Source organism: Nocardioides alcanivorans (assembly GCF_021555175.1).
In the GTDB taxonomy this organism is placed as follows: domain Bacteria; phylum Actinomycetota; class Actinomycetes; order Propionibacteriales; family Nocardioidaceae; genus Nocardioides; species Nocardioides alcanivorans.
Genome location: NZ_JAKGRW010000012.1, coordinates 112577 through 170247 on the forward strand (window position 1 = coordinate 112577; position 57671 = coordinate 170247).

The following is a 57671-nucleotide window of genomic DNA, read 5'->3' on the forward strand; positions in this document are numbered from 1 at the left end:
AACCAGGCGGCCCGACCCTCGGAGAGCATGCTGCCCCAGCTCGGGTCGGGTGGTTGCACGCCGAGGCCGAGGAAGCTCAACGACGACTCCGCCAGGATCGCGAAGCCGAAGGCGAGGCTGATCTGCACCGCGAGCGGTGACAGCACGTTCGGCAGCACGTGGCGCCGGAGGATCCAGTGGGTCGGGGTGCCGATGCTGCGCGAGGCCTCGATGAAGGTCTCCTCACGGACGGCGAGGGTGGCTGCCCGCACCACACGGAAGAAGCGCGGCACGAAGACGACGCCGATCGCGAGCATGGCGTTGGTGAGGTTCGGGCCCATCACGCCGACGATGGCCAGGGCCAGCAGCAGCGGTGGGAAGCTCAGCAGGGCATCGGCGATGCGGGAGAAGACCGCGTCCCACCACCCGCGCAGCAGCCCGGCGAGCAGCGCCGGGACGAGGCCGCCCAGCAGGCCGACGCCCACGGAGGTGACCGCGGCCTGCGCTGCCACCCGGGCGCCGTACAGCAGCCGGGAGAGGGTGTCCCTTCCCAACGTGTCGGTGCCGAGGAGGTGGCCGTCGGAGAACGGTGGCAGGCGACGGCCGTCGATGTTCTGGGTCAGCGGGTCGTGCGGCGCCAACCAGGGTGCCGCGATCGCCGCGATGAACCAGACGGCGAGCACCAGCAGGGCGACCCGGTTCGCCCAGGGGCCGGTGAACCGGCGCAGGAAGCGGCCACGGGGCGACTCGACGACGACCGGGGTCGTGGGGATCGCGCTCACTGGGACTCCCCTCTCGGGTTGAGGTAGCCGTAGGTCATGTCGACCACCAGGCTTGCGGTCACGGTGATGATCACGGCGAACACGACCATCCCCTGGATCGCCGGCAGGTCGCCCGACAGCACCGCGCGCACCGCGAAGTCGCCGAGTCCCTGGATGCCGAAGATCGTCTCGATGACGGCGGTGCCACCGAGCAGGTAGCCGGTCTGGATGCCGATGACGGTGACCACCGGCATCAGGGCGTTCTTCAGACCGTGCTTCCAGACCACGGTGCCGGGCAGCATGCCCTTGGCGACGGCGGTGCGCACGTAGTCCTGCCTCAGTACGTCGGCCAGGGAGGCCCGCAGCTGGCGTGCGATCTCGGCGGCGGCAACGACGCCGAGGGCGAAGCCGGGGAGCAGCAGGTGGCTGAGCCATGGCCAGAAGCCTTCGGACATCTCCACGTAGCCGGTCGCCGGCAGGAGCTGGAACTTGAGCCCGATGACCAACGTCAGCAGCAGACCCAGCACGAAGTTGGGCGTGGCCAGGCCCAGCGTGCTGCCCACGGTGACGACCCGGTCCTGCCATCTCCCCGCGCGGCGGGCCGCCAGCACTCCGGTCGGGATCCCGATCAGCAGGGCGATGACCATGGCGACCAGGGTGAGCGAGACGGTGATCGGCATCCGCGCGGAGATCATGTCCCACACCGGGGTGCGGAAGGTGTAGCTGGTGCCGAGGTCCCCGTGCGCAAGATTGTTCAGGAAGCCGAAGAACTGCTGATACACCGGCTGGTCCAGACCCAGGTCCGATCGGACGGCCGCCACCTGCTCGGGGAGGCGCCCTCCCCGGCGATCCGGTGGGCCGGATCGCCGGGGATCAAGAAGATGAGACTGAAGGTCGCGAGGGTCACGATGCCCATCAAGGGCACCAGGGCGACGAGTCGTCGGCCCAACATCGACATCGTGCGGCGTCCCACAACGGCGGCACTCACGGCATTCCCCTCATCGTTGACCAGTTGGCCCGAAGCTCAGCGGACGCGACGGCGACCCGCTCAGTTCGTCATCCCGACACCGCGGAACTCACTGATGCCGACGACGGTCGGCTCGTAGCCGGTGACCCGGTCGTTGCAGACCGTGCCGACCTGGTTGAAGGTCACCGGGACCACGGCACCTTCCTCCAGCACCAGCTTCTGGACCGCGGCCAGTGCCTCACCGCGGGCCGCGACGTCGTCGATGGCGTTGGCTGCAGCGAGAGCCTCGTCGAAGCCCTCGGGCTCCACGCGGCTGACGTTCTGGGGCGCGGCCTCGTCGAAGTAGGCCGAGAAGAGCATCGCGGGGTCAGGACGCCCGGTCCACGCCGTGATCACGGCGTCGCCGGTCCCCTTCAGGAAGTTGATGCCCATGTCGGCCGGCGGCAGCGCCTTGATCTCCATCTCGATGCCGATCTCCTTCAGCTGCGACTTGATGATCTCCGCAGTCGTCACGAACTGCGGGATGGTCAGGGTCACCGCGGTGAAGGAGAAGCCGTTGGGCAGGCCGGCCTGCTCGAGGAGATCGCGAGCCGCGTCCCGGTCGGTGGCGACAAGGTCGGCAACCGAGTCGTTGGAGACGAAGTAGTCGTTCGGGAAGAGGCCCGTCGACGCCTCGCCCTTGCCCTCCTGCGCGCCTTCGAGGATGGCGTCGCGGTCCAGGGCCAGGTTGATCGCGCGCCGCACCAGCGGGTCGTCGAACTCGCTCTTCGTCTGGTTGAAGTAGAGGACGGTCTGGGTGAGCACCGTGCGCGCCTTCGTCGTTGCCCCCGCGATCTGCTCGGCAGGAGCGATCATCGCGGGAGAGACGAGTGCACAGTCCGCCTGGTCGGAGGCGACGGCGTTGAGGTTGGTCTGGGGGTCGGTGGCGACACTGAACTCCAGGCCGGCGAGCTTGAGCGCGTCCTTGTCCCAGTAGTCGTCGACCGCTTCGAAGACGTAGTGCGAGCCGGGGTCGGACTCACCCAGGGTGAAGCGACCGATGCCGTCGGAGTCGGTCGCCAGCGCCTTGGCGGCGTCCGGCGTGGCGAAGGCCTGGGGACTGACCATCATCCCGGCCAGGTCGGAGAGGGTGAGCACGAGGTGCACACCGGGAGCGCTCAGGTTGAGTTGCACCGTGGACTCGTCGACGACGTCGACCGAATCGACGTCGGAGAGCAGTGAGGCGGAGATGGAGTCGGGTTCGCGGGCTCGGTCCAGGTTGGCCTTCGCGGCCTCGGCGTCGAAGGCGGTTCCGTCCTCGAAGCTGAGCCCTTCGCGCAGGTGGAAGGTCAACGTCTTGAAGTCGTCTGAGAACTCCCACGACTCGGCCAGGCCCGGCACCGGCTGGCCGTCGACGTCCTGGTGCACGAGCCGGTCGTAGACGAGGTTGAGCACGATGAAGTCCGAGGCTGCGACCGTCTTGTGCGGGTCGAAGGAGGTGGCGCCGGCAGACGTCGTGTAGCGCAGGACGGCGTCCGGGTCGGGGTCACCACTGCCGCCGCCGCTGCCGCCGGAACTGCCACACGCGGCGGTGAGGGCCAGACAGGCCGCGACGGCCAGGGCTGGGATTCGCTTCACGGGATTCTCCACTTCCTAGATGGGTGCCCACCCGAGGGGCGGAATGTCGTGCGTCACACGGAGTGATTCCAGATCCTGATGACTGAAGTGGCCCCGAGGACGGGGATCCCAGTGACCGGGAGTGACTCGGAAACCGTCAGTCGTACGCCGCTGCGCTGCGGCGTTCGACGTCCGCCACGAGGGCCGGGTCGTAGTCGGCCGACGGTCCTGGAGTCCACGTGGCGGCAGTCAGTCGACCCGAGTAGGGGAAGCTGCGGCGCCGGGTGAAGAGCTCCCAGTGCACCGGGCCACCCCGACACAGGCCCACGTCGATGCCGCTGAACGGCGCCATGCCGACCAGCATCGCCACGTCGTCGATCCGAGCCACCCCGACGCCGTCGAGGAGCAGCTCCCACGACCATCGGAAGTCCGGGAGCGCGGTGGCGACCACGCGCACCGTGTGACCGCCCGCCACCACCGGCTCCGGCCCGGCGGCCAGGTGCATCCGGCCGTACTCGTTGTAGCCGAGGTGCAGTCGACCGCCCTCGACGAAGACCAGGTAGCCCCCACCCTGGTCGCCGTGCGCGACGAGGATCCCCTCGTCCGTCGCGCAGTGCTCCACCTCGATGTCGACGGTGAAGGAGCGCAGGGTGACCAGGCACTGGGCGCGGTAGCGTTCCAGCGTCGGGGTGCCCGGCAGGATCCGCACCGGCTCGACGTAGGCGTCCTCATCGGGACGTCGGATCACCTGCTCCAGCGCACCCGTGGAGTTGAGCGGGAAGACCGTGTTCTCCCACGCGGCCCGCTCCCATCCGGCGGCCAGCTCGCGGAGCTTCTCCGGATGCAGGGCGGAGAGATCGTGGAGCTCGTTGGGGTCCACCTCCACGTGGTAGAGCTCCCACTCGGCGTCGTCGAAGTCGGTCCCGGGCACGTGGGAGGTGACGACCTTCCACCCGTCACGATAGAACCCACGATTGCCGGCGAACTCGGTGTACTGCTCCCTGCGGGTGCCCGACGAGGCCGGATCGGTGAGCACCTCGGCAAAGCTCACCCCGTCCATGTCCAACGCCTGCTTGCCGTGCCGTACGCCGGGCGTCTCGAGGCCGACGAGCTCCAAGATGGTGGGAGCGAGGTCGGTCACGTACTGGTACTGGTGCCGGATCCCGTCGTCGCCTTCCGACCGGGGCAGACCGGCCGGCCACGAGAGCAGGAAGGGCACCCGGACGCCGCCGGCGAAGGCCTGCCCCTTGTAGAGCCGGAACGGCGTGTTGGAGGCCAGTGCCCAGCCGCGCGGATAGTGGACCATCGTGCGCGGTCCGCCGATCATCGTCGGGTCGAGCGCGACGTCGTGCTCCCAGTCGGTGGGAATCTTGGGAAGGTGGACGAAGCGGCTGAAGTAGCTGCGCGTTCCCTCGGGTCCGCCCTCCATCGTCCCGCCGTTGTCGGAGGTGAAGACGATGATGGTGTTGTCCAGCTCCCCCAGGTCGGCGAGGGTCCGAGTGATCCTGCCGAGGCTCTGGTCGATGTTGTCGACCATCGCGGCATACACCTCCATGTAGCGGGCATAGAGCGCCTGCTGCTCAGCGGTGAGCTCCTCCCAGGCAGGCACGTCGAAGCGTGGCTTCCCGCCTCCGCGGGGCGGCAGTGGCACGTCGGCCGCGAAGAGTCCGTCCGCGAGCTGGCGGGCATGACGCTCCTCGCGGATCCGGTCCCACCCGGCGGCGTAGCGGCCGCGGTACTTGTCCAGGTCCACCTGCTTGGCACCGAGGGGCCCGTGCATCGCGTGGTGGGCGAAGTAGAGGAAGAAGGGCTTCCGGGCGTCGCTCGCGCGCAGCGACTTGATCATCTCCAACGCCCGGTCGGTCAGGTCGTCGGTGAGGTAGTAGTCGTCGGGGAACTCTGCGACGTCCTGCGGGCTGTTGTCGACGACGATCCGGTTGGGGTGGAAGAAGCTGTTGAGCGCCTCGGTGGTGCCGTAGTAGCGCTCGAAGCCACGCTGCACCGGCCACGACTCGCGGGCGGCGGCGTCGTTCATGAGCGCCTCGCGACTCAGGTGCCACTTCCCCACGCCGTAGGTGGCGTAGCCCTGGTCGCGCAGGATCTCGGCCAGGGTCAGGACGTCGTCGCCGAGCTCCAACCGGACGCCCGGGAACCCCGGGTCGAAGTTGGCGACCGAGCCGAAACCGGCCCGATGGGGGTTGAGCCCCGTCAACAGCGCAGCGCGGGCAGGAGAGCACACCGGCGTGCTGTGGTAGTTAGTCATCCGCACCCCGGTGGCCGCCAGCCGGTCGAGGTTGGGGGTGTCGATCTCGGAGCCGAACGGGCCGACATCGCTGAAGCCCATGTCGTCGACCAGGACGACGACCACGTTGGGGGCACCCTGCGGCGCCGATCGCGGCCTCGGCCAGGCCCGTTCGGACTCCGACGTCGTGCGCCCGATCCGGCCCGGATGCCGCTCGTAGCCCCGTGCGTGGCCCGGCACTCCGCGTTCGTCGGGCGGATCGTCGGCGGCACTGCTGGCCAGCCGGTCGGCCGTCACAGCCCGAGGTCACCAGCAAGGCGGTCGAGGTGCTCCAGCACCGCCTTCTCATCGGCATCCGGCAGTCCCCAGACCGCCTCCGTGACACCGCCGGCCTCCCACTCCTCGAGCAGCTCGAAGGTGGGTCGGAGTGCTCGCACCTCCGGCTGTCCGTCGCGGCCTGCGGCGGCCCACGCCTCACGCAGCCGATTGACCTGCTCCGGGATCGACTCGTCCAGCGGCGTGGTGAGCCACCCGTCCGCGTGCGCAGCGATCCAGGCAAACGTCTTCGGTCCGGCCTGGGCACCGATCACCACCGGCACGTGTTCCTGGATCGGCTTGGGCCACGCCCACGAAGCCTCGAAGCTGACGAACTCGCCGTCGTACGACGCCTCCTCCTGCGTCCAGAGCGCCCGCATCGCCTCGACGTACTCACGCAGGACGGTCCGGCGGCGCTGGGGCGGGACGCCGTGGTCGGCCAGTTCGTCGGTGTTCCAGCCGAACCCGGCGCCGAGCGTGACCCGTCCGCCGGAGAGGTGGTCGACGGTGGCGATCGTCTTGGCGAGGGTGATCGGGTCGGACTCGACCGGCAGCGCCACCGAGGTGCCGAGCCCGATCCGTTCGGTCACGGCCGCCACCGCACCGAGGGTCACCCATGGGTCGAGGGTGCGCAGGTAGCGGTCATCGGGGAGCGAATCGTCGCCGGTGGCCGGGTGAGCCGCGGACCGGCGGACCGGGATGTGCGTGTGCTCCGGCACGTAGAAGGTGTGGAAGCCGCGTTCCTCGGCAGCGCGAGCCGCGTGCTGGGGGACGATGCCTCGGTCGCTGGTGAAGAGAGATTCCGTGTCGCATGCCGCGAAACTAGGGATCCGGATGCTGCGGAAGGGCGAAAACCCAGTCAGTGGGAGGGATTCCTGCACCCCGGGGACCGCAGGGTCGGTTCACATCCAGCGACCCGAGCTCGTGGCGAGGATGCTGTCCAAGGTCTCCTTCGACCACGTGTGGAGTGGGTGGCTGTCGGGGGTCGGCACCGTCGTACGGCGCGGGTCGAGTTCGGCACTGACCCGACGACTGGCGTCGGCGACCAGTGGTGCGACCTTCTCCAGGGGCGTCTGCGGCGGCATCGCCACCGAGATGCTGCCGATCGGGCCGTCCGCGCCGATGACCGCAGACGACACACAGCCGACGCCCGTGAAGCACTCGCCCTGCTCGAAGGCCAGGCCCCGCCGCTCCCGTACCCGGCGCAGGTCCTGGTGCAGCACGTTGAGGTCACTGATGGTGCGCGCCGTCATCCGCCCCATCTGGTGACGGAGCGACACCTCGACGTCCTCGGGCGGCAGCCAGGCCAGGATCGCCTTGCCGAGCGCCGTGCCGTGCGCGGGCACCCGACCGCCGACCCGGGTGGGCACCGAGGCGGCGAACCGCCCGCCCAGCTTGTCGAGGACGTGGACGTGCGCACCCTTGAGAACACCGAGGTGCACGACCATGCCCGTCGCGATCTGGAGTTCGTGCAGCACCGGCCCTGCCGTGTGCCGCAGGTCCATCGAGGTGTGCTCCCAGTCCGCGAAGGCGAGGGACCGCGGCCCGAGCGCGTAGCCGTCACTCGTCCGCCGTACCCAGGAGAGCTGGGTGAGGGTGGTGAGGATGCGGTGCGCCGTCGACCGGGCCAGCCCGGTGTGGCGCATCACGTCCTCGAGGCTGCGATGGGCCGTGGGCGTCTCGAAGGCGTCGAGCACCGCAGTCATGCGCTCGATCATCGAAGGCGCCGGCGCCGGGGCCTCCGTGGGCCGCGGCGAGGCAGCCGGCCCCCGCGAAGCCCGGCCCGTCCGATGGCGGTGATGGTCATGGCAGCCCTCCGAAGCAGCGCGTGATCCTCCTCACAGGGAACCTGCAACTCGTCGAGCCATCACCGCCACTCCCACTGGCTGGAACCCCCGCCGAGGTCCCCCGAATCCGCGTCGAGAGCGCCCCCATCCGCGTTGAGAGCGCCTCGATCCGCCACGAGAACGCAGACGGACCCACCGGCGGCACGGGGCCGGGCCAGTGGGTCCGGAAGGTGGGTCAGTCTGCGAACGGGTGGTGCAGGGAGCGGATCAGCCGAGCGCGGCGATCGCGGCGTCGTAGTCGGGCTCGGTGGTGATCTCGGGGACCAGCTGCGAGTGCACGACGTTGCCGGCTTCGTCGAGTACGACGACGGAGCGCGCGAGCAGGCCGGCGAGCGGACCGTCGAGCATGGTCACGCCGAAGTCCTCGCCGAAGGAGGAGCGGAAGGCGGAGCCGACCTTCACGTTGTCGATGCCCTCGGCACCGCAGAAGCGAGCCTGGGCGAAGGGGAGGTCCTTCGAGACGTTGACGACCGTGGTGTTGTCGAGGCCCGCGGCGAGCTCGTTGAACTTGCGGACGCTGGCCGCGCACACACCGGTGTCGACGCTCGGGAAGATGTTGAGGACGGTGCGCCCGGCGCGGTCAGCGGAGGTGAGGGCGGAGAGGCCCTCACCGACCAGGTCGTAGGCCGGAGCGGCGGAGCCGACGGCAGGAAGCTCGCCGGACGTGTTGACGGGGTTGCCCTTGAATGCAGTGGTAGCCATGCCTCATTCCTACACGCATCGTGGGCAGTCCGGCACGGGTAGCCACCCGCTGGTCACCAGCCCGCTCCCCTCCTCGCCCGGACGTCCGTCAGCCGCGGAGCCGTTCTCGGCCGGGCAAGGGCCATGCCCAGACCCTGTCGCCCAACAGGGCGAATACGGCTGGCACCACGATGCTCCGCACCAGGAAGGTGTCGATGAGGATGCCGATGCCGACGATGACCCCGACCTGGGTCAGCGTCACCAGCGGCAGCATCGCCAGGACGACGAAGACCGCGGCCAGCACCACTCCGGCGCTGGTGATCACGCTCCCGGTGAGACCGACCGCCCGCACGATCCCTGCGGTCGTTCCCCTGCCCGGCGTCTCCTCCTTGGCCCGGAGCACCAGGAAGACCGTGTAGTCGATGCCGAGGGCGACCAGGAAGAGGACCACGAAGAGTGGAGTGTTGACGTCGAAGGCCGGGAAGTCGAAGACATGGGCACTCACCCACACCCCGACGCCAAGGGCGGCCGCCGTACTCAACAGGTTGATCCCCAGCAGCACCAGCGGGGCTGCCACATTGCCCAGCACCAGCAGGAGCACCAGGAAGACGACGAACAGGATCAGCGGGATCACCACCATCAGGTCGCGCATCGCCCCGTCGCTGGAGTCAAGCTGTGAGGCGACGTTGCCTCCCACGACCGCCTGCGCGCCGTCGACCTCGTCGAGGCGGTCACGAAGATCGCGCACGGCCTGCTGACTCGCATCGCTCGAGGGCTCGGCCTGCAGGTCGGCGGTGATCCGCACCCATCCGGAGTCCGACTCCCCGACGGTCGGGCATCCGCGACGCCCTGGGTGTCGCGGACCACCGCGAGCACCTCCTCGGCGGCGCCGGCCCGAGTCATCACGGTCACCGGGTCGGCGGAGCCGGGCGGATAGTGCTTCGAGAGGGTCTCCAGTCCGTCGATGGACTCCGCCTCCACCTCGAACTGGTCGGTCTGGGCGAGGCCGATCCTCATCTGGGTGAGACCACCGGCCAGGGCCCCGAGCACGAGCAGGGAGACGACCAGGACGGCGACCGGCCGACGTACGACCCAGCGGGCGACGGTGAACCAGGCGCCGTTCTCCTCGGCCTCGTCGCGGTCGGTCTCGGGGAGGAAGCGGGGCACGAACGGCCAGAAGAGCCGCCGGCCGCACAGCGACAGTGCCGCCGGCAGCGCGAACAACGCGAACACGAGGGCGATCACGAGCCCGATCGAGGCAGAGATGCCGAGGATCCGGCTGCTGGGGATCGCCGCGGCGAAGAGCGCGAAGAGCGCGAGGACCACCGTGATGTTGCTGGCGAGGATGGCCGGTACGGCGCCGTGGAGCGCGGCGCGCAGCGCCATGCGGTGGTCCTCGTGGCGGCGCAACTCCTCGCGATAGCGGGAGACGAGCAGCAGCGCGTAGTTGGTGCCGGCGCCGAAGACGAGCACGCTGGTGATGCCCGACGTCGAACCGTCGAGCCAGGTGCCGGTGTTGGTCGAGACGATGTCGACCGCCACCGATGCCGTCCGGTCGGCGATGGCGATCACGATGAGCGGCACCAGCCACAGCACCGGTGAGCGGTAGGTGATCACGAGCAGCACGGCGACGACGGCACCTGTGACGAGGAGCAGCCGGAGATTGGCTCCGCTGAACGACTTGGAGATGTCGCCGGAGAAGCCGGCGCCGCCAGTCAGCTCGATGCCGAGTCCCTCAGGCAGGTCGGCGTCACGCACCGAGTCGCGGATCTGGTCGATGAGGCCGTTGAGCGTCGCGCTGTTGACCCCGTTGGGCAACGGCACCACATGGAGCTCGGCCTGTCCGTCCTCGGAGGGGACCGGACCGGTGACCTCGGAGCCACTGATCTCACTCCACTGCTGGACGAGATCGGCGACAGCGGCGCGGTCTGCGTCGGTCAGCGCGCCGTCGGCCCGCTCCACGACCATCACGGCGGGCAGCTTGTCGCCACCCGGGAACTCTTCGGCGATCTCCGAAGCGCGGGTCGAGTCGGCGCTGCGCGGCACCGGGTCGGGGGCGGCCCGCTCTGCCGTGTCGGCGCCCACCCCCATCACCGCTCCCACCGCCACGAGGAAGCCGAGGAGCAGGAGGATGGCCGGAAGCTTGCGGGTGGTCAGTCGACCGAGGCCGTCGACGACGCTGCGGGATCGCGAGGGGGACACGGGCCAAGGCTAGGGACCCGCGCTCGTGCCCGCACCGGCTCCGCCACGGACTGGGCACTCACTCCGACGGGAGCGCTACAGTCCGCGGCGTGGACACCCCGGTGATCGAAACCCCGACCGCAGCCGGCATCGAGGAGACACTCGCCGTCGTACGCCGCTGGCTCCCCGCCTTCCTCGCTGGCGAACGCGCGGACGACGACCTGTATGTCGACGGGGTCACCACCTGGCACAACATCGGCGAGCGCGAGGTCGTGGTGCAGCGCACCCCTCCCGCACCCGCATCGAGTCCGGCGGCGCGTCGCTGCGCGTCGAGGACGTGCGCGTGAAGGTCTTCGACGGCGGCTGGGTGCTGCAGTCGACCACCGTCGGCACGTCCGCTGCCGGTGACCCGGTACGCATCCCGTCCTGCCTGGTCGTCACGGTGCGGGACGGACGGATCGCCCGCTTCGAGGAGTACGCCGACTCGGCGGCCGCGCAGACCTTGCTCGGTGTGACCGGGGTCAGCCCACCGCCACGAAGTCGAGCAGCACGCGATTGAACTCCTCCACGTGGCTCGCGTTGAGCCCGTGCGGAGCGCCTTCGATGACGTGCAGTCGACTGTTGGCGATCCGTTCGTGGGTGCGCTGGCCCGACCCCTCCAGCGGCACGATCTGGTCGGAGTCGCCGTGGATCACGAGCGTGGGCACGGTGATCGCGTCGAGGTCGGCACGGAAGTCGGTGGTCGCGAAGCTGTCCATGCACGCCAGCGCGGCAGCTGGGTCCGACTCACGGCAGAGGCGGAGTGCGTCCTGGCGTTCGTCCTCACTCACCAACGGATCGCCGCCCGCGGAGAAGAAGTCCCTGGTGAAGCCGTCGAAGAAGGCCTCGCGATCCTTCTCCAGGGAGACCCGCATCTCGTGCGCTGCCTCGGTCTCCAGCGGACCATCGGGATTCTCGTCGGTCCTCAACAGGTACGGCGGCACTGCGGCCGCGAAGACCAGGCTGTGCAGGCGCTCCTCACCGTGACGCGCGACGTACCGTGCCACCTCGCCGCCGCCCATGGAGAAGCCGACCAGGGTGACATCGCGCAGGTCGAGATCCTCGAGGATGCCGGCGAGATCATCGGCGAGCGCGTCGTAGTCATAGGAGTCGCCGGTCGCCGAGCGGCCGAAGCCGCGGCGGTCGTAGACCACGACACGTTGGCCCGCGGCGCGCAACGGCTCCACCTGGTGCTGCCACGACTCGGCCGACATCGGCCAGCCGTGGATCAGCACCACGGGGCGGCCTTCGCCCCCGGAATCGGCGACGTGCAGTCCTGTGGTGGTGCTCTGGTCGGTCATCGGCCGTCCTCCCTGTGTCGGTGAGGACCGTGCGGTACCCAAGGAGTCGCCCGGGCACCCGGAGGTCAGCGATCGCCGGCTTCCGGGGAGTTGTTGAGGTTCACCAGGGCCAGGACGAGGCCACCCCAGATCACCGCGATGGCGACGATCATCATCACGATTCCAGCGGTGCTCATCTTTCGACCTCCTCTCCGATGTCGGCGGGTGGGACGGTCAGCGGGGTGTCGGGGCGCCACCTGACGACGGAGGCGAGGATGCCGAGGACGATGACCGCAGCAGCGAGGCCCCAGCCGGCGGAGTAGAGCAGCCAGTCCGGATAGCCCTCGTAAGGCTCCTTGACCGTGTCGATGAACTCCTTGACCAGCACGACCGTCAGCCCGAGCGGGGTGATCGATGAGATCAACACGATCCACCAACCGCGCACCGGGACCGTGCCGTACTCGTTGAGGTGGTCCGCAAAGGCCGGCAACGTCCGCACGACCCAGGCAAGCACCAGCATGCTGACCACCGCGACGAGGAGGATGCCGAAGCTGTTGATGAACTTGTCAGCCGTGTCGAGCACGAAGATCGCCGTGCTCGTGCTGAAGAAGAAGAGACTGACCACGGCAGCCGGGAGGGTGACCACCAAGGTGGCGCTGAGCCGGTGCATCTCGAACTTGTCCCGCACCGCGGAGATGACCACCTCGATGATGCTCACCAGCGAGGTGATCCCCGCCAGGATCAGCGAAGCGAAGAACAGCACGCCGATCAGCGCACCCGCGGGCGCCTCGTTGATGATCGCCGGGAACGCCACGAACGCCAGACCGATTCCGTCGGTGGCCACCTCGTCCACGGCAACCCCTTGCGCCTGGGCCATGAAGCCGAGGGCCGAGAAGACCCCGATCCCGCAGAGCAGCTCGAAGCTGGAGTTGGCGAAGCCGACCACCGCACCGGAGCCCGTCATGTCGGTCTTGCGGTTGACGTAGGAGGAGTACGTGATCATGATCCCGAAACCGATCGAGAGCGAGAAGAAGATCTGGCCGTACGCCGCCGCCCACACGCCGGCGTGGCTCAACGCCTCCCAGTTCGGGGTGAACAGCGTGTCCAGGCCCTCGATGGCGCCGGGGAGGAAGAGGGCCCGGACCACCAGCGCCACGAAGGCGACGATGAGCACCGGGATGAAGACGACCGAGGTGGCTCCAATGCCCTTCTGGACACCGAGCGCCATGATGACGATCACTGCGATCCAGGTGAGCACGAGGGGGACCATGACGCCGGGCACCACGTCGAGCGTCAGCCCGTCAGCGATGTCGGAGGCCTGGAGGAAGTCACCGAAGAAGTAGCTCTCCGGATCGCTGCCCCACTTCTTGTCGAACGAGAAGATCGTGTACTTCAGCGACCACGCGATGATCACGGCGTAATAGACGGCGATCACGAAGCAGATCCCCACCTGCCACCAGCCGAGCCACTCCGTCCTCTTCGAGATGCGCCGGAAGGCCAGGGGTGCCGACCCTCGGGTGCGGTGCCCCATGGCGTAGTCGAGATAGAGGAACGGGATTCCTGCCGTGAGCAGCGCGATCAGGTAGGGGATCATGAAGGCCCCGCCACCGTTCTCGTAGGCGACGTACGGGAAACGCCAGATGTTCCCGAGGCCGACCGCCGATCCGATCGCTGCGAATATGAAGACGCGGCGCGAGGAGAACGCTCCTCGCCTCTTCGCCTCGGTAGACTCCGTTGTGGTGCTCACGTAGCGACCTCCAGCTCTTGTCTGCTCCGCAAGCATGCCGGGTCGCGGTGGGTTCTGTCACTGACCTGACCGTGCCCCGACTGGCCCGGAGCCCTTCTCCGACAACATCGTCAGGCCGGATAGGTGACCACCTCGAGTACCTTCACGACGACGTACACATGCTGGCACGGGGGCGAGCTCGGTGAGCACAGCTGCGGTGAGGTCGGCAGCGAGGCGGGTGCCGTCGAGGCCGGTGTCGTGCACCTGCACGATGACACCGCGTGGCTTCAACTCATTGATCTGCAACGGCAGTGCATCGCGTGGGCTGCCTCCGGGCGGCGCCGTGTGCAGTGCCACGAACCGGGGCGAGTAGGCCGCCACCGCGGCAGCACCGTGCCCTCATGTGCGATGCCATGCACTTCGACCGCCTACACCCAGGCCAGCCCCCGCAGACCGGCGAGGAGACCGGACCGCTCCTCACCACGATGCTTCGCCAGAGCGGTTACGTCTTCGACGACGTGGCCTGGGTGGCCTGTGTCGCCGCCAGTGACGGCTACGTCGCCGTGGTCACCCCGGCCGAGCGGTTGGCGGACAAGTTCCTTCAGATCGCCGTCTCCGAGACCGCCGACGGCGTGCCGACCACCTCGACGCCGCGACTCGTCGTCGGCGGCGACGTCACGGTGGGCGCTATGTCTCGGGGCTCTCCGATCTGGTGATCAGCTGCAAGCCCGACACCAACTGCGGGCCGGTGCCGACGGCGCCGGAGCCCATGGGGAAGGCAAAGCTCGAAGATCAAGAAGCGGACGACGAAGGTCAATCAACAGCGGGTGAGCATCCGAGCCAAGGTGCGCACAAGCGACGAAGCCACCGTCACCGCTGATGTCAGGATCTGGCGTGGTTCGGAGCTGATCCTCCTCCCGGCCGTCGAGGTCGACCGCGGAAATTCCGGGAGGTGTGGACCGCCAAGGACATCGCGGCAAGTACCGCGTCGTCGTTCGCTACGCGGGCAACACGCAGACGCAGAAGGGCACACAGTAAGCCGCCTTCCGGATCAACTTCCGCTGACCAACACCACTTCCTACGAGAATCGAGCACAACGGGACGTGGAGCCGGACGACTCAACAGCTTCGGGCCAAGGAGGCACCGAGACGGGCGGGGAGGATCGAATCCTGCGAGGTCTCTCGGCGCACGTCAAGAGAAAGGCGGCTACGCGCCAGCAGTTGACGACGTGGTGCACCGACAGGACATCCTCCCGCAGCTCAGAGGCGTTCTGGGCGGGCCCGCTCCGCAATGGTGCAGGGCGACTCGGCATCGCCGAGCGCGTGCACCTGTCGACCCGTGCCGAACACGGCGACCTGCCCCCTCAGGTCACCGTGCTCGGCGCAGTTGCAGAAATCCACCTGTAAACGGTGAATCGTTAGGACCCGTCGCTATTAGATCCCCGCGAGCAGTTCGTCGGATCCGCCACTGCCCATTGGCCGGCGTCTATTTTCCGCAATGAGCCACCGGCCGTCGACCCGGCGGAACGTCCAGCGATTGAGGCAGTAGTTCTGGTAAACGACCACAGGCGCCCTGTGTGCCTGCGAACGTGCGACAACCAGCGAGTCGCTGACGATGACGGCACTGCCGTCATCGAGCAGCCTGAAGATTGAAGGGTGGCCGTCCATCTGATACTGGGCGTGACCAATCAAACGCAGGAAGCGCGTGGCCTCGACGCACTGTTGGATCTCATCGCGGCCCACGAATCGACCGTGCCGGAGCGGGAAGTCCAGAGTTCGCGGATCGTCGACTCGCGGCTGCATCTCGTCGTCGAAGTACTCGCTGTCATCGAAGTACCAGAAGTCCATGATCGCGTCATCTGTGTAGAGCCCGACCCACTCCTGCGCCATTCCATGGTCTGCGTAGAAGCCGTAACGGGCCAGCAACTCACGACAATCGCGCTCCGCCTCAAGGACTTCGATCCGTGCCGCGAGATCAGTCGCTTGCACCTCTATGGGCCGAGGGTCTGCCATGTTCACATCACCTAACTATGAGAGTTTGCTCGAATCGCTCATGAGGGAAATGACAAGATCGGTGGCAGCGGGCCCGGAGCCACCACCCACTGCCACCGATCTGAAACAGATCAGACCTGAGGCGTCTCGGGGATCTCGACGTACGCGAGCCTGTTTCCGGTGAACTGCCCGAACACGATCATCCCCGGCTTCTCCGAGTTGAGGTCGCAGGGGGCGGACGCCGCCGTCGGCGTCTCGAGGTACGAGTCCTCCTTGGTCACGGGGTTGAACCGACCAAGCTTGTTGTTGTTGCGGTACATGCCGGTGACAAAGTAGATCATGCCGTCGCTACCGAAGCGCATGGCGCCCGGGTCGAGGTCGGGGCCGCCGTGAAGTTCCCACTCTTCGATCTCGCCGGTCTCGGGGTCGAGGCGTCCGATCTTCTGGCCCAAACCCTCGCTGAACCACAGGTACTTGCCATCAGGCGAGCGGAGAAGCCCACCGACCAGGGCGTGCGGCGTGGGAATCTTCCATTGGCGGATCTCTTCGGTGAAGACGTCGATCAGTCCAAGCTCGTTGGTGTTCCACGTGCTGAAGGCGATCGTGTTGCCAGGCCCTGGCTGCAGGCAGAACAGGCCGGAACGCGGAGTCTCCAGATCCCACTTGGTGAACGAGTGGTCCTCCATGTTGAACCGGCCGATCGCGTTCTCCCCGGCCATGTGGAACCAGAGATGGCCGTCCTTGCCGAAGGTCATGTCCATGATCTGGGCGGTACCGAAGGTGTGGATCCCGCGACCGTCCGGGCCAGCGTCGTACAGGGTGCCCCAAGGCAACTCATAGGTCGTGATCTCCAGCGTGACCGGGTCGATCTTCGCGAGTGCGTTGCCCTTGACCTCGGCGAACCAAATGTTTCCATCCGGGCCGCGCTCCATCGGGCCGGGCGCCGCGGTCTTGTTCGGCAGCGGGATCTCGGTGATCTCCAGCGTCTCCGGGTTGATCCGCGCCATCTTGTTGCTGTTCATCTGCGCAGTCCAGATGTTGCCCATCAGGTCCCACTCGGCCTCGCACGGGTAGCACAGGTCGGTCGGAAATTCGGGGAACTCGACAATCGGACCCCAGTCCCCTACGACTGCGGGCGTGGCTGCATCCTGTGACAATGAACTTCCTCTCCATGACCGAGCACGATGACCTACCGAGCCGGAATCTTCTGTGTACTGAGTAAATCCTACTGTCACAACTTTCCTACGTCAACGGTCCATCGCACCGACTGTGCCACTTCCTCAGTGTGCTGATAGAATTAGGGTCCAGGATCAGCACCTCTGCCCCGAGTGCCCAGCCAAGGGCTCTTGGCCTTCGGCGGCGGTCGGTGCCGGACGATTTCGACATTCCACCGCAGTCATTCGCTCTCTCACCGTTCATCCCCCCGGAGTGCGCGCCAGAGGTTGCGTGAGAAAGAGAGGACGCATCGATGCAGCTGGGAATCTTCAGCATCGGCGACGTGACCACCGATCCGACGTCGGGCAGGAGGCCGACCGAGCACGATCGAATCCGAGCGACCGTCGAGATCGCGCGCAAAGCCGAGGAGGTCGGATTGGACGTGATGGCGCTCGGCCAGCACCACAACCCCCCTTCGTGGCGTCCTCTCCTCCGACGACCCTCGCCTACATCGCAGCGCTCACTGAACGGATCATTCTCTCCACGGCGACGACCTTGATCACGACTACCGACCCGGTGCGGATCGCAGAGGATTACGCCCAGCTCCAACACTTGGCCGGCGGCCGAGTCGACTTGATGCTCGGCCGAGGCAACACCGGCCCGGTCTACGAGTGGTTTGGGCAGGATCCTCAGCAGGGAGTCCCGTTGGCGTTCGAGAACTACGCACTTCTCCGTCGTCTGTGGCGCGAGGAGGTTGTTGATTGGGAAGGCGAGTTCCGTACACCCCTGAGACGGTTCACGGCCACGCCACGCCCCATGGACGGCGTTCCGCCCTTCGTGTGGCATGGCTCCGTGCGGTCGCCCGAAATGGCCGAACAGGCCGGGAAGTACGGGGACGGGTTCTTCGCCCACCACATTTTCTGGCCAGTCTGGCACACTCGGCAGATGGTTCGCACCTACCGCGAGTGCTTCGAGAAGCATGGTCACGGCGCAGCGGATCAGGCCATCGTTGGCCTCGGCGGGCACATTTTCATGAGTCGACGAAGTCAGGATGCCGTTCGACAGTTCCGCCCGTACTTCGATAATGCACCGCTCTATGGCAAGGGGCTGCCGCTTGAAGACTTCATGCGGCAAACCCCGCTGACTGTGGGATCGCCCCAGGAGGTGATCGAACGGACCTTGACGTTCCGGAACTACGTGGGCGACTACCAGCGCCAACTGTTCCTGATTGACCATGCCGGCCTTCCCCTCAAGACCGTTCTGGAGCAGCTTGACCTTCTCGGGACGATCCTTCCGACACTGCGACAAGAGTTTGCGGCGCGCAAGCCCGCACATGTGCCAGACGCTCCAACCCACCAGACCCTGTTAACCGCGAACAGTACGACGATCGGCGCGAATCACCCCACCCCCGCCCCTGCCGTTGAGATTGCCGGCCGGTAACCCTGCCCCTTGGAGCACGCGAGAACACGCGCCGCCGTTTGTTGACCGCCACCGCCGACAAAGCCTACGATCGTCTGTGTACGGATTAGTATCCGCACTGGCCGGCGCGCCCAGGCCCGCATGCCGCACGATTGACGGTCCGTGCCGCTTGGGCTTGCAGATCGCGACAGTGCCTCCGAGGCGGCAATCGTGTACCGGCCCGGTTGGCTCACCGCATCGACAATGATCTTTCGCCGTCCGAGATGGCTCCCACATGAGGAGGAACAGTGACACCTGACGAGTTCAAAGGCAAGGTAGCCCTCGTCACCGGCGCCGGAGGCGGAATCGGTCTCGCCGAGGCTCGTGCTCTCGCAGAGCTGGGCGCGCATGTCGTCATCAATGACGTCCGTGCTCACCGCGGGGCGACGGAGGAGGAGGGCACCGCAGAGGAGGTCGCCGCCGACCTTCGGGCCGAGGGATACTCAGCCTCGGCAGATACCGGTGACATCAGCAAGGAGGAGTATGCGGTCGGCCTCGTCGAACGAACTGTAAAGCAGTTCGGCCGAATCGACATTCTCGTCAACAATGCGGGGGTGTTGGGCGACGGCACGGCACATGAGACCGATACCGATCGGCTCATGCGAACGATGTCAGTGAACCTCTTCGGCCCGTTCTGGACTCAGCGCACTGCCCTGCGGTACATGCGCGAGAAGAACTACGGTCGAATCATCAACACCTCCTCTGGCGCCGGGGCACTCGGTCAGAGCAGCACACTTCCGTACAACATCACAAAAATGGCGGTTCTCGCCCTCAGCAAGACCGCCGCCCTGGACAATGAGCATCTCGATATCAAGGTCAACTCGATATGCCCTCTGGCCAGAAGTGTCATGTCGCGTGAGTTCTGGGACTCTCGAACTCATGTGGATCCCGACAGTGTGGATCCGAAGATCGTGGCTTCGGTGGTGGCCTATCTGGCAAGCGAAAACTGTTCCATCTCTGGCGAGGTTCTCAGCGCCGGAGCAGGTCGCTGGGCCCGCATCGTCGTCGGCAAGACGGCCGGTGCCGTCGGCAGTTTCGATCCCGCCCAGGTATCCACGGTCCTTGAGGAGATCATGGATGTGTCGGATCTGAAGATCCTCCGTGCGAGCCGTGATCAGTACGACCAGGACGAAGCCTCACGGAGCGGTGCATGGGTCCCCGGACAGACGAACCCGCACTCCGGTGACGCCTGACCCGACTCGTTCCGGCAGCCCCAGCGTGTCGTCGCTAGGGCGACGCCCGTTCGGGCTGCCGACTGGGAAGCGTCCAAGCGATGAGGCCGCCTGCCAACGCTGCTGTCCCTCCGACAAGATACGTCACCGCGAAGCTTCCAGTCAGATCCGCCATGAGCCCGCCAACGTAGGGGGCCATGAACTGAGCCACCGCGAACGAGAGGATCGTCGCTCCGAATGCGACCGGGACGTCAACAGGGGGAGCTCATCGCTCAGGTAAGCGCCCAAGACCGATCCGATCCCCATCGTGACGAGGCCGAAGGCTCCCACGACGACGTAGAGGAGAAGGGAGTCGTCCGTGGTGATCAAGATGACAGAGCAACCTGCTGCGGCAATCAGCCCAGCGGACAGGATGCGGCCCCGGCCCCAGAGGTCGGAGATCTTTCCAAGGAGTACTCCGCTGACGATGCTGGTCAGTCCCAGGAGCGAGTACGCGAAGTTGGCCTCCGCATTGGTCATTCCGGTCCGGAGGAGCACGGCGATGAGGTAGCTGGTGAAGATAGCGAACCCGATGCCATACAACCCGAAGGAACCACATAGGCGCCCGAGCGCGATCTGTTTCCGTAGCTCCCGCAGCCGACGGGGCCGCGCCACAGCGGCGTCGGATACGGGCTTGAGCGTTAAGCAAACCACTACCAGCACGACGACGGAGATCAGGCCAACGATCCCCCACAGCTCACGCCATGCTTCGGCATCGCGCCAGTTCTGCACGAGGCTTGCGAGCACCCCGCAAGCAACCACGCTGATCCCCAGTCCTGAGGTCATCAAACCGTAGGCAAGCCCACGCCTGTGCGGCGGGGCCGACACCGCGACAACTCCCGCGGTGGGAATCCAGATCAGAGCACCGCATGCCCCCGTGAGGGACATCGCGAGATAGAGCATCCAAGCGTCGGTGGCCACGGCCATCACGATGAGTCCAGCACAGGTCCCCGTGAGACCGGTCTTGATCTGTGCCGTCGGGCCGGCACGTAGGGGAAAGATCGTCAAGACGACCATGGAGATCGCATACGCCCCCAGGCTCACTCCTCCGAGCAGACCCGCTGCGCCGTAGCTCCCAAGAATGTCATCTCTCATCGCGGGCAGGACGAAGGGATACGCATATCGCGCAAGACCGAGCGAGACTGCGCTGGCGGCAGTGACGGCGAGCACCGTGCGTAGCCATCCTGATCCGTCCGTGACCGGAGCAGCCGGCCGTTGGGCGTCCGGCCTCGTCATGCCCCTCCCGAGGCACCCGACCTCGAGCAGCCCAGGGGCCCGAAGTCATCAACCGGTGCCCTCCACGCTGATGTCGGGGCCGAGCGTCTGGAGTTCCGAAGCAGCAATCAGGCCGCGGGTGTAGGGGTGCTGAGGTTGCGTCATTACCGATTGCGCATCACCTTGCTCGACGCACTCGCCCTTGAGCAGGACCAAGACACGGTGACTCAAATGCCGTACCTGATTCATGTCGTGACCGATGAAGAGATAGCTCACCCCGAGCCGCTGCTGGAGCTCAAGCAGGAGGTTCGAGATCTGGCCGCTGACCGAGACGTCGAGGGCAGACATCGGCTCGTCGAGAATGATCACTGCCGGCTCTTGCGCGAGGGCCCGTGCGATCGCGACCCTCTGCCGCTGGCCACCCGAGAGCTGATGGGGGAAGGACGCGGTGAGCTCGGTAGGCAGCCCGACCAGGCCGAGGAGATCCGCAGCACGAGCCCGACGAGCGCGTCGGCCGGCACCGCCCTCGATTGCTTGGCGTTCGGTGACGATGTCCCACAGTCTGCGCCGCGGGTTCAGAGAGCTGTAGGGATTCTGGAAGACAGCTGACACGGCGTTGACGTACTCACGACGACCAGCGCGACCCAACTGTTGGCGGTCTTCTCCCCTGAAAAGAACTGTCCCGTTCGTCGGTCTCTCGAGTCCAAGCAGTAGGCGGCTCAACGTCGTCTTCCCGCTGCCGGACTCTCCCACGACGCCCACGGTCTCGCCGGGCGCAAGCGTGAGGCTCAGGCCACTGAGCGCTCGCACCTCATGCTCACGCGTCGTGCGATAGACCTTCGTCAAGTCGCGAGCCTCGAGCACATACGTCATCGGTCCTCCGGATTCCAGCATGCGAGCGAGCTCTGCCCTACGTCGATGGAAGCCGGCATCTGCGTGGTGCAAATGTCCAGTGCGCGGGCGCAACGAGGGGCAAATGGACAGCCGGCAGGCATCTCTCGCAGGGTCGCAGGCTGCCCAGGTATCACTTGCAGAGGCCGCCGCGGCTCCCTGCCTTGAGCGCTGGACACCATCAATGCGCGGGTATAGGGGTGCCGGGGCTCGTTCAGCACCTCTCGCGCCGGACCGCGCTCGACGACGACGCCGCCGTACATCACCACCACGTTCTGACATAGGAGCCGAGCAACTCGCACATCATGAGTGATCAGGAGGGTCGCCAACTGCCGCTCACGACGCATTTGATCGATGAGTCGTAGGATTCCCACTTGCGTCGTGACGTCAAGCGCCGTTGTTGGTTCATCTGCGATCAGGACTTTTGGATCACCCGCCAAGGCAATGGCAATGGCAACACGCTGGCACATGCCGCCACTGAACTGATGGGGGTAGGAGCGCATCCGCGATCGGGCGTCCTTGATGCCGAGCGAGGCAAGCAGGTCGGCGATGCGCTCATTCAGCTCCCCTCGAGCAACCCCGGGCATCGACTCGGCGATCTGGGTCCGCACGCGGTAAAGCGGATCTAGTGCGGTCGTCGGATCCTGCGGCACGAACCCAATATCGCGCTGCAGCACCTCCCGCATGCGACGGTCCGGGAGGTCAACGAGGTCCAGACCATCTAGCTTGATGCTTCCACCAGCGATATCTCCCACCGGCGGGCGGATCATCCGCATGATCGCCATCGCAATCGTGCTCTTCCCGCTGCCGGACTCGCCGACCAGAGCCGTCGCGGTCCCGGCCGGGACTGTGAAGGTCACTCCCCGCGCCGCAGGCAGCGTGTCCGACCCTGAGAGGTAGTCGACCTTGAGATTCTTGATCTCCAACAACGCGATCATCTCCTCCTCGTCGCAGGGTCGAGCTGCTGACGCAACCAGTCCCCCGTGAGGTTCGCTGCGACAACTGTCAGACTGAGCGCTGCGCCGGGAAAAACCGAAAGCCACCAGGCGTTCCGCATATAAGATCGCCCGTCCGCCAACATGTTGCCCCAGGACGCGTCAGGCAGCGGCACGCCTATGCCCAGAAAACTCATGCTCCCCTCGGCGACGATCGAGAGACCGACCTGCAGCGTGGCGAGCACCAGGAGTGTCGGGATGATGTTGGGCAGGACGTGCCTGGTCATCGACCACCACGGACCACCGCCGAGGACCGTCGACATCCTCACGAAGGCTTGGCCCCGAACCCGGATGACCTCACTACGCAACACGCGCGCGTACTGGGGCCATGCCCCCAGGACGATGACTAGGATGACGACGACGATGCTGGCTCCATAGAGCGCCACGATCACGATGCCCAGCAGCAGGACAGGGAAGGCCATCGATGCGTCCGCCGCCCTGGTCAGCACGATGTCGAGTCGCCCCCCACAAAACCGGCAAGCAGCGCGACCGCAGTGCCGATGACACCGGCCAGCGCGACAGCTCCCACGGCGACGAGCAGCGAAACCCGTGCACCCGAGACCATGCGGCTCAGCACATCGCGGCCCAGGTGATCAGTGCCGAAGGGGTGACCCATGGTTCCCCCAGCGAAGACGGGCGGCTCTAACGCATGAGCCAGATCGATCGCATTGGGCGGGTGAGGGGCAAACCACGGACCTAGCGTTCCCATCAGGACGAAGAGAACGAGAATCCCGAGGCTGAGCCACGGCCGACGAACCTTTCGTTGTCGCCGCCCGGATCTCGTCCTGCCGGGCGCGGAGATGTCTGATTCGACATCCGCGGAGTTCACTGACATATCAGGCACCCACCGTCGTCCGCTGATCTCTCACCCGGGGGTCGAGCACGCCATACAGGAGGTCCACGACGAACAGCAACGCAATGAACAGGAGCGTGTTGATCACGACAACTCCCTGGACGAGGGCGAAGTCCTTGGATCCGATTGCGCCGATGGCGAGTCGCCCGACGCCGGGCCACGCGAACAGGTTCTCCACTACGATCGTTTGGGAAAACATCGCGCCGAGTTGGAGCCCCGCGAGAGTCACCACAGGCAATGACGCATTGCGCATCACGTGCCCGAAGAGAACATGCGGCGACACTCCCTTTGCCCTCTCATAGAGCGTGAAGTCCTTGTGATGAACCTCGATGACCGTCGACCGAGTGAGGCGGGCGATAGCCGCGGTGGGCAACGCTGCGAGCGCCACAGCCGGAAGTATCAGGCTGCTCGGACCGTCCGCCCCGAAGGCAGGCAACCAGTTGAGGTTGACAGCGAACAACAGGATCAGAAGCATGCCGAGCCAGAACGAGGGAACCGACTGCCCGACCACGGCGAGGAGCCTTACGGAGGTGTCAGTCCGGGTGTCGGCCCGTGACCCGGCGAGCGCTCCGAGCAGCACCCCGGTCACCAAGGCCAGTATGAAGGCAACCAGGGCCAACTGGGCCGTCTGGCCCATTGCCGGCACGACCAGTTCACTGACTGGGACGTGGTAGCTGGTCGATGTGCCGAGATCACCACGCGCTAAGTCACCCAAGAATGCGAGGTACTGAGCCAGGACCGGGCGGTCGAATCCGAGCTCGGCTCGCAGGGCCTCGATCTCCTCCGGTCCCGCATCTGGTGGCGCAAGCAAGGTCGCGGGATCGCCATTCAGGCGTGCCAAGAAGAACACCGCAGAGACGATGACGAGGGCCGCTATCAAACCCTGCACCAAACGGCTCAGCGCGAACCTCAGCATGGGGCGCGACGCATCGACGGCACCTGCGCTGCAGCCATCACTCGGCCTCCAGGTACCAGAACGGCTCAGCTATCGGCGTGGCGACCTTCGGCCTGAACTCAGCGACCCGAGGGCCGATCGCCATGACGTTGTCGAAACGCACCATGGGTAGCACATAAAGCGTCTCACGCATCAACTCATTCAGTTGCCGTCCGTACTCCTCACGTTCGCCGTCGTCCATCGTGGCGAGGGCCTTGTCCAGAACGTCGTCGAACCGAGTGTCGGCATGTGAGGTCAAGATGCCATCGGTGGTGAAGTAGGGCACGTACCCGGTCAGCTCTGAGGCGAAGCTTCCGTTGATGGAGAAGACCGAGGCACCGTCGTAGGCCTGGTCGTAGCTCTTTTGCACATAGGTCGCGTTGTCGTCGAGAGTGAGGTTCACCTTCACACCGACCTTCGCCCAGTAGCCGGAGATCGCCTCCACGAACTTCATGACATTCGGTATCGATGGCGACGAGCTGTAGGAGTTGAGGTCAAGCTCAAGGTTCGCCGCGCCTTCCTCAGCGAGAATCTGCTTGGCGCGGTCGGGATCGTAGGCCTGAGGCTCGAACGAGGCGTCGTATCCGTCAGTCGTCGTCAGCATGGGTGTCGCTGCAACTTGTGCATAGCCCTTGTACAAGGTGTCGGCAATCGCCTGACGATCCACGGCCATCAGGAGCGCCTCGCGCACCCTCAGGTTCTTCAGGGGCGAAGGACCGTCGTCGCGATTGTCGAGCATTTGGATGAACCCCAGCGAAGCCGACTCCGAGGTGACGATCCGAATGCCGCCCGAGCCGTCGAGTTGCTCTGCACCATTGGCGCTCAACCCTTGGACCACATCGAGCTGACCCGACTGCAACCCACTGATCCTGGTCGTCTCGTCCGGCACCGCCTTCATGACCAGTCTCTCGAAGTTGGCTTTTCGCCCCTCGTCCCAGAAGTCGTCGAAGCGGGCGACCACGATGGATTGATTCACTTCCTGCGACACGAACTTGAAAGGGCCGGCGGCAACCGGGGCCCTCATGAACTGGTCCTCACCGACTTCGTTGTAATAACCAGTGGCGATCGGAACCGGCGAGTCCTGGAGGAGATTCGGGTAGGGCCGCTTCGTCGTCACCTTGACGACCATGTCGTCATCTACGACCACCGTGTCGATCGCCTTCGCGAAACCGGAATGACTCAGGTAGTGGATCCAGTTCTCGGGGTCCTTGCCGCTTCGCGGACCACCCGTTCGATCGCTGTCTTTACATCCTCGCCAGTAAAGGTCGAACCATCGTGCATCTTCACCCCTTCACGGAGCTTGAAGGTCCACGTCAACCCGTCCGAGGAGACCCGCCATGAAGTCGCCAGTCCGGGTGCCCACGTCCCATCGATCTCCTGGCGCGCGAGGCCCTCTCCCACGGCATCGCGCATCCAGGCGGTGGACAACGCGTTCCTGGCCTGCATCGGGTCGATCCAGTTGCCGTCAAGGGCAGGTGTCCCCACCGTGATCGTCTTGCCGGCTGCGTCCTCGGATTCCCCATTGGACAGTCCGCAGGCAGCGAGCAGCGCCACGGCGAGGGCGATCATCAGCACGTAACGACGAGCAGGGGCCTGCAGGCCCGAGTTGTCTTGTCGTGTTCGATTCATACTCGCTCTCCTCAAGTTCATATTTGTCTCCGCCTGGGTGCGCAAAGGCCCGGTATGTCCGCATGGAGGATCACCGCGCTCGCCCAGCGAGGGAACTCGCCGGGCCACGGCGCCATCTTGACCTGAACCACTCCGTGTACAGATCATTGGATGTCAGTCGCACACAGACCTGTGTCGAGGGACTGGCACGACGTTTGCGGGGCTGACGGCCGGCTTACGGATCCTCCTGCTAAGACGGCGTGACCGCTGCTCGAAGGAGGCCACCGTAGTAGGAGTCTGGGGCGACGTGCTCGACCTGCGTAGTCCGCTCCGCAATCAGCCAGCGGCCGTCGATCTTGACGAACCTATCCTCATAAGTCCCGCTGTGGTCATAGCCGGCATCGGTGATCACCAGGTAGTAGGTGACGCCCTCGGCGCATGAGCTGTCCACGAACGTGAGTCGCGTGGAAGTAAGGTGGTGCCGAGAAACCGACATTTGAGCTTGGTCTCGGGTGTCCGCCAAGTTTGCCCTGAGTGTTCGAGCATCACCGTTGCGAAACCGGGCCGTGATCGCCTCGCGGCCTTCATAGCGGCCCAACCCAACGCCCGGAACCTTCATCACGGCATCCTCAGCCCAAATGCGTTCCATGCGATCCCACTCGCCGCGATCGTTGGACACCGTGTACTCACTGATAAGGTCCATGATCTCCAAGCGTGCGCCATGCTCTTCGACGTCCATGCCGCTCCATTCCTGCCTCGGTTGGGTTCACATCGGGTTTGCCCCGCCCCCGGTCGCTCCTCGCCGGCAAGCTCCGGGCAACTGCGCTGCCCATCGACTCGACGGGCAGCGCACCTACTAACGGACCGTTGAACCGGCATCCACCGCGATCTCGGTCCCAGTGATGAATCGCGACTCATCGCTCGCCAGGAAGGCCACAGCGTTCGCAACGTCCTCAGGCGCCATCCACTTGTCTGGAAGCGCGTTCATGAAGATGGGCCCGAGAGTCGCCGCGACCTCGGGCTTCTCAAGCTCTCCACCAAAGGGGTTAGCTTCGCCCTTCTGTCCGTTCCATTCGAAGCCTGCCATCGGCGTCATCACGGCCCCCGGGAGAATGGTGTTGACACGGACTCGATGCTGTCCCAGCTCATTGGCCAGGGTCTTGGTAAGGCCGACCAGGGCGTGCTTCGAACATACATAAGGGGCCAGGAACGGTTGTCCGCGTACACCGGCAACTGAGCTCGTCACGATGATGGAGCCACCGTCACCCTGCTTGATCAGCACGGGCGCGATCGCCTTGAGCACCTTCCAGACGCTCGTGAGGTTGACCGAGATGACCTCGTCCCACTCTTCCTCGGTCACCTCCCACGCGTAGCCGTAGTGGCAGATACCGTGATTGGCCACCACCACATCTAGGCGTCCGAGTTCACGCACGCCGTCGTCCACGAGCGCCTTGACCGCTTGATAGTCGCGGGCGTCCAACTTCCGCCAGACGATTGCGCGCCCCTCCTGCTCGACGAGCCTCGCCGTCTCCTCGAGGTCAGCCAGTGTCGGCGGGTCGTAGTTCGCGCTCGCGAAGCCCTCGCAGATATCGAAGGCGATGATGTCCGCACCCTCGCTTGCAAGACGCACTGCGTGCGCACGCCCCTGACCACGAGCCGCACCGGTGACGAGTGCGACCTTTCCCGAAAGTCGTCCCATTTCATTCTCCCAAGGTTGAAAACCGAATTGCGTTCAAGCTGTGCTGTCCCGAGAGCATCGAGCGGCAGTCTCAGAAGACCGTCGCGTCCCGCGCGGTACTTATGCGCCGCGACGAGCCCCCGCTGCGGCCGATCGGAACTCGGCCACCATCTCCGCCGTCATCTGAGCGGTCTCATCTTTGTTCAAAGTCGTGCGCAAGCGATACAGAATCACATCGGTGACGCCTGCCTCAGCGAGTTGAGGCAGGCATGCAAACGTCTTGCTGAAGTCGTTGCGACCATCTGCGTGATGTTCCGCGAAGATTCCGACCTGCACCGGGAACGCACCGTCGTGTCCAACACCCGCCTCAACCACGAGAGAACGCATCTTCGCGATACTCTCCGCCATGTCTTCGTGGCCGATGTCCCACGTGATCCACCCCGACCCGAACCGGGCGATCCGTCGAGCGACGTTCTGGTTCACTCGGCCGCCGACCCAAATCGGTACCCCCCTTCTTGCAGGGGCTTCGGCATCGCGTGAATATTGGAAAACGTCAGGTCCTGGCTTTCATAGCTGGCTCGCTTCTCGCGCCACAACAACTGACAGACCTCGAGCGTGTGATCAAGCAGTCGGCCTCTGGCCTTGAAGTTAAGACCCGCGGCGACGTACTCCTCCCGCTGCCAACCGATACCCACACCGAGATCGAGGCGACCGCCAGAGAGCACGTCGATCGTGACAGCGGACTTGGCCAGCACCACCGGTCGACGTAGGGCAGCCAGAAGGATTCCAGTGCCCAATCGAATCTGGGTGGTCACCCCGCTCAAGGCCGCGAGGAGGGACATGGGCTCGAAGTAGTTACCGTCGGGTCCGGTGGGCTGGGAGCCGCCGACGAGTCCGCCCAGGGCAGGGTTGCCGTACGCGTCCAACTGCTCCCCGAACACGATGTGATCTGGCGCCATGATGCGATCGACGCCGGCTTCGTCGCACGCCCGAGCGAAGTCCAAGACGTATCGCCAGTTCGCTACATCTTGGGTCAAATTGGAGGGCAGGGAGACCGACAAACGCATTATTCGTTCCTTATCAGGGACGTACGCGACCGCCACGAAGCATCGTTGATTCCGGGGCCGTACGAAATGTGGGTTGACATTGACTTGAGAGCTGCCGACCGGCGTGGGCACTCCCGCTCCACGAGCGGCTACCTCATTGCAGGGATCCTGCAATCTGGCCCAGGCACGTTGTGTGCAGCGCCCTCGTTCACGCGACCGCCATCGAGGAACGCAGACAGCCGGCTACAGCATCCGCCTACCAGCTACATTCGAGCTTGTTGAACTCGCGGCTCGTCGTCCAAGACACCTTCACGCCGTCCGGACCCGCGAGCCGGATCTGGGGCATACGCCGCAGGATCTCTTCCATTGCAATCTGCATCTGGAGGCGGGCAAAAGGCGCCCCGACACAGCGGTGGATCCCCGCACCGAACCCCAATTGCTTGTGGACGTTGCTTCTGTCGAGACGGAATTCGTCGGGATCCTCGAACATGGCGGGATCACGGTTGGCCGCACCGAACATGAGCATCACCCGCTCCCCTGCACCGATTGACACATCGCCCACAGTGCTGGAGGCAGTCGTCGTGCGCGCCATCCCCGGGAAAGGTGACTCGATCCGCAACGCCTCCTCGACGGCGATCTCGATCAGAGCCGGGTCGTCGAGCAACTGGTCGCGAAGTTTCGGGTCTCCCGCGACGCGATAGAGGAGCCCGCCGATACCGCTCGCGGTCGTCTCAACGCCGGCGCCCAGCAGCAGAAAGGCCAGCGAAACAGCGTCATCGTGGTTGATCGGCTCGTCATCGATCATGAGACCCGCGATGTCCGAGAGCATGTCCTCACGGGGGTGGGAACGGCGTTCTTCGACGCCCCTACTGAGGCGGGCCAAGATCTCGGCGTAGGCGACAGCTGCCCCTTCCAACTCCCCCTCCTGCGTGAGCCTCGTTCTATCCATCGCCTTATCGCGGAACCAGGTCCACTCATCTTCGGGGAGCCCGAGGATGATGGCGATGGCCATCGTGGGGAACGGATTGAAGAACACCTCCGCCAGATCGGCGTGGCCGTCCTCCACGATCTCATCGAGAAGAGATCCGACCACCGATCGGATACTCGGCTCCAACGCGAGCATGCGCTTGACAGAGAACCACCCTTGGAGCGGCCTGCGGTACTTTCGATGCTCAGGGTCGTCCTGCTCAATGCAGATGACCCGCGGAGGTGGAAGAGAGGGGATGGTCACAGGACAAGCGCTACTGAAGACATCCGCATTGAGCGAGGCGTTGTAGACATCCTTGTAGCTCGAGATCACCCAGAAACCGTCATCGAAGGTATCCGAATGCGCGACGGGGCACCTCGACAGTAGGTCCTTATAGTACTCGCCGGGCTCTCTTGCCACGTCGGGCTCATTGAGTCGGAAAGGCACAGAAACTGGCTGAGAAACAGACTTGACGCTGGGTTCGGTCACCGGAACTCCTGGATCTTTGGCGCGAGGGCCACGGCTGATCAATTACTCAGTACACTGATCAATGGCCATATGTGCACTATCCCTGAATGGGATACGGAATGTCAAGGGGTATCTTGCGACAACGTCTGGTCTCGGGATCGATATTGACGAGCCAGACATCGGTTGCTGGGTCGAAGCGGCCAACGCCGTTGGCGGGTCCCTTTGGAAGATGAAGTCGGGCTCGCGCTGCTAACGCGGACGCAGGACAGCGCGAAGCCGACCACCATTGGCACGGTTACGGAACGAGGCCCCTAAGGCTGCCCATTCCAGACTTCCTCCTTGAAGCGTCTCTTCAGTTCGTTTGTGTCGCCGAACAACCCATCAACGTTGCCGTCGCCCCAGTTGCTCGAGTTCACGAGGCGAATCGGCAGTTCCACGTTGACGGGCTCGCCGACGGCAGCCCGCAGGACAGCATCCGCTGAGAAGTACCCCATGATCTCTCCTGGCGTCCACAGCACGCTAGACGCGACGCTGTTGCCCTTGACAGCGTCGGTCAGCCCCGAGCCCTCGCCACTGGCTATCGGAACCTCGCGGCCCAGTGCGCTCGTCGCTTGTATAGCGTACGGCACAAAGTTGTCGCCGGCCGCCGAGGCGATGTAGTTGATGGCGGGATCTCGCTGCAGCACCGACTGCAGTTGGGGCGCCAAGGATGTCGCATAGGTGGCTGTGTTTGCTTCTTCGATCTCGGCCTTGCAATCCGGACACAGACTCTTCACCTCCTCAACGAAGGATTCGGCACTGTCGATGACGAGTTGGGATCCACTGGTCGAGATCGTGATCGCGTTGAGCTTGCAGTTCGTCTCCGCCAGCGCGTAGTCGGCTTGGGTAGCCCCCATGAGCTTGACCGAAGGCGCGACACTGGCGGCGATTCCATCCGGGAGCGGCGAACTCGGGTCACTCGCATTCGCGTTGACTACGGGGACGCCAGCCGAGTTCGCGTCGGAGACAGCCGTGGGTACGAGCGCAGCCGCGTCGTAGCCGTCGGTCACGATCCCGGATACCTTCTGAGCGATTGCGGATCCAAATGCCTGAGTTATAACGTCAGGACGGCCTTTGCCGTCGAAGAGAATCGCCTCAGCCCCGACCGACTCGACAGCCTCCTTGAATGCTTCGAACTTCTGCTTGACGACGGAGTTACTAATGATTCCCACATACGCGAATTTCTTGTCGGCCAGTGATGAACCGTCGATGGCGGGGGGCAACTCAAACTCCGGGACGGCCATCGCCTTCTCATAGCGGACCTTCGCCTCGACCGCACAGTCAGTCCTGGGTCCAGTATCAACCGCGGTCGCTTGCGTGTCGCCCTCCGAGCAGGCGCTGCCAATGAGGCCCACAATGAAGCCTAAAGTCACGATCAAAGCTTGCCGGCGTTTACCGCGCATTCGCACGTACCTCTCAGTCAGTTTCGCTCGATGGAGCATCTGCATCACCCTTCTTGCGGCTTGAACACTCTTGAACCCGAGACGTTCCCTCTCGCCGAGATACTGTCCGCCGCTTCGGCCTCGCCTGATGTGTGCGGCGACGAACCTTTGTCGCGACCCCGATGAGCACGTTCCGCCCCGGCCCGATCAGCCGGCGGCAGGCGGCGCCACCAGTGCTCAGTACACTGAGGATTTTGCGACAGTAATCCCGGTCACATTGCTTGTCAATGGGGTAGGGGGCCGACTGAGACTTGATGCGGCAATCCCACCCCGGCTGCAAGGCCGTGTGGTGGTGCGATTCAGTTAGCCCGGATCGTTCACCGCGCCGCGGTCTGATCGGCGAGTAGAAACACGGAAGTGCCTGCCCAGCAGGGGAAACTTGAACTTGCGACGGTTCAAGATCTCCAGCTTGGAAGGCACTCCGTAGGTGAAGCGTACTTCGTGGTCCAGTGGCTTGTCCGTGTCCGCCGATGGTGTCGGCGTGGTGGCCCACGCGGGCAGCGTCGGGCTCGTCTGTTGGCTGACCGGACGGGCCTGACCAGTGAACTCTCCAAGGCGATGGCACGCCGGTCGTTCATCCCTATCCACGACCGCGGCCGGGTCCTGGTCGATGGCGCGGTGATGCTGGCCTACGGCGGCGAAGCGATCGCCGACATCGACGCGCTGCGCCACCAGTCCGGCGTGCTCGGCCCGGGCGCGTCGCCACCGACGGTGTGGCGCGCTTTGGACGAAGTCACGCCCGCGCGGTTGAACAAGATCGCCACTGCACGAGCGCGGGTCCGTCGTCACGTGTGGGCCCAACTGCCGGACGGGGTGCCGGCCAGCCGGGTCGCCGGGCCGGCCTCGGCGCCACCGTGGTGCTCGATGTCGATGCCACGATCGTGATCGCCCACTCCGAGAAGGAGCAGGCAGCGCCCACCTTCAAGCGGACCTTCAGGTTCCACCCGCTCGGCGTGTGGTGTGACAACACGAGTGAGTTCTTGGCGGCCAAGCTGCGCACCGGTCGGGCTGGGTCGAACACCGCGACCGATCACATTGAGGTGTTGACCGACGCGATCGCCCAGGTCCCCGCCAGCCACCGCAAGGATCTGCTGATCCGTTCCGATGGCGCCGGAGCCTCGCACGACTTACTGAACTGGCTCACCGACCAGGACAAGGTCCGGGGCCGCAAGCTCGAGTAATCCGTGGGTTTCGCGGTCGCCGAGAAGATCCGCGACGCGATCAAGCTGGTCCCGAAGAAGATCTGGACGCCCGCTGCCGATGCCGACGGCGGTGTGCGTGAAGGCGGCGATGTCGCCGAACTGAATCGCACTGGGTTTCGTTCCTATGCGTTCCCTTGGACAGCGAGTGCTGGCCGGGATGATTCTTGGGCAGCGTAGTACGCGGCCTCGACCTCGAGCGGGGTGCGCATGTCGAGCTCCCCGTGAAGGCGTTGGTTGTTCCACCACCACACGTACTCCAGCGTCGCGAGCTCGACCTGCTCGATCGTGCGCCACGGCCCGCGCCGTCTGATGAGTTCGGTCTTGTAGAGCCCGTTGACGGCCTCGGCCAGCGCGTTGATGCTCCTATAGATCGTCAAGTCGATCAGGCGGCCATTTCGAGATCCTCGCCGCCGGGGTTGGTGATGGCGTCTGGTGCTGGAAGGAGCCGGAAGAGTTCGCGAGCGAGGTAGCGCTTGAGGCAGCGGATGATCTCCCGCTTCGACATCCCCTCGGCGGTGCGACGGGCCACGTAGTCGATGGTCGGCTGGTGCCATCGCATGCGCACGATCACCACGCGATACAGCGCAGCGTTGGCCTGGCGGTTCCCGCCGCGATACAGACGGTGCCGACTGTTCGTCTTCCCGGATCCGGCTGGGATCGGGCAAGCGCCGCACATCTTCGCGAACGCGGCCTCGGACTTGATCCGGTTGGCGTTGTCGCCGGCGGTGATGAGCATCTGCGCCGCGGTGTCGTAGCCGACGCCGACGGCCTCGACGAGCTGGGGCGCGGCGGCCGCGGTGAGCGCCTTCATCGACGCGGCGTGAGCCTTGGCCTCCTCGTGCAGCGACAACCAACGCTTGGCCATCGAGGACAGCACGTGCCGCATCGCGGAGTCTGGGTCCGCAGGAACAACGACGGCCGGTGCACCACGGCGCACGGGCGGAAGCGGTGCCGGTCCGTCGAGCGCAGCGCATGCGGTGATGAGCTTGTGGTCGGTGAGTTTCTCCAGCTCTGCCCGCAGCGCTTCGCTGCCGGTAGCAAGGGTCGCCTTGAGCGTGATCATGGCGGTGGTGCGGGCCTGGACGGCGCCGTCGTAGGCGATCTTGACCAGCCTGATCGTCTCGACTGCCCCGTCGGCGTTCTTGGGCGTGGCCAGTCCCTGGCCGGCCAGCAACTGCCGTGCAGCATGTTCGGCGTCGATAGTGTCGTTCTTGCCCGCAAGTCGGCGTTCCGCAGCCCGTGCTGGCCGGGCGATCTCGTGGACGTCGTGGCCGTGGCGGCGTAGGTAGCGGGCCAGCCCGATGCCGTAGGAGCCGGTTCCCTCGATGCCGAACCCGACCAGTCGACCGGCGGACCCGACGAAGGCCAGGCAGAACGCGAGGAGTTCCTCGAACCCGGCGATGGTGGTGGGCACGACGATGTCGCCGAGTCGGCCGCCGAGGCCGTCGATCGCGACAGCTACGTGGTTGTCCTTGTGGGTGTCGACACCGACGATGACATCGTCGCGGCGAAGCTGCATGCTGGGCATCGGGCTATGGGTTCCTCTCTCGCATCTCCGGGTGGGCTGTCCATGGCTCAGCTGGCCGGAGTGGGCGGACAGGACTGCGATGAGGCCCTGGTCGAGTCAGGCTCCTATCAGGTCACTGCCCACCCGGCCAGCAGCCAGGTGCACGCCACCACCCGGGGCCGACACGTCAACGCGAGGGCACCCAGCGGGGCCGGTCGTAACAAGGGTCAGACCCCAGGTGGTGGCGCAGACACGATGCTCGCAATCGAAGGAGTCGCCGACGGTGCCCGTGGAGGGCTTCGCGCCGAGTTCGCCGATTCGGTCGGTGTAGACGATCGAGAGGTAGTTCGAGCCGTGGTCGGCGTGATGGACCAGCCCGGTCAGATCGACCGCGCCCTCGCGCTTGGCGTCCCACGCGGCCATGTCGAGCGCCTGCAAGGGAGGATGTCGGCCTTCAACGTCGCGGCGACCTTCCACCCGACGATCCGGCGTGAGTAGACGTCGGTCACGAACGCCACGTAAGCGAACCCCGACCAGGTCGCGACGTAGGTGATGTCGGCAACCCATAGCCGCCGCGGCGCGGGCGCGTGGAAGCGCCGTTGGACCAAGTCGGCCGGCTTCACCGCCGCCGGATCCGGCTTCGTGGTGAACACCTTCTTCGACCGCTTCACCCCACGAACGTCGACGAGTTTCATCAGCCGAGCGGTCTGATCGCGACCGATCTCCCAGCCCTGGCGTCGCATCAGGGCGTGCATCTTCCGGACCCCGTAGACGCCGTAGTTCTCGACGTGCAACCGGGCGATCTCCGGCACCAGCAACTCGTCCTTCAACGACCGCGCCGACGGGGCTCTGGTCTTCGCGGCCCGGTAGCCACGGGAGGTGATGAACCCACGAACTGCCGGACGCAGCACCCGGCAGATGGCCTCGACCCCGAACTGATCCTTGTGCTCGTCGATGTAGCGGATCATCTCGTCGTGGGGCGGTCGAGTTCCTTGGCGAAAAACACTGAGGCGGACTTCAAGATCTCGTTCGCCCTGCGGAGCTCGGCTACCTCACGCTTGAGGCGCTTGATCTCCTCCGCCTCATCCGTCGTGGTCCCGGGCCGCTTCCCGGCGTCGACCTCAGCACGGTGGACCCACAGCCGCAGGGTCTCGACGTTCATCCCCAGCAACCCCGCGACGTGCCGCAACGCTGCCGTCTCGTGCGGGTGCTCCGGGCGGACCTCAGCGACCATCCGCACTGCCCGCTCACGCATCTCGTTCGTATACCTGGCCATCGTTCCCATCCTGACTGATCAAGCGGAACGAAACCCAGTGCGATTCAGTTCTGACGGCGGAGCGGACCCGCCGGGCGGGCGACAGGTCTGTGACGGGGCTTCTAGTCCAAGCTCCTATCAGGTCAATTCCGCCTGGCCGGTGCGCACCACGACGCTGCACCGGAGCCGACCGACAAATCGAACGCAGGACACCGTGGTCATACCTTGGCCGGGGTCAGGCCGGTCCAGCGCAAGAAGCAGGCACCCACCAGGGGCCGGTGGTACTTGCTCTTGGGCATGCCGGTACGCGCTGCGGTGGCTGCGCGGTCCTTGAGGCCCTGCTGGCGTCCGACTTAGCGCCAGCCGCCGCCATCGGGCACTTTGCCGAGCTTCTTCACGTCGACGTGGAGCAGGTCGCCGGCCGTGTCGTGTTCGTAGCGGCGAATCGGTTCACCGGTCGCTCGGTCGATGTGGGTGAGTCGGTCGATCCGGCAACACACCAGCACCGCGTGCGCGGTCGATGCCGGCATGTTGAGCCGGTAGCGATCTCGACCGGGCCCAGGCGCTGTTCCCAACGCAGGTGCGCGATCTGGCGCACCACCGGTGCCGGTGTTCAGTTGGGCCGACGGTGCGGGGCTGAGGACCGATCGGTCATCTCGGGTGGGCCTTGTTGCGATAGCGCTCAGCCCACTTCGCTGCCGTTCGCCACGACACGTCATAACGTTCGACAGCCCGAGCTGGGGACCAGCCGTGATCGACCATCAGCCTGGCCAACCGGAGCCGTGCACCGACGGGTCAGGCCCAGGTCGAGAGCTCCTCCCTGGTCATCGGCCAGCAAGCGCTCGGTCTCCTCGACCAAGACCCCGAGTTCAGCTTCAACGCGCTCCGAACTGAGATGCCGCGAAAATCGGCGACGCCCGTCCACGGAGCCAGCGACCTGGACCGCGGTCGCCCCAGACGTCGTGTGAACCCGCCGAATCCATGCCAACAGCCGACCCTAGCGACACGAAAAAGTGTCTTAGAAGCACACTCGGATCCCAAGCCGTCAAGTAACCATCGGGCGACGGTGGTCAGGTCAGCAGGCGAAGCCCGCCGGCAGGGGTAGCATCGGGCACGTCGAGGTCTTCCATATGGCGAGCGTCGGAATCTCCATCTTCTGATGACCTCGACGCCTACCCCGGCACCGACGCGCCAGCCCGACCTACGCCCTCATTCGGAAAGAGCCACTAAACCTGTACAAATCAGGTCAGAACGACTCGAGATCCTCCAACAGGCGCCCGCTCGCTTCGTCGATCGCTGAAGCAACTATCGGCGGTGCGTTCACCAGTCCACGAGAAGCTTGGTCAAACCGTAGTTCAACCCGGTCCTCTTGAACTCGAGATCCTCCTCAGCCATGGCGAGCCGGAGGCCAGGGAGTCTCTGGAACAGCCGGCACCACGCCACTTGCATCTCGACGCGTGCCAGGTTCTGACCCACACACTGGTGCGGCCCGTACCCGAAAGCCACGTGGTGAGTGATCCCTGTCCTCGTGACGTCGAGTTCATCGAGCGACCGCTCCGCGGTACCGAAGGCCCGGGGATCGCGGTTGGCCGCCATCAGCGACATAACCACTCCTTCGCCCGCTTGGACGACCTGGCCACCGACCTCGACGTCCTCGGTCGCAATCCGACTAGGCTCGACCTGAACGATGCTCAAGTAGCGAAGCATCTCTTCGACCGTGGTTGGTGCGAAGGTCTCCGGGTCCGACATCAGGATGTCGATCTGATCCGGATTCTTAAGAAGCGCCAATGTGCCGAGTCCGAGCATATTGGCCGTCGTCTCGTGTCCCGCACCAATCACGAACCGGCCGATGGTCACGATCTCTTCGAACTCCAGGTCACCATTGACCACCGTGACGTTGACGAGGCGACTCAGGAGGGTCTCGTCAGGCTTCTCCTTCTTGGCCTGCGCCGTATCGCGCATGACATCTAGTACGAACTCGTTCGCTCTGACCCGCTCCTCGGGAGTCGCTGCAAGATCGAAGATGTCCTCCATCGCGTCAACCACGCGTTTCGCAGTCTGATGCTCGACACCCAGGATCTCGCAGATCACCGCAGTGGTGATTCGTAGCGCGAAGTGCTCGATAAGGTCGACCGGACCACCATGGGCAACCATCTCATCGAGTGTTTCGTCGACGATCTCAAGAACCCGTGGCCGGTGTCGTTCGGCCTGCTTAGGAGTCAAGGCAGAAATGATGGTCCGCCTCCGCAGTGCGTGCTCAGCCCCGTCCATACGGATGAAGAGCGCGCCCTCGGTCTCAAGCTGCGCCGGGGAATTGTGCGGATACCCCTCGGCCTGAATATCGGCGCTGAAACGTCCATCCTGCAACGCCTGACGTACATCGGCATGTTTGCACAAGAGCCAGGGTTCGCGGCCGTTCCAGGTCTGCACTCGCGTCAGCCCCTCGGCCTCCCGGGCCTTCGCCAGGATCGGTGACAGTTCAAAGGGCGTGTCCCGGACGATAGGATATGCCAAGTGCTCTTCGGAGAGTCGATGATCGTCCGTGCGTGCCCTCACGCGCCACCGACTCGGATGGCAGCAGCAGGGCAACGGATCGCTGCTTCCTCGACATGGATGCGTTCAGAATCCACGGGATCCTCGTCAAGCAACACGACTATCCCATCGTCATCTCGCTGGTCGAAGACCAACGGCGCCGCCAAGACACACTGGCCGGCTCCCACACAACTGTCCTCGTCAATCTCAATGATCACAGCAAACCTCCTCGACGCGACTGGACGCATCGCAAGAACGTGACCGGCACGAATCAAACCGCCCAACGCTGAGAGGTGATGCGCACAGATGTCCGTTGTATTCGTTCAGTACGCTGATTATCTTAGAATGGGACTGGGTCTTGGTCAAGAGCAATGGATCTCAAGATTCGCCGTCAGTCGCCTACTCCGACGGCGGCTTACCCAAAAATGCTGTTCTCGGGTCTACGGTGTCCAGTTGCACACAGAACGTGAGTTGCATGACGAGTCCGGCGACTCGCCACCCGAGCGCCTCACGCCGAAGGTCCAAGGAGTGGGTCCCTCCGACAGCCAGCATTGTCCCAGGTCCACGTCCGGTCATCTCAAGGAACCGGCCCAAAAGTCGGGCGGAATCACGATGGATTTCCATTTCACACAAAGTGCCCTGATGACCGGAATAGACCCGGTCGTCCTTCAAGGGCCGGGGTGGCGAGACGATCCTCAGAAAGTCGTTAACAATTGAGTTCCGGCCACGAAGAAAGCGGTCCGGGCCATCAGCGCCACGTGTCTCAAAGACCGCGTCCTCGGTGAATAGCTCGGCAATATCCTGATGAGCGCCACCGCGGTCGAAGAGCAGGAGGTAGCGGTGCCATAGGCACCGGATCTCCTCCGCATCCTCCAGACGCCGAATCCGGTCCTCCAGGTTGGGGGAATTTTGGTTCAATTCAACACCTCGTCTTGTAGATGCACTAGTTCCAGCAGTCCCTACCAGGGAGTTCGTCGGCGCCTCCGAAGGAGGCTGACGTGCCGACGTCAATTGATCAGGACGTCGAAGTGCCACGTCGCAGGAGTAGGGTCAGCCCGACAGCAAAGATCAAGAATGTCCCATTGAACAGGTCGGAGATCCAGCTGGCGAATCCCAGCATCTGCAGGCCCGCGACTCCCACAGCCACGAGATAGATGGCGACCAAAGTTCCTGCAACATTGAACCTCCCTAGCTTGATGGCTGACGCACCGAGAAAAGCGGCCGTAATGGGCGGCAGCAAGTAGGCGCCACTCGAGCTTGGGTCGACCGAACCGAGCATTCCGGCGAGCAGCACCCCCGCGACGGCGCTCAACGTACCGGAGAGGACGTACATCAACTGGCGATACTCGTTGACGCGCAAGCCTGCAAGCCGAGCTGCGGATAGGTTGCTGCCGATGAAAAGCATGTGCCGGCCAGCAGGCGTGCATTCGAAGACATACCAAACGAGAAGGGCGACGATCCATCCGACCCAAACTGGTAAAGGAAAGTCGAGCAGGCTACGCCGAGTGAACTCGACGACCTCGTCGGGCACGGTCATCACCAGCGCATCGTCGCTGATGAAGCGCGCCAGACCTGCGACGATCGTCAGTGTTCCCAGTGTGGCAATGAAACTGTCGATTCCGACACGGACCACAAGAATACCGTTCACGATGCCGACCACGGGGCCTACTAAGAACGCCAAAAGACACGCGGTCACCAGCCCGTGGCCATCGGCGGTCGCAGCACCCAGGGTGCAGCCCGCCAAGATCATGACCGAACCGACCGAGAGGTCGAAGTCTCCGGCACGCAATGGGATCAGCAGCGCTAGCGACAGTAACAAGATGATCGCCTGCCCGACGATCATGACCCGCACATTGGTCATCGTCGCGAAGGTCTCCGGGGCCGCCAGGCTGAAGGTCACGAACAGGATCAAGAACAGCAGCGGAACCGCCCACGGCCCCATCCTTGCGAGGATGGATTGTCGGCGTTGGCGTGGCTCTCGCCCCGCGGGCGGTGGCTGAGAGTCGGAGGGCGATGTCGTCGGAGTGGTCTCCGCTTGTACTTCGGGTGTCATGATGAGTCCCTACTTCTTCAGTGCTGACTGTTGTGAAAGCGCCAGGATCCGGTCCTCAGAAATCTCGCCTTCGGCAAGGGTCGCCGTCACCGACCCGTATCGCATGATGTGAACGCGGTTGCACAACTGAGCCACCTCTTCGCAGTCGGAGGAGAAGACGACGACAGCCGCACCCTCGTCCGCGGCTTGCCGGACCAAGCTGAGGATCTCTTTCTTAGCTCCGACGTCCACGCCCTGAGTAGGTTCATGAAGAAGAAGCACGCCAGGGTTCTGGCGCAACGCTCGAGCCATCACCACCTTCTGCTGGTTCCCGCCGCTGAACTTCGCGATTTCCAGCGCGGGCCGGAACGGACGCACCGAATATTCACGCAAGGTCTCCTCCGCGAACCGACGTTCACGTGATCGGTTCACGCGAATTAGGCGCCAGAATTTCCGGAGAAACGGAAGAGTGAGGTTCTCCGAGGCCGTCGCGTCCAACCACAATGCATCTCGTTGGCGGTTTCCGGGCACCATCTGCATGCCTCGCCGCCGCGCTGACCGAGGGCTCCCGTCCACAGGAGCGCCATCGACGATGACCTGTTCATCCAAGTGCGTGCGGCCTCCCGCAAGCAGGTACGGAATATCATCCTGCCCCATACCGGCGAGTCCTGTGATACCGACGATCTCACCCTTGTGCGCTCGGAACGAGAGTTGCGATATTGCGCCGTGGCTCAGATCGCGAACTTCAAGACGCACAACCTCATTGGGACTCGGGGGGACCTCTGGATAAAAATCATCAAGTTTGTACCCGAGCATCAACTCGACGATCTCAGACTCCGACGAGCTGGTGGCGTCCCTCGTGGCAATCATGCGCCCACTGCGCAAGACGCTGATACGGTCACATACGCTCAGAACTTCGTCCATATGGTGGCTGATGTAAAGCACTGCGGTGCCATTACTGGCCATGATTCGCAGCAACTCGAGAAGGCGAATGGACTCCCCCTGGATAGGGAGGCCGTCGGTTCATCGAGGATCACCAGTTTGCCCTGACTGCCATCGCCAAGTTGACGCAAAGCCCGGAGGATCGCAACAACGGACCGTTCAGCAGGCGATAGGTCGCCGACCAAACGGTTGGGATCCATCTTGATTCCGAAATGATCGGCGAGTCTCCGAACCACGCGTGCTTCACGCCTAGCACTGACCGGTGCTACTAGCCGGCGTTCGTAGTTCGTCGAAACACCGGTGTTGTCAGCCACAGACATTGTCTCAACCAAGGCCAGGTCCTGGTGGACGATAGATAGGCCGACGCGCTGTGGGTCACGGACCGGGAGTGCGACGGTTCGACCGTGAAATCTGATCTGTGAGCCCTTGTCAGGCGTGTACAGCCCTCCGAGGATCTTCACCAGGGTGGACTTGCCTGACCCGTTCTCACCGACCAGACCGTGAATCTCGCCCGGCGCGATGTTCAGGTCCACGCCGTGGAGAACCTGGACGCCGTCGAAGGTCATCGAGACGTTCGTCATTTGAACTGCACCGTTGTTCACAGGTCACCTCCGGGCTCATACGGGTGCGTCATCCGGAGTGCTCTGTCCGCTTCATTCCGAGAACGACCCCGATGCCGAACTTCGGCCGGCCATCAGGGATCTGCGCAGACGACAGATCTTCCGTGTACTGAGTTATTTCCGGAAAGGTAGTACCCCGGTGCGCGGCTGTCAACCATCAGGTGCCTACGACACGGGCGCTCACTCCCTTCAGGCACAGCAGGCGTGGATCCTCGCCCACTCCGGCAAGGCGATCCCCGCACTCTCCTGCGACCACAAGGCCCCGCACCCGGCGCATCGCGCCCGGAGTGGCGTCATCTGCGCCGGGTCCACATCCAAGACCGTGACCTGTGGCGAGAACTCCGGTAGGTCTGTGTCGGCAGCCAGTGCGGTACGTGCGGTACGGAAACCTTCAGGCAGCATCACAACCAGGCGAACCGGATCCCGTCCGACTACTCGAACAGCATGCCCGGTGCCGGGGTAGGTGACTGCTACATCTCCCGGACCCAAATCTACTTCGTCGCCGTTGGTGAAGGACATGCGACAGCGCCCCGAAATGACGATGTAGAACTCCTCGACCTCCCGTCCACTGAAGACATCGCGGTGCATATGAAGGCCAATCGCATCACCAGAGGAGTCTGCGGGCAGTTCCAGGATGCTCATCTGCAGCCGACCAGGACCACGGTTGATGACCCCTCGAGCACAGATGGCGATATCTGCCGCGTGAGCGTTGACGGCCCCCATCGACGCGTCCCCGAAGGAGTAGCGACTCCACCCGCGGTCATAGCCCTGATTCATTTCAACCCCTCGACATACTTCGTCACATGGCGACCCTTGACTCAGGTCGTCGCCGACCCTACAGTTAGTCAGTGTACGGAACAATTTGAGGTGGCGCCCTACCCCTAGGTACGGGGGCCCGGCCCACCTGCACGCTCAAGGGCCTCGGACCGGCGCACAGCCAGCAGTAGCTCGGCGGCCCTTCTGCCACCGAGCCCGAACGGCATGAATCTCCGGAGCCGGGTCCCCTGCGCCCGAGGAGATGGACATGATGATGGAAGTCAGCGAGCACCCCGAGAGAATCGCCATCGTTGGTGCGTCGGCAGCTGGACTCTCAGCTGCCGAGACCCTCCGCAGGGAGGGCTTCAGAGGAGGTCTGACGCTCATCGGTTCGGAGACTCTTCCGCCTTACAAGCGGCCTCCTCTCTCCAAGCAGGTATTGTCGGGCGACTGGAGTGAGGAGCGAACTCACCTTCGCAAGGAGGAAGAGCTCAAGGCGCTCGAGGCCGAATGGCGTCTTGGGGTGTCCGCTTCATCCCTGGATCGCGACAACCGACGGATCGTTCTCAACGATGGGTCGACGGTGAACTATGACGGCCTGATTGTCGCGACAGGAGTCGCGCCTCGGCGTCTCGATACATCAGAGGATCTCGACGGTGTGCACCTGCTCCGAACTATGAACGACGCACGGCGGATGCGCGACCAGTTTGTTGCGGGACGTCACCTCGTCGTCGTCGGTGCTGGCTTCCTCGGCTGCGAAGTGGCGGCCGTGGCCCGGCGGATCGGTATGGAGGTCAGCCTCGTCGATCCACTGAGCGCTCCCATGATCCGCCAACTTGGGTCGACCGTTGCGAGGGAGGTCGATTCGCTCCACGCCCAACATGGCACTCGGATCTACGCCGGCGTCGGGGTCGCCTCCCTCCATGGCAACGGCGAACGGTTGAGCGAGGTCCGCCTTACCGACGGAACGGTTCTGCAAGCGGATCTGGCTTTGGTCGCCATCGGGTCCACCCCGAACGTCGACTGGCTCCGGAACACGGGGCTCTCACTCTCCAACGGCGTCGACTGTGATGCGTACTGCCGTGCAGCACCGGACATCGTTGCCGCCGGCGACGTCGCAAGTTGGGAGCACCCACTCTTCAAGCGGCGTGTTCGGCTGGAGCACCAGACAAACGCGCTTGAACAGGGCGCCGCCGCGGCCCAAGCTCTGCTTGGCTTGGCGGTAGAGCCGTTCGCGCCCATTCCTTACTTCTGGAGCGATCAGTACAACGCGAAGATCCAAGTGTACGGAATGCCACACGAGCAGGCCCGCACCTCCATTGTGCGCGGAGAGCCAGGCTCAGGACGTTTCGCTGCGGCGTACCACCTGGATGGCCGCCTCGTCGCTGTCCTCACCTGGAACATGCCTCGCGAGACGCTGGGACTTCGCGAGGAACTGCGCAGCTCCCTGAACGAGCAGCAGACCGTCCCGACCGCAAGATGAGCGCAATTGGTGTGGCAGACGGCCATTCTCACGATCTCGTCGGCGAAGGAGCCTCGGTGAAAGACCTTGTGAGTCGAACCAAGCCGGTCCGTCAGCTCGACCGGGTGATCATTCGTTTTGCCGGTGATTCCGGTGACGGGATGCAGCTCACCGGTGATCGTTTCACTCAGGAGTCGGCTGCGTTTGGCAATGATCTGGTGACGTTGCCGAACTTCCCGGCCGAGATCCGGGCGCCTCAGGGCACGATCCCGGGGGTGTCGTCGTTCCAGGTGCATTTTGCTGACCACGACATCTTGACTGCTGGTGATGCCCCTGATGTGTTGGTGGCGATGAACCCGGCGGCGTTGAAGGCCAACATCGGTGACCTGCCCGCGGGGTGCACGATCATCGTGGACACCCACGACTTCACCAAACGCAACCTGGACAAGGCCGGCTACGACGCCAACCCGTTGGATCTGCTGGGGGACGCGAACGACCCGTTGGGGTCGTTCAACGTGCAGCCGGTGGACCTGACCGGGATGACGGTGGCCTCGGTGGCCGAGTACGGGTTGTCACGCAAGGACGCAGCCCGGGCGAAGAACATGTTCGCCCTCGGATTGTTGTCGTGGATGTACGGACGCCCCACCGACACCACGGTGGAGTTCTTGTCGAAGAAGTTCGCCAAGGCCCCCGCCATCCGCGATGCCAACATCACCGCGTTCAAGACCGGCTGGAACTACGGCGAGACCACCGAAGCGTTCGCGGTGCAGTACGAGGTGAAACCCGCCACCATGCCCGCGGGCACCTACCGCAACATCACCGGCAACCTCGCCCTGTCCTACGGCCTCATCGCTGCCGGGGTCCGCTCCGGACTGCCGGTGTTCCTCGGCTCGTATCCGATCACCCCCGCGAGCGACATCCTCCACGAGTTGTCCAAACACAAGTCGTTCGGTGTCACCACCTTGCAGGCCGAAGACGAGATCGCCGGCGTGGGCGCCGCCATCGGCGCCTCCTTCGCCGGCCACCTCGGCGTCACCACCACCTCCGGACCCGGTGTCGCGTTGAAGGGTGAGGCCATCGGGCTCGCGGTCATGACCGAACTGCCCCTGATCGTGGTCAACGTGCAACGCGGCGGCCCCTCCACCGGCCTGCCCACGAAGACCGAACAATCCGACCTGCTCCAAGCCATGTTCGGGCGCAACGGTGAAGCACCCGTACCGATCATCGCCCCCTCCTCACCCGGCGACTGCTTCACCGCCGCCGTCGAGGCAGCACGCATCGCCATCACCTACCGCACCCCCGTCATGCTCCTCTCCGACGGCTACCTCGCCAACGGCTCCGAACCCTGGGCCATCCCCACCGTCGACGACCTCCCCTCATCAACCCCAACTTCACCACCACCGAGACCCTCAACGGCGACACGTTCGAGCCCTACTCCCGCGACCCCGACACCCTGGCCCGGCCCTGGGCGATCCCCGGCACCCCCGGACTCGAGCACCGCATCGGCGGCCTCGAGAAAGACGGCACCACCGGCTCGGGCAACATCTCCTACGACCCCGCCAACCACGACCACATGGTCCGCACCCGCCAAGCCAAGATCGACGCCATCGCCAACTCCCTGCCCCCCTTGGAGGTCGACGACCCCTCCGGGCAAGCCAAAGTGCTGGCACTCGGCTGGGGCTCCACCTACGGACCCATCGGCGCCGGCGTCCGCCGCGTCCGCAAAGCCGGCTACCACGTCGCGCACCTCCACCTGCGCCACCTCAACCCCTTCCCCAACGACCTCGGCGACATCCTCACCCGCTACGACAAAGTCCTGGTCCCCGAGATGAACCTCGGCCAACTCTCCCTACTGCTCCGCGCCAAATACCTCGTCGACATCGTCGGCTACAACCAAGTCCGCGGCCTCCCCCTCAAAGCCGCCGACCTCGCCCAAGCCATCAGCGACCTCGTCGCCCAAACCGACAACACCACCGTCGACCTCACGATGAGCACCCCCGGAGCCCACGCATGACCTACGTCATCAACGAATCCTGCATCGACGTCAAGGACCGCGCCTGCATCGACGAATGCCCCGTCGACTGCATCTACGAAGGCACCCGGATGCTCTACATCCACCCCGACGAATGCGTCGACTGCGGCGCCTGCGAACCCGTCTGCCCCACCGAAGCGATCTTCTACGAAGACGACCTGCCCGAGGAATCGTCGGGCTTCCTGACCATCAACGCCGACTTCTTCACCGAACTCGGATCCTCCGGCGGCGCCACCAAGACCAACACCAACCACCTCGACCACCCAGACGTCACCGCACTCCCGCCACAAGGAGAAGACTCATGAGCATCGATCTGGGACTCCCCACCCTCGGCACCACCGGCGTACCCACCCTGCCCGAGGGCGAGAGCCTCACCGGCAAGGACTTCACCAGCGACCAAGAAGTCCGCTGGTGCCCCGGCTGCGGCGACTACGCAGTGTTGAAAGCCGTCCAGAGCTTCCTGCCCACCTTGAACATCCGCCGCGAAAACGTCGTGTTCATCTCCGGTATCGGCTGCTCCTCAAGATTCCCGTACTACCTCGACACCTACGGCATGCACTCCATCCACGGACGCGCCCCTCCATCGCCACCGGCCTCGCAGTCGCCCGCGAAGACCTCCACGTCTTCGTCGTCACCGGCGACGGCGACGCCCTGTCCATCGGCGGCAACCACCTCATCCACGCGCTGCGCCGCAACGTCAACATGACCATCTTGCTGTTCAACAACCGCATCTACGGGCTCACCAAAGGCCAATACTCCCCCACCAGCGAGATCGGCAAAATCACCAAATCCACCCCCGTCGGCTCCCTCGACCACCCCTTCAACCCCGTCTCCCTCGCCCTGGGAGCCGAAGGAACCTTCGTCGCCCGCACCATCGACAGCGACCGCAAACACCTCACCAGCGTGCTCACCGCAGCCACCGCCCACCGCGGCACCTCACTCGTCGAGATCTACCAAAACTGCCCCATCTTCAACGACGGCGCCTTCGACGCCATCAAGAACCCCGACTCAAAAGCCAACGCCATCATCCCCCTCGTCCACGACCAACCCATCACCTTCGGCACCCCCGGAGAAGACGGCATAGGCACCAAAGGCCTCATCCGCAACCCCACCACCGGTGGTATCGAAGTGGTCGAGGTCGCCGAAGTAGGCATCGAACAGATCCTCATCCACGACGCCCACAACCCCGACCCGTCGACCGCCTTCGCCATCAGCCGACTCACCGATTCGGGCTACCTCAACCAAAGCCCCATCGGCATCTTCCGCCAAGTCCAACGCCCCGCCTACGACGACCTCGCCCGCGCCCAAATCACCACCGCCAAGAACGAACACACCACCACCCCCCACAACCGCCTCACCAACCTCATCAACAACGGCGACACCTGGACCATCACCTGAGGCACAGGGGTCTGTCCGAATAACGGTGTAAGCGGCGGTTCTCATTTCAGTGGTTCTCTGCGGTGGGCATCCGGTCGCCGAAGGTGATGGCGAAGGCGTTGAGCGCTGGCTTCCAGCGCATGGTCCATCGTGTCTGACCTGTGCCTTTGGGGTCCAGCGCTCTGGTGACCAGGTAGAGACACTTCAACGCGGCCTGCTCGGTCGGGAAGTGGCCCCGCACGGTGACCGCACGGCGGTAGCGAGCGTTCAACGACTCGATCGCGTTGGTGGAGCACAGCACGGTGCGGATCTCGGCGTCATAGTCGAGGAACGGTACGAACTGCTCCCACGCGTTGCGCCACAGCTGTCCGATGGCGGGATACGGCTTGCCCCACTTCTCTTCGAACTCTTCGAACGCCGCCCAGGCCGCATCGCGCGAGGGGGCTCTGTAGATCGGCTTGAGATCGACTGCGATCTGGCCCCAGTACTTCTTCGAGGCATAGCGGAACGTGTTGCGGATCAGGTGGATGATGCAGGTCTGCACCACGGCTTGGGCGAACACTGCGCCGACTGAGTCGGGCAGCCCCTTGAGGCCGTCGCACACGACCAAGAACACGTCGTTGACACCACGGTTCTTGATCTCGGTAAGCACCTGCAACCAGAACTTCGCGCTCTCTCCACCGCCCGTGCCGGCCCACAGTCCGAGGACGTCTTTGTGGCCAGTCAGATCGACTCCGATCGCGGCGTAGAAGGGCCGGTTGGCGACCTGACCGTCGCGCACTTTGACGTAGATCGCATCGATGAACACCGCGGCGTAGACCTTCTCCAGCGGTCGGGCCATCCATTCAGCCATCTCGGTCAGCACCCGATCGGTGATCCTCGAGATGGTGTCCTTCGACAACGACGCGCCGTAGATCTCCTCGAAGTGCGCCGACACCTCACCGGTGGTGAGCCCTTTGGCGACCAGGGACAACACGATCGTGTCGACCCCGCCCAGACGACGCTGGCGTTTCTTCACGATCATCGAGTCGAAGGTGGCAGCCCGGTCGCGGGGTACCTCAATCTGGACCGGGCCCACATTGCCGGTGAGCACGGTCTTGGTGCGGACGCCGTTGCGGGAGTTGCCGCTACCACGACCGCTCACCTCGTGCTTGTCGTAGCCGAGGTGCTCGGTCATCTCCTCGTCCAACGCGGTCTCGATGACCGTCTTGGTCAACGCTTTCAACATCCCGTCCGGACCGGTCATCGAGACCCCACGCACACGCGCTGAACGCACCAACTCCCGGGCGATGGCCAACTCTTCGGCCGACGGCTCAGCCGGATCCAGATCGGCTGCGACGGGCTTGTCGTTCACCCCCTTCACCGCGGCCACAGCCAGAGACCGCTCGGTGAGATCCTCAGCGCTTGGTGAGCTCATACCCGCCAGTGTCTCGGTCACCAGTGACTCCTCTCCGCCAATCAACCAGTCGGCGTGTCGAGCCACTTACACCGTTCGTCGGACAGTCCCCGCGTTGGGTCGACTCGATCGGTCGGGTCCTGCGTGAGCAGCGCCGGGCACTCGCCGCGCGCACCTATCGATCCCTGGAAGCAGCGCGAACGAGCCGTCGCTGCCCGCGCGGTCAGCGACGCGATGGTGGGCGACAAGGTCCGGGAGCTGGCCTGGATCGTGGAGGACGCCATCCCGCCGCCGAAGGAACGTCGAAACGGAAGATCATCCGCTGCTTGACGCCCTACCTCTCCCGTAAGCTCTCCAGCTCGTGCCGGCACCGGACGCTGCTGCCGACCCCGGCGACGGTGCTGAGAAGATTGGCGTTCCCTCAATTACCAGGAGTCCGTCGCGAAAGTCTCCTCGGGCGACACATCGATCCTCCTACCGGAGACCCGGTCTCAGGCATCGATCCGGAGAAGCCCGAGGACTCGGCATCCAAGTGGCCTATTCGAAAAGGAGGACCGGCTTGATCACTTCGCCAGACTCCATGTCTTTAATCGCCTGGTCAATGCTCTCGAACGGATAGGTCCGCACCAGCTTCTCAATCGGGAGATCACCCGCCGCACGCATCTCCAGCAGCTTTCCGATCGTGACGGACGGCCGGGCACCTCCGAAAGGTGCACCCAAGACAGTTCGACCGCTCACGATGTCGACCCAATCAAGTTCAATCTTGGTCCCGAAGGGGGAGTCCCGAGCAGGATACAGCTGCCGCGACCGCTGAGGGCCTCGACGGCCTGGGGTCCTGCGGCAACTGCACCACTGGCTTCGACCGAGAAGTCCGCGCCGCCATCGGTGATCAACCGAACGGCCGTCACGGCATCCTCGGATACGGCATTGATCACGTGCGTCGCACCCAACTCGCGAGCAGTGGCAAGCCGACTATCGACCGTGTCGACGACGACGATCGTGTGACAGCCGACATGTCGAGCAGCCATCACGGCGCTCAAGCCGACCGTGCCAGCGCCGAACACGACGATCGATTCGGCAGAGGTCGGTCGGAGGACGTTGAGAACCGCCCCAGCACCAGTCTGCACGCCACAAGCCATAGGTGCAGCAACCTCCCATGGCACGTCCGCCGGCAACAGAGCGAGGTTCCACTCGCGGACCAACGCATGCGTTGCCCATGAGGACTGCCCGAGGAAGGAACCAGAGATCGTCCGGCCCTGACCATCGCTCATCGTGGGCGTTCCGTCGGCCCGGAGGCCTTTCAGGGCTAGCTCGGTCGTGAAAGGACACGCTGTCACTCGGTCGGCGCGACACGCATCGCACTCACCACAGAATGCTTGGCTCATGACGACCCGGTCGCCGACCGCCGCCGCTGATACCTCGGAGCCAACACGTCGGACGATTCCGACGCCCTCATGCCCGAGAACACCTGGCAAGGAGAAGGGGTAGTGACCGTCTCGACCAGACAGGTCTGAGTGGCAGATCCCCGCGGCCTTCACCTCTACGATCAACTCGTGAGGCTGCGGCTCCTCTAACTGGAGCCGCGTGAAGTCCATCTCATGGTGCGGCGCCCGAGCGACCGCGGCAAGCATTTCGTGCATCGTTCCATTCTCCTTGGCGTAGCCCTGCCTCGAACCAGTTCCGGGAGAGGTCAGGGGTGAGGAAAGATCGATTTCAGGGACTGGTACTCGGCGAGGCCCTCAGGGCCCATCTCCCGGCCGAAGCCACTGCTCCGCACACCGCCAATTGGAGCGCGCTGATCTGGCGCATAACTGTTGATACCCACGGTGCCCGTGCGGATCCTGCGCGCAATCTCGATCCCGCGCTGCTCATCTCCTGTCCACACGGTGCCGCCCAACCCGTACTCGGTGTCGTTCGCAATCGCGATTGCGTCCTCCACGTCGCGGTAGGGGATCACGCACAGCACTGGACCGAAGATCTCCTCCCGGGCAGCTTCGGCGCTATTGTCAAGATCGGCGAGGACCGTCGGTTCGACGAACCAACCCTGCTCCCGTCCCGCGGGCCGGCCTCCCCAGTGGTCACTCGCGCGCCCTGCCGCAGACCGCGCTGAAGGAAACCCTCGACACGATCACGGTGCCCTGCCGTCGCCATCGGGCCGATCTCCGTGTCGTGGTCCAATGACGACCCTACGAGCTGCGAGGCGACAATGTCGGTGACGGCGTCCAGGAACTCTGACGCTCGACTCTTCGGGACGAGAATCCGAGTACTAAGCCAACAGGTCTGTCCGTTGTTAAACATTGTTGCGCCCAAGAACTCCGCGCGGTGGGTGAGGAGGTCGGCGTCGTCGAGGACGATGCCAGCGGACTTGCCTCCAAGCTCCAGTGAGACGGGCCGCAACAACTCACCGCAGCGCTGGGCGACCTGCCTTCCACCACGGGTCGACCCGGTGAACGTCACTTTGTCGACTCCGGGATGCTCGACCAAGTAGGCGCCGAGTTCACGGTCCCCCGGCAGAATGTTGAGGACTCCCGGAGGCAACTCCGCTTCCGCGACACATTCGGCGAGCACAAAGGAGTCCAACACCGTCTCAGGCGACGGTTTGAGTACGGTCGTGCAACCCGCGGCCATCAGCGGCGCGAGCTTCATGAAGGCGAGGCCAATCGGAAAGTTCCACGGCACGATGGAGGCAACGACGCCCACCGGCTCGGACCGAACGATCAGGTCGCGTCCATCGCCATCTCGCAACTCCTCGACATCCTGCGCCCTGATCATGCTTGCGTAGTAGCGCAGTAGGCTCGGGCCGGTGGTTGCTTCGGCCGCAAGGCTCTGCGAGATCGGCATCCCATTCTGCGCGCTGACAAGCGTAGCGAGCTCCTCCCCGCGGACCTCCAGGATGTCCGCGAGGCGTTCCATCGCCGCTGCGCGCGCCGAAGTTGGCCAAGACGACCAACCGCGGGGGTCCTCGAAGGCATCTTGCGCAGCCGCGACTGCGGCATCGACGTCCGCGCGGCCTGGTGCAACACAGGACCCTAGCAACTGACTGTCGTTCGGAGAGACAGCTTGGATCCGACCCTCCGGATCCAGCGGTTTCTGCCACTGCCCACCGTAGAAGAACTGGTCGTGATCAGTCATCTGTGCACTCTCTTGCAGAAGGAACGGTGGTCTGAGTCATCTTGCGCTTTCCTCAGTACACTGATTAAACACCCGCAATGTAACTACGCTCACAAACGATGTCAACCCGTGCCACTGCCCCTCCGTAATGTGACAAACCTGCCATGGCTTCAGAGCGGACCGTGGGTCATACGCGCCACGGACGATGCAAACATCGCGATCGACGCCTCAGACAACGACGAAGTTTCTCAGGGGTCGAGGTCGACATGCCCGTGGCAGGGGATAGGCAAGACAGCACGACCGAGGCAACATCGCTGCCACATGCAGCATGCGTCTCGCAGTCGGCGCATCAATCGCCGTCACCTTCGATGCGATCGCGGCGCGCGCCCAATGTGGAGCACCCATCGGCAAGCTGAAGTCGCGGGTGCTCGCGCACGAGCGCGGTGATCGCCTCTGCAGTCTCTCGGACACGCCACAGGCGCGCCGACTCGTGAGGGACCACGAGCCAGTAGCAACGCCGAGCATGAAGCGATTGCCCCAGCACCTCGGTCAGCTCCGGATCCTCTCCGCCGATGTAGGTCGGGAGCGGGACGATGCCCAGTCCAGCTCGCGCCGCCGCATGGTGTCCAGCGATGTTGTTGGTCTGGACCCGGGCCCGCGCCCTAGGGACCAAAGTCTCAAGGATGCGCAATGGCTCGACGTCCAAGACCGAGTCGATGTACCAGACCAGATCATGATGTTCCCGGAGCTCCCGTAGTTCCTGTGGACAACCGTGACGTCGAAGATACTCGTGCGAGGCATAGAACTTGAGGTCGTAGTATGCGAGTCGGCTGACGATGGCGGATCGTGGGCCCGGACGTTCCAAGGTCACGGCGAGATCGAAGTCCCGCGCGGTCACCAAACCCCGCGAGCTGCCAGTCAAGATTTCGAGTTCCAAGCGCGGGTGAGCTCGTAACAGCGGCGCCAGGCCCGGTATCAGCAGGTAGGCGCCGAACCCGTCCATGGTCAGGACCCTGGCCGTTCCGGAGAGCTCACCGCTTGACGAGGAGAGGCTCTCGCGGGCGCGTGCTGCCTCCGAGTCGATCGCCTCCGCGTGGGGAAGTAGGGCCCTGCCGGACTCCGTGAGACTCCAGCTTCGGGCCCCGCGGTCGAACAGCCGCACGCCGAGTTCCTTCTCCAGGCGCGCTATCCGACGCGAAACTGTCGTCTCGTCAACCCTGAGTCGGGCCGCAGCACCCCGCAGTGTGCCGGTGCGGGCCGTCTCCAAGAGGGAACTCAGGTTTCCAATGTCCATCGCCCTATCCTGCATCACTGCAGTACTTTCTGCGCAGAAGCACATTGACTCCCGCAACTATGCAGCCGAGTCTGGACTCGTGAACTTCGATCTGCGTATCCCACCACTGCTTCGCATCGGCGCCGGAAGTATCGAGAGCATCGGTGAAGTGACAGCGACCCTCGGCTCTCGACGCCCCCTCATCGTCACCGACAACTACTTGGCTTCCAACGGCACGGCACAGCGAGCAGCTGAGCTCCTGATCGCCGGCGGTGCCCAACCTGAGATCTACGACGGGACTATCCCGGACCCCACGACGGACTCGCTCGCCGACGGTTTGACTGCACTCAGGCGGCACGACGCCGACAGCATCGTAGCTCTCGGTGGCGGCAGTCCGATAGACACGGCCAAGGCTCTCGCCGTGCTGGCTGTTCGCGGAGGCAGCATGAGCGACCTGAAGGCCCCGTACCGCTACGACGGGGCCACCCTGCCGGTGATCGCTATTCCGACGACCGCTGGCACCGGGTCGGAGAGCACGATGTTCACGATCATCACCGATAGCGCGTCCGGCGAGAAGATGCTGTGTGCCGGGCCTTCCTATATGCCGTCGGCGGCCGTAGTCGACTATGAGCTGACCGTATCCATGCCCGCGCGCCTGACTGCCGATACCGGAATCGATGCACTGACGCATGCTGTCGAGGCCTACGTGAGCCGCAAGGCGAATCCCGTGTCGGACACTTTCGCACTGGCGGCGATCGATCGCATCGGAAAGCATCTGCGAAAGGCCTACGCCGACGGCGCCGACGTGACCGCGCGCGCCGAGATGATGGTCGCCGCCACCATGGCTGGCGTCGCCTTCTCAAACGCCAGCGTGGCGCTCGTTCACGGAATGAGCCGCCCGTTGGGCGCGCACTTCCACATCGCCCACGGGATGGCCAACGCAATGCTCTTCGCGGAGGTCACGGCCTTCTCGCTGTCTGCGGCCGAAGGCCGGTACGCCGACTGCTCGCGGACACTAGGCGTCGCAGACGCCGACGACTCAAACGCGGACGCTGCCGAAGCGTTAGTGCGCGAGCTGCGGCGACTCTCCACCGATCTCGAGGTCCCGACACCCGCAGGACGCGGCATCGATCGCGCCGACTGGGACGCGGCCGTGCCGACGATGGCTCAGCAGGCGATCGCCTCGGGATCACCAGCGAACAACCCCCGGATCCCCTCGGCCGAAGAGATCGAAGGGATCTTCCAGCGGATCTATGCCTGACCGCTTCCCCACCCATCCGGACCACCTGAGGAGAAATCCCATGACCGCCTCATCCCTACCGATCGTTCCCCATTGGATCGATGGCGCGAAACACCCGCAAAGCGGCGGGCGCACCGCTCCCGTGTACGACCCCGCCCGAGGCATCCAGACCAAGTCCGTCGCGCTGGCGGGAGCCTCCGAGATCGAGGCGGCCGTGGCCAGCGCGAAGGCGGCCTTCCCGGCTTGGAGCGGGCTGTCTCTGGCCCGGCGACAGACCGTGTTGTTCGCATTCCGCGAGCTGCTGGAGAGCCGCAAGCACGAGTTGGCCGAGATCATCACCGCGGAGCACGGCAAGGTGCTCGACGACGCCCTCGGCGAGATCAGCCGGGGCCAGGAGGTCGTGGAGTTCGCCACGAGCCTCGCCCACCACCTCAAGGGGGAGTTTTCGGAAGAGGTCTCGTCGGGGGTTGACGTCTACTCGATCAAACAGCCGTTGGGAGTCGTAGCCATCATCTCGCCCTTCAACTTTCCTGCGATGGTGCCGTCTTGGTTCTTCCCCATCGCTATCGCCGCGGGTAACACCGTGATCCTGAAGCCATCCGAGAAGGACCCGTCTGCCGCTCTGTGGATAGCCCGCCTCTGGCAGGAGGCAGGTCTCCCCGACGGCGTCTTCACCGTCCTGAACGGCGACAAGGAGGCTGTGGACGGTCTGCTGACTCACCCCGATGTGCGAGCCGTCAGCTTCGTCGGCTCCACCCCGATCGCCCGGTACGTCTATGAGACCGGAACCGCTCACGGCAAGCGGGTCCAAGCTCTCGGCGGCGCGAAGAACCACATGCTGGTGCTCCCGGATGCGGATCTCGACCTCGCGGCCGACTCCGCGATCAACGCCGGGTTCGGCTCGGCCGGTGAGCGCTGTATGGCGATCTCCGTCGTCGTCGCGGTCGATCCAGTGGGCGACGAACTGGTCGCTCGGATCCGCGATCGGGTCGCGGGAATCCGCACCGGCGACGGCCGCCGAGGCTGCGACATGGGACCGCTGGTCACTGCCGAGCATCGCGACAAGGTCGCCTCCTACATCGACGTAGCCATCGCGGACGGCGCCACGGTGGTGACGGATGGTCGTCGGATCAAGCCCGACGGCGAGCCGGGCGGCTTCTGGCTGGGGCCCACCCTGATCGACCACGTCCCCACCACCTCACGGGTCTACACCGAGGAGATCTTCGGTCCGGTGCTCTCGGTGGTTCGAGTGCCATCGTACGAAGCCGCGATGGAGCTGATCGATCACGGCGCCTACGGCAACGGGGCTGCGATCTTCACCACTGACGGTGGCGCAGCCCGGCGATTCCAGCGCGAGGTCCAGGCCGGAATGATCGGCATCAACGTGCCCATCCCGGTACCGGTCGCGACCTTCAGCTTCGGTGGTTGGAAGGATTCCCTCTTCGGCGACGTCAAGGCACATGGTCCAGAGGGTGTCCGCTTCTTCACCCAGGTCAAGACCGTCACCTCCCGCTGGCACGACCCTGCCCAGGGCGGAATCAACCTGGGCTTCCCACAGAACTGAGGAGCAGAGATGACGCAGGTGTCGACGACGTCGGTGGAAGAGCCTGTGATCCTGGAGCGCCGCGGGGTGCTCGGCATCATGGTGCTGAACAGGCCGCGGGCACTCAACGCATTGACCACCACGATGGTCGAGATCATGACCGAAGCTCTCACAGCCTGGGCTTCCGACCCGGGGATCGAGACCGTCGCGGTGCTGGGCGCCGGCGACCGCGGACTCTGCGCCGGAGGGGATGTCTCGGTCTTCTACGAGGATGCCATGAACGGCACGGCACACTCAGAGACCTTCTGGCGCAAGGAGTATGGGCTCAACGCGCTGATCGCCTCTTACCCGAAGCCGTACGTCGCGCTGATGGACGGGATCACGCTGGGCGGGGGTCGGGGTCTCGGCTCATGGTTCGCACCGGGTGGTGACCGAGCGCACCCGGCTGGGGATGCCCGAGGTGGGCATCGGCTTCCTACCCGACGTGGGCGGGACTTGGCTGCTATCCAGAGACCCAGGTGAGCTCGGAACGTATCTCGCACTCACGGGCCGGCACGTCGGCGCCAGCGACGTCATCGAGGTTGGCCTCGCCGATCATTGCGTCGCCGCGGACCGGCTCCCGCAATTGTTGGATCTGCTGGAGACGACTCCGCCCGATCAGGCTCTCGCCGACTTGTGCGAGATCTCGCCACCGGGGACGCTCAGCGCGATGCGAGCCGAGATCGATGCTGACTTCGCCCACGACGATCCGGCGCAGATCGTCGCTGCTCTTCAACACCGCGGTGACGAATGGGCCACGTCGACCCTCGCGGCACTCGCCCACAAGTCCCCGTCCTCTCTGGTCCTCACGCTCCGCGCCCTTCGCATGGCTCGGGACATGTACTCGCTCGAACAAGCCCTGCGGCAGGAGTTCCGAGCAGCGGTACGGCTCCTCCGCACCCATGATCTCCGCGAAGGGATTCGCGCCCAGGTCATCGACAAGGACCGCCGACCAAGCTGGATGCCGGCGACACTCGACGAGGTGGAGCCTGCAGCCACCGAGGCGATCCTTGCTCCCCTGGATCACGAGCTGTCGTTCGGGTGACGGCCGTCCGCACCGGACCAGTGTGCCCAGCGCACTCTGGTGCGGTGTGGCGGAAGTTGTTGCGAGGGTCGCGCGTGAGGGTCGCATACGACGGTGACACGGGAGGCCCCGCGCGGCCCTAGTAGATGGTCGTTGTCGCCCTGCGGCCCTGCGGCCGGGAGGGCCCCCGGCCCGCAGCAGCTGGCTTCCGGCCCGGTGGCCCACCAGCTCCTCGGCGAGAGCCGCCACTTCCAAGGCCGCGGCGAGGTCGATCCCGGTGGCGACACCACTCCCCTCGAGGAGATAGACAAGCTCTTCGGTGGCGATATTTCCGCTGGCACCGGGGGCGAAGGGACACCCTCCGAGTCCGCCCGCCGCGGAGTCGAGCATCGTCACCCCAACAGACACCGCCGCCCAGGCACTGGCGATCCCTGAGCCCCTGGTGTTGTGGAAGTGAACGCCCAGCGGGACCTCAGGCGTGACGCTGCGGACCGACTCGACCAATGCGGCCACACGGCCGGGCACCGTGGTGCCGATGGTGTCGCCGAGGCACAGCTGGTCGGCGCCAGCGTCCACGGCCCGAGCGCAGATCTCAGTGGTTGAACGAAGCGGCGTAGGACCGTCGAACGGGCAGTCCCACGCAGTGGCCACGATGACCTCGAGGGTGCCACCGGCCTCGTGCACCAGCGTCGCGATCGCCGGGATTGCCTCCAAAGCGTCGGCGGTGGAACGGCGGGCATTGGCTCGACTGTGCCCCTCGCCG

General features: G+C 64.8%; 58 protein-coding genes and 9 pseudogenes (2 of these 67 running past the window's edge). 15 read left to right on the forward strand and 52 right to left on the reverse strand.

Going from position 1 to position 57671, the window contains the following annotated elements:
- The 10 genes and pseudogenes from L1066_RS06755 to L1066_RS06800 form a co-directional block, all read right to left on the reverse strand.
- Positions 1–761, reverse strand: the 5' portion of a protein-coding gene (locus L1066_RS06755) for an ABC transporter permease (RefSeq protein ID WP_235735586.1). The gene continues 118 nt to the left of window position 1, outside the view; only the first 761 of its 879 coding nucleotides appear in the window; the start codon lies at positions 759–761; its stop codon lies off the left edge, out of view.
- Positions 758–1522 (reverse strand): ABC transporter permease, encoded by a 765-nt coding sequence (locus tag L1066_RS06760; protein ID WP_235735587.1) that lies wholly within the window; start codon positions 1520–1522, stop codon positions 758–760. Before L1066_RS06760 ends, L1066_RS06755 begins: the two co-directional genes overlap by 4 nt.
- Positions 1495–1728, reverse strand: a complete 234-nt coding sequence (locus tag L1066_RS06765) for a hypothetical protein (RefSeq protein WP_235735588.1) — start codon at positions 1726–1728, stop codon at positions 1495–1497. The genes L1066_RS06760 and L1066_RS06765 overlap by 28 nt, the downstream gene beginning before the upstream one ends.
- Before the next feature lie 60 nt (positions 1729–1788).
- Positions 1789–3324, reverse strand: a complete 1536-nt coding sequence (locus L1066_RS06770) for an ABC transporter substrate-binding protein (RefSeq protein ID WP_235735589.1) — start codon at positions 3322–3324, stop codon at positions 1789–1791.
- Between the two features lie 136 nt (positions 3325–3460).
- A complete protein-coding gene (locus L1066_RS06775; RefSeq protein ID WP_235735590.1) occupies positions 3461–5842 on the reverse strand; it encodes an arylsulfatase in 2382 nt (793 codons plus the stop codon).
- Entirely contained in the window at positions 5839–6741 is a 903-nt protein-coding gene (locus L1066_RS06780; RefSeq protein ID WP_235735591.1) for an LLM class F420-dependent oxidoreductase, read from the reverse strand. Before L1066_RS06780 ends, L1066_RS06775 begins: the two co-directional genes overlap by 4 nt.
- A gap of 21 nt (positions 6742–6762) precedes the next feature.
- Positions 6763–7566: an IclR family transcriptional regulator gene (locus L1066_RS06785; RefSeq protein WP_235735592.1), complete on the reverse strand. Its 804-nt coding sequence runs from the start codon at positions 7564–7566 to the stop codon at positions 6763–6765.
- A gap of 348 nt (positions 7567–7914) precedes the next feature.
- On the reverse strand, positions 7915–8409 hold the full coding sequence (gene tpx, locus L1066_RS06790) for a thiol peroxidase (RefSeq protein WP_235735593.1): 495 nt from the start codon (positions 8407–8409) through the stop codon (positions 7915–7917).
- An 88-nt stretch (positions 8410–8497) separates the two neighbouring features.
- Positions 8498–9583, reverse strand: a complete 1086-nt coding sequence (locus L1066_RS27555) for an MMPL family transporter (protein WP_312007272.1) — start codon at positions 9581–9583, stop codon at positions 8498–8500.
- Positions 9520–10479 (reverse strand): annotated as a pseudogene (locus L1066_RS06800) (MMPL family transporter); the annotation flags it as partial. The gene L1066_RS27555 and the pseudogene L1066_RS06800, both read right to left, overlap by 64 nt.
- Positions 10480–10679: 200 nt before the next feature.
- Between L1066_RS06800 and L1066_RS06805 the strand changes: the two are divergent.
- Together L1066_RS06805 and L1066_RS06810 are read left to right on the forward strand one after the other, a co-directional pair.
- Positions 10680–10916: a hypothetical protein gene (locus L1066_RS06805; protein WP_235735595.1), complete on the forward strand. Its 237-nt coding sequence runs from the start codon at positions 10680–10682 to the stop codon at positions 10914–10916.
- Positions 10913–11128, forward strand: coding sequence for a nuclear transport factor 2 family protein (locus L1066_RS06810; protein WP_235735596.1), 216 nt, complete (start codon positions 10913–10915; stop codon positions 11126–11128). Before L1066_RS06805 ends, L1066_RS06810 begins: the two co-directional genes overlap by 4 nt.
- Here the strand turns inward: L1066_RS06810 and L1066_RS06815 are convergent.
- From L1066_RS06815 to L1066_RS06830, 4 genes are all read right to left on the reverse strand, one after another.
- Complete coding sequence (locus L1066_RS06815; RefSeq protein ID WP_235735597.1) at positions 11091–11909, reverse strand: alpha/beta fold hydrolase; 819 nt, start codon at positions 11907–11909, stop codon at positions 11091–11093. The genes L1066_RS06810 and L1066_RS06815 overlap by 38 nt on opposite strands.
- Before the next feature lie 65 nt (positions 11910–11974).
- A complete protein-coding gene (locus L1066_RS06820; RefSeq protein ID WP_235735598.1) occupies positions 11975–12085 on the reverse strand; it encodes a methionine/alanine import family NSS transporter small subunit in 111 nt (36 codons plus the stop codon).
- Positions 12082–13635 carry a sodium-dependent transporter gene (locus L1066_RS06825; protein ID WP_235735599.1) on the reverse strand — a complete coding sequence of 518 codons (1554 nt, stop codon included), beginning with the start codon at positions 13633–13635 and terminating at the stop codon, positions 12082–12084. The genes L1066_RS06820 and L1066_RS06825 overlap by 4 nt, the downstream gene beginning before the upstream one ends.
- Positions 13636–13692: 57 nt before the next feature.
- Positions 13693–13971, reverse strand: coding sequence for a hypothetical protein (locus tag L1066_RS06830; RefSeq protein ID WP_235735600.1), 279 nt, complete (start codon positions 13969–13971; stop codon positions 13693–13695).
- A 44-nt stretch (positions 13972–14015) separates the two neighbouring features.
- On the opposite strand from L1066_RS06830, the gene L1066_RS06835 reads away from it, so the two are divergent.
- A complete protein-coding gene (locus L1066_RS06835; RefSeq protein WP_235735601.1) occupies positions 14016–14330 on the forward strand; it encodes a hypothetical protein in 315 nt (104 codons plus the stop codon).
- Positions 14331–14873: 543 nt separating this feature from the next.
- Here the strand turns inward: L1066_RS06835 and L1066_RS06840 are convergent.
- From L1066_RS06840 to L1066_RS06850, 3 genes are all read right to left on the reverse strand, one after another.
- Positions 14874–15014 carry a hypothetical protein gene (locus tag L1066_RS06840; protein ID WP_235735602.1) on the reverse strand — a complete coding sequence of 47 codons (141 nt, stop codon included), beginning with the start codon at positions 15012–15014 and terminating at the stop codon, positions 14874–14876.
- 33 nt (positions 15015–15047) lie between these two features.
- The gene (locus L1066_RS06845) at positions 15048–15626 is read right to left on the reverse strand and encodes a nuclear transport factor 2 family protein (protein ID WP_235735603.1); all 579 of its coding nucleotides are present in this window, start codon (positions 15624–15626) and stop codon (positions 15048–15050) included.
- A gap of 110 nt (positions 15627–15736) precedes the next feature.
- Positions 15737–16840, reverse strand: coding sequence for a Vgb family protein (locus tag L1066_RS06850; RefSeq protein ID WP_446499895.1), 1104 nt, complete (start codon positions 16838–16840; stop codon positions 15737–15739).
- Between the two features lie 233 nt (positions 16841–17073).
- On the opposite strand from L1066_RS06850, the pseudogene L1066_RS06855 reads away from it, so the two are divergent.
- Both L1066_RS06855 and L1066_RS06860 read left to right on the forward strand, forming a co-directional pair.
- Positions 17074–18200: pseudogene (locus L1066_RS06855) on the forward strand (CE1758 family FMN-dependent luciferase-like monooxygenase).
- 266 nt (positions 18201–18466) lie between these two features.
- Positions 18467–19411 (forward strand): SDR family NAD(P)-dependent oxidoreductase, encoded by a 945-nt coding sequence (locus tag L1066_RS06860; protein WP_235735605.1) that lies wholly within the window; start codon positions 18467–18469, stop codon positions 19409–19411.
- A gap of 141 nt (positions 19412–19552) precedes the next feature.
- Here L1066_RS06860 and L1066_RS06865 read toward each other — a convergent pair whose 3' ends face one another.
- From L1066_RS06865 to L1066_RS06925, 15 genes and pseudogenes are all read right to left on the reverse strand, one after another.
- Entirely contained in the window at positions 19553–20599 is a 1047-nt protein-coding gene (locus L1066_RS06865; RefSeq protein WP_235735606.1) for an MFS transporter, read from the reverse strand.
- A 114-nt stretch (positions 20600–20713) separates the two neighbouring features.
- Complete coding sequence (locus tag L1066_RS06870) at positions 20714–21517, reverse strand: ABC transporter ATP-binding protein (protein WP_235735607.1); 804 nt, start codon at positions 21515–21517, stop codon at positions 20714–20716.
- The gene (locus tag L1066_RS06875; RefSeq protein WP_235735608.1) at positions 21514–22473 is read right to left on the reverse strand and encodes an ABC transporter ATP-binding protein; all 960 of its coding nucleotides are present in this window, start codon (positions 22471–22473) and stop codon (positions 21514–21516) included. The genes L1066_RS06870 and L1066_RS06875 overlap by 4 nt, the downstream gene beginning before the upstream one ends.
- Positions 22470–22952, reverse strand: coding sequence for an ABC transporter permease (locus tag L1066_RS06880; protein ID WP_235735609.1), 483 nt, complete (start codon positions 22950–22952; stop codon positions 22470–22472). The genes L1066_RS06875 and L1066_RS06880 overlap by 4 nt, the downstream gene beginning before the upstream one ends.
- Positions 22953–22972: 20 nt before the next feature.
- Entirely contained in the window at positions 22973–23146 is a 174-nt protein-coding gene (locus tag L1066_RS06885; protein ID WP_235735610.1) for a hypothetical protein, read from the reverse strand.
- A gap of 30 nt (positions 23147–23176) precedes the next feature.
- A pseudogene (locus L1066_RS28470) lies at positions 23177–23365 on the reverse strand (hypothetical protein); the annotation flags it as partial.
- Position 23366: 1 nt separating this feature from the next.
- Entirely contained in the window at positions 23367–24299 is a 933-nt protein-coding gene (locus tag L1066_RS06890) for an ABC transporter permease (RefSeq protein ID WP_235735611.1), read from the reverse strand.
- Positions 24300–24336: 37 nt separating this feature from the next.
- A complete protein-coding gene (locus tag L1066_RS06895) occupies positions 24337–25446 on the reverse strand; it encodes an ABC transporter substrate-binding protein (RefSeq protein WP_283095313.1) in 1110 nt (369 codons plus the stop codon).
- Between the two features lie 50 nt (positions 25447–25496).
- Positions 25497–25946, reverse strand: coding sequence for an ABC transporter substrate-binding protein (locus L1066_RS26525; RefSeq protein ID WP_283095314.1), 450 nt, complete (start codon positions 25944–25946; stop codon positions 25497–25499).
- A 229-nt stretch (positions 25947–26175) separates the two neighbouring features.
- Positions 26176–26664 carry a nuclear transport factor 2 family protein gene (locus L1066_RS06900; protein WP_235735612.1) on the reverse strand — a complete coding sequence of 163 codons (489 nt, stop codon included), beginning with the start codon at positions 26662–26664 and terminating at the stop codon, positions 26176–26178.
- Between the two features lie 117 nt (positions 26665–26781).
- The gene (locus tag L1066_RS06905; protein WP_235735613.1) at positions 26782–27624 is read right to left on the reverse strand and encodes a mycofactocin-coupled SDR family oxidoreductase; all 843 of its coding nucleotides are present in this window, start codon (positions 27622–27624) and stop codon (positions 26782–26784) included.
- A gap of 99 nt (positions 27625–27723) precedes the next feature.
- Positions 27724–28086, reverse strand: a complete 363-nt coding sequence (locus L1066_RS06910) for a hypothetical protein (RefSeq protein ID WP_235735614.1) — start codon at positions 28084–28086, stop codon at positions 27724–27726.
- Positions 28083–28706, reverse strand: a complete 624-nt coding sequence (locus L1066_RS06915; protein ID WP_235735615.1) for an LLM class flavin-dependent oxidoreductase — start codon at positions 28704–28706, stop codon at positions 28083–28085. The genes L1066_RS06910 and L1066_RS06915 overlap by 4 nt, the downstream gene beginning before the upstream one ends.
- 199 nt (positions 28707–28905) lie before the next feature.
- On the reverse strand, positions 28906–30105 hold the full coding sequence (locus L1066_RS27560) for a cytochrome P450 (protein ID WP_235735616.1): 1200 nt from the start codon (positions 30103–30105) through the stop codon (positions 28906–28908).
- A 290-nt stretch (positions 30106–30395) separates the two neighbouring features.
- Positions 30396–31496, reverse strand: coding sequence for a sugar ABC transporter substrate-binding protein (locus tag L1066_RS06925; RefSeq protein ID WP_235735618.1), 1101 nt, complete (start codon positions 31494–31496; stop codon positions 30396–30398).
- Positions 31497–32081: 585 nt separating this feature from the next.
- Between L1066_RS06925 and L1066_RS06930 the strand changes: the two genes are divergently transcribed.
- Positions 32082–32450, forward strand: a complete 369-nt coding sequence (locus L1066_RS06930) for a hypothetical protein (RefSeq protein WP_235735619.1) — start codon at positions 32082–32084, stop codon at positions 32448–32450.
- Positions 32447–32746 carry a transposase gene (locus L1066_RS06935; RefSeq protein WP_235735620.1) on the forward strand — a complete coding sequence of 100 codons (300 nt, stop codon included), beginning with the start codon at positions 32447–32449 and terminating at the stop codon, positions 32744–32746. The genes L1066_RS06930 and L1066_RS06935 overlap by 4 nt, the downstream gene beginning before the upstream one ends.
- 143 nt (positions 32747–32889) lie before the next feature.
- Here the strand turns inward: L1066_RS06935 and L1066_RS06940 are convergent.
- From L1066_RS06940 to L1066_RS06990, 13 genes and pseudogenes are all read right to left on the reverse strand, one after another.
- Positions 32890–33123 (reverse strand): annotated as a pseudogene (locus tag L1066_RS06940) (IS3 family transposase); the annotation flags it as partial.
- Between the two features lie 26 nt (positions 33124–33149).
- Positions 33150–34295, reverse strand: coding sequence for an IS110 family RNA-guided transposase (locus L1066_RS06945; RefSeq protein WP_235735621.1), 1146 nt, complete (start codon positions 34293–34295; stop codon positions 33150–33152).
- A gap of 243 nt (positions 34296–34538) precedes the next feature.
- A pseudogene (locus L1066_RS28480) lies at positions 34539–35349 on the reverse strand (IS3 family transposase); the annotation flags it as partial.
- Positions 35350–35379: 30 nt separating this feature from the next.
- Positions 35380–35559 (reverse strand): annotated as a pseudogene (locus tag L1066_RS29105) (IS3-like element IS987 family transposase); the annotation flags it as partial.
- A gap of 323 nt (positions 35560–35882) precedes the next feature.
- Positions 35883–36059 (reverse strand): hypothetical protein, encoded by a 177-nt coding sequence (locus tag L1066_RS06960; protein ID WP_235735622.1) that lies wholly within the window; start codon positions 36057–36059, stop codon positions 35883–35885.
- 121 nt (positions 36060–36180) lie between these two features.
- Complete coding sequence (locus L1066_RS28490; RefSeq protein ID WP_376707653.1) at positions 36181–36303, reverse strand: helix-turn-helix domain-containing protein; 123 nt, start codon at positions 36301–36303, stop codon at positions 36181–36183.
- Between the two features lie 546 nt (positions 36304–36849).
- Complete coding sequence (locus L1066_RS06965; RefSeq protein WP_235735625.1) at positions 36850–38085, reverse strand: cytochrome P450; 1236 nt, start codon at positions 38083–38085, stop codon at positions 36850–36852.
- Complete coding sequence (locus L1066_RS06970) at positions 38082–38309, reverse strand: ferredoxin (RefSeq protein WP_235735769.1); 228 nt, start codon at positions 38307–38309, stop codon at positions 38082–38084. Before L1066_RS06970 ends, L1066_RS06965 begins: the two co-directional genes overlap by 4 nt.
- Positions 38310–38460: 151 nt before the next feature.
- A complete protein-coding gene (locus L1066_RS28495; protein WP_376707654.1) occupies positions 38461–39096 on the reverse strand; it encodes a nuclear transport factor 2 family protein in 636 nt (211 codons plus the stop codon).
- Complete coding sequence (locus L1066_RS06975) at positions 39077–40003, reverse strand: ABC transporter permease (RefSeq protein ID WP_235735627.1); 927 nt, start codon at positions 40001–40003, stop codon at positions 39077–39079. The genes L1066_RS28495 and L1066_RS06975 overlap by 20 nt, the downstream gene beginning before the upstream one ends.
- 120 nt (positions 40004–40123) lie before the next feature.
- A complete protein-coding gene (locus L1066_RS06980) occupies positions 40124–41071 on the reverse strand; it encodes an ATP-binding cassette domain-containing protein (RefSeq protein ID WP_235735629.1) in 948 nt (315 codons plus the stop codon).
- Positions 41002–41616, reverse strand: a complete 615-nt coding sequence (locus tag L1066_RS06985; protein ID WP_235735631.1) for an ATP-binding cassette domain-containing protein — start codon at positions 41614–41616, stop codon at positions 41002–41004. Before L1066_RS06985 ends, L1066_RS06980 begins: the two co-directional genes overlap by 70 nt.
- A 228-nt stretch (positions 41617–41844) precedes the next feature.
- Positions 41845–42432, reverse strand: a complete 588-nt coding sequence (locus L1066_RS06990; protein WP_235735632.1) for a cupin domain-containing protein — start codon at positions 42430–42432, stop codon at positions 41845–41847.
- A gap of 247 nt (positions 42433–42679) precedes the next feature.
- Between L1066_RS06990 and L1066_RS06995 the strand changes: the two genes are divergently transcribed.
- The 4 genes and pseudogenes from L1066_RS06995 (at position 42680) to L1066_RS07010 (ending at position 47303) form a co-directional block, all read left to right on the forward strand.
- A complete protein-coding gene (locus L1066_RS06995; RefSeq protein WP_235735633.1) occupies positions 42680–43894 on the forward strand; it encodes an NAD(P)/FAD-dependent oxidoreductase in 1215 nt (404 codons plus the stop codon).
- A gap of 56 nt (positions 43895–43950) precedes the next feature.
- A pseudogene (locus L1066_RS07000) lies at positions 43951–45887 on the forward strand (2-oxoacid:acceptor oxidoreductase subunit alpha).
- Positions 45884–46210, forward strand: a complete 327-nt coding sequence (gene fdxA, locus L1066_RS07005) for a ferredoxin (protein WP_235735634.1) — start codon at positions 45884–45886, stop codon at positions 46208–46210. The pseudogene L1066_RS07000 and the gene fdxA overlap by 4 nt, the downstream one beginning before the upstream one ends.
- Positions 46207–47303, forward strand: a pseudogene (locus tag L1066_RS07010) (2-oxoacid:ferredoxin oxidoreductase subunit beta). The gene fdxA and the pseudogene L1066_RS07010 overlap by 4 nt, the downstream one beginning before the upstream one ends.
- Before the next feature lie 46 nt (positions 47304–47349).
- On the opposite strand, the gene L1066_RS07015 reads toward L1066_RS07010, so the two are convergent.
- A complete protein-coding gene (locus L1066_RS07015; RefSeq protein WP_376707659.1) occupies positions 47350–48654 on the reverse strand; it encodes an IS256 family transposase in 1305 nt (434 codons plus the stop codon).
- 168 nt (positions 48655–48822) lie between these two features.
- Between L1066_RS07015 and L1066_RS07020 the strand changes: the two genes are divergently transcribed.
- Positions 48823–49008, forward strand: coding sequence for a hypothetical protein (locus tag L1066_RS07020; protein ID WP_235735635.1), 186 nt, complete (start codon positions 48823–48825; stop codon positions 49006–49008).
- A 207-nt stretch (positions 49009–49215) separates the two neighbouring features.
- On the opposite strand, the gene L1066_RS07025 is transcribed toward L1066_RS07020, so the two are convergent.
- The 5 genes and pseudogenes from L1066_RS07025 to L1066_RS07045 form a co-directional block, all read right to left on the reverse strand.
- The gene (locus tag L1066_RS07025; RefSeq protein ID WP_235735637.1) at positions 49216–49416 is read right to left on the reverse strand and encodes a hypothetical protein; all 201 of its coding nucleotides are present in this window, start codon (positions 49414–49416) and stop codon (positions 49216–49218) included.
- Positions 49413–50318, reverse strand: coding sequence for an alcohol dehydrogenase catalytic domain-containing protein (locus L1066_RS07030; protein ID WP_235735638.1), 906 nt, complete (start codon positions 50316–50318; stop codon positions 49413–49415). Before L1066_RS07030 ends, L1066_RS07025 begins: the two co-directional genes overlap by 4 nt.
- A 50-nt stretch (positions 50319–50368) precedes the next feature.
- A pseudogene (locus L1066_RS07035) lies at positions 50369–50659 on the reverse strand (aldehyde dehydrogenase family protein); the annotation flags it as partial.
- Positions 50632–51810, reverse strand: a complete 1179-nt coding sequence (locus L1066_RS07040) for an aldehyde dehydrogenase family protein (protein WP_235735639.1) — start codon at positions 51808–51810, stop codon at positions 50632–50634. The gene L1066_RS07040 and the pseudogene L1066_RS07035, both read right to left, overlap by 28 nt.
- Before the next feature lie 328 nt (positions 51811–52138).
- Positions 52139–53128, reverse strand: a complete 990-nt coding sequence (locus tag L1066_RS07045; protein ID WP_312007216.1) for a LysR family transcriptional regulator — start codon at positions 53126–53128, stop codon at positions 52139–52141.
- A 34-nt stretch (positions 53129–53162) separates the two neighbouring features.
- On the opposite strand from L1066_RS07045, the gene L1066_RS07050 reads away from it, so the two are divergent.
- From L1066_RS07050 to L1066_RS07060, 3 genes are read left to right on the forward strand one after another with little or no spacing between them, the layout of a single operon-like run.
- Positions 53163–54323, forward strand: a complete 1161-nt coding sequence (locus tag L1066_RS07050) for an iron-containing alcohol dehydrogenase (protein ID WP_235735642.1) — start codon at positions 53163–53165, stop codon at positions 54321–54323.
- 40 nt (positions 54324–54363) lie between these two features.
- A complete protein-coding gene (locus L1066_RS07055) occupies positions 54364–55866 on the forward strand; it encodes a CoA-acylating methylmalonate-semialdehyde dehydrogenase (RefSeq protein WP_235735644.1) in 1503 nt (500 codons plus the stop codon).
- A gap of 9 nt (positions 55867–55875) precedes the next feature.
- Entirely contained in the window at positions 55876–56367 is a 492-nt protein-coding gene (locus L1066_RS07060) for an enoyl-CoA hydratase/isomerase family protein (RefSeq protein WP_235735646.1), read from the forward strand.
- Here L1066_RS07060 and L1066_RS07065 read toward each other — a convergent pair.
- Positions 56348–57671, reverse strand: partial view of a hydroxymethylglutaryl-CoA lyase-like TIM-barrel protein gene (locus L1066_RS07065; RefSeq protein ID WP_235735648.1) — the 3' portion only. The gene runs 158 nt beyond the window's last position; 1324 of the gene's 1482 nt are visible here — the last part of the coding sequence; its start codon lies beyond the right edge, outside the window — the gene reads right to left on this strand; its stop codon occupies positions 56348–56350. The genes L1066_RS07060 and L1066_RS07065 overlap by 20 nt on opposite strands.

Bases quoted from the DNA above. Each gene is read 5' to 3' on its own strand.
- L1066_RS06785 (WP_235735592.1), bottom strand. From the start codon at position 7,566: ATGACTGCGGTGCTCGACGCCTTCGAGACGCCCACGGCCCATCGCAGC.
- tpx (WP_235735593.1), bottom strand. From the start codon at position 8,409: ATGGCTACCACTGCATTCAAGGGCAACCCCGTCAACACGTCCGGCGAG.
- L1066_RS06815 (WP_235735597.1), bottom strand. From the start codon at position 11,909: ATGACCGACCAGAGCACCACCACAGGACTGCACGTCGCCGATTCCGGG.
- L1066_RS06820 (WP_235735598.1), bottom strand. From the start codon at position 12,085: ATGAGCACCGCTGGAATCGTGATGATGATCGTCGCCATCGCGGTGATC.
- L1066_RS06835 (WP_235735601.1), top strand. From the start codon at position 14,016: ATGTGCGATGCCATGCACTTCGACCGCCTACACCCAGGCCAGCCCCCG.
- L1066_RS06845 (WP_235735603.1), bottom strand. From the start codon at position 15,626: ATGGCAGACCCTCGGCCCATAGAGGTGCAAGCGACTGATCTCGCGGCA.
- L1066_RS06870 (WP_235735607.1), bottom strand. From the start codon at position 21,517: ATGACGTATGTGCTCGAGGCTCGCGACTTGACGAAGGTCTATCGCACG.
- L1066_RS06875 (WP_235735608.1), bottom strand. From the start codon at position 22,473: ATGATCGCGTTGTTGGAGATCAAGAATCTCAAGGTCGACTACCTCTCA.
- L1066_RS06880 (WP_235735609.1), bottom strand. From the start codon at position 22,952: ATGGCCTTCCCTGTCCTGCTGCTGGGCATCGTGATCGTGGCGCTCTAT.
- L1066_RS06885 (WP_235735610.1), bottom strand. From the start codon at position 23,146: ATGGGTCACCCCTTCGGCACTGATCACCTGGGCCGCGATGTGCTGAGC.
- L1066_RS06890 (WP_235735611.1), bottom strand. From the start codon at position 24,299: ATGCTGAGGTTCGCGCTGAGCCGTTTGGTGCAGGGTTTGATAGCGGCC.
- L1066_RS06895 (WP_283095313.1), bottom strand. From the start codon at position 25,446: ATGGTCGTCAAGGTGACGACGAAGCGGCCCTACCCGAATCTCCTCCAG.
- L1066_RS26525 (WP_283095314.1), bottom strand. From the start codon at position 25,946: ATGAATCGAACACGACAAGACAACTCGGGCCTGCAGGCCCCTGCTCGT.
- L1066_RS06900 (WP_235735612.1), bottom strand. From the start codon at position 26,664: ATGGACGTCGAAGAGCATGGCGCACGCTTGGAGATCATGGACCTTATC.
- L1066_RS06905 (WP_235735613.1), bottom strand. From the start codon at position 27,624: ATGGGACGACTTTCGGGAAAGGTCGCACTCGTCACCGGTGCGGCTCGT.
- L1066_RS06945 (WP_235735621.1), bottom strand. From the start codon at position 34,295: ATGCCCAGCATGCAGCTTCGCCGCGACGATGTCATCGTCGGTGTCGAC.
- L1066_RS06960 (WP_235735622.1), bottom strand. From the start codon at position 36,059: ATGCCGGCATCGACCGCGCACGCGGTGCTGGTGTGTTGCCGGATCGAC.
- L1066_RS06970 (WP_235735769.1), bottom strand. From the start codon at position 38,309: ATGCGTCCAGTCGCGTCGAGGAGGTTTGCTGTGATCATTGAGATTGAC.
- L1066_RS06975 (WP_235735627.1), bottom strand. From the start codon at position 40,003: ATGGGGCCGTGGGCGGTTCCGCTGCTGTTCTTGATCCTGTTCGTGACC.
- L1066_RS06985 (WP_235735631.1), bottom strand. From the start codon at position 41,616: ATGACGAACGTCTCGATGACCTTCGACGGCGTCCAGGTTCTCCACGGC.
- L1066_RS06990 (WP_235735632.1), bottom strand. From the start codon at position 42,432: ATGAATCAGGGCTATGACCGCGGGTGGAGTCGCTACTCCTTCGGGGAC.
- L1066_RS06995 (WP_235735633.1), top strand. From the start codon at position 42,680: ATGATGATGGAAGTCAGCGAGCACCCCGAGAGAATCGCCATCGTTGGT.
- fdxA (WP_235735634.1), top strand. From the start codon at position 45,884: ATGACCTACGTCATCAACGAATCCTGCATCGACGTCAAGGACCGCGCC.
- L1066_RS07030 (WP_235735638.1), bottom strand. From the start codon at position 50,318: ATGCACGAAATGCTTGCCGCGGTCGCTCGGGCGCCGCACCATGAGATG.
- L1066_RS07040 (WP_235735639.1), bottom strand. From the start codon at position 51,810: ATGACTGATCACGACCAGTTCTTCTACGGTGGGCAGTGGCAGAAACCG.
- L1066_RS07045 (WP_312007216.1), bottom strand. From the start codon at position 53,128: ATGTGCTTCTGCGCAGAAAGTACTGCAGTGATGCAGGATAGGGCGATG.
- L1066_RS07055 (WP_235735644.1), top strand. From the start codon at position 54,364: ATGACCGCCTCATCCCTACCGATCGTTCCCCATTGGATCGATGGCGCG.
- L1066_RS07060 (WP_235735646.1), top strand. From the start codon at position 55,876: ATGACGCAGGTGTCGACGACGTCGGTGGAAGAGCCTGTGATCCTGGAG.